Here is a 41,152-nt window from a genome sequence, read left to right as displayed (position 1 = left end):
TGAACCGCCCCGCGATTGCCGGAGGCCCCAACTCCTGAGAGGAAGGGTCTATGAGCAAGACGACGAACAAGTTTTCACCCGAGGTTCGCGAGCGGGCGGTGCGGATGGTTCTCGACAGCGAGAAGGATCATCCCTCGCGCTGGGCCGCGGTGACATCGATTGCCGGCAAGATTGGCTGCTCGGCCTACACGCTGCTCGAGTGGGTGAAGAAGTCCGAGGTCGACAAGGGCATGCGTGCTGGCGTTCCGTCCGAGCTGGCTGACAAGCTCAAGGCGCTGGAACGCGAGAACCGCGAGCTGCGCCAGGCCAACGAGATCCTGCGCAAGGCGTCTGCTTATTTTGCCCAGGCGGAGCTCGACCGCCCACTGAAGCGATGAGCGGGTTCATCGACGAGCATCGCGAGGAGTACGGGGTCGAGCCGATCTGCAGGGTTTTGCCGATCGCCCCATCCACCTACCACGAGCGTGTCGCGCAGCGGCGCGATCCCTCGCGAATGTCGGCCCGTGCCCAGCGCGATCAGGCCCTGAAGCCCGAGGTGCTGCGCGTGTTCTCCGAGAACTTCGGCGTCTATGGTGCAAGGAAGGTGTGGCGGCAGATGAAGCGCGAAGGCTTCGACATCGCCCGATGCACGGTCGAGCGGCTGATGCGCGATCTTGGTCTGCAGGGCGTGATCCGGGGCAAGCCGGTGAAGACGACGGTGAGCGACAAGGCGGCGCCTTGCCCGCTCGATCAGGTCAACCGGCAGTTCCATGCCCCGGCGCCGAACATGCTGTGGGTGTCGGACTTTACGTACGTCGCGACTTGGACCGGGTTCGTCTACGTCGCCTTCGTGATCGACGTGTTCGCCCGCTATATCGTGGGCTGGCGAGTGAGCCGGACCGCGCATGCCGGGTTCGTCCTGGATGCCCTGGAGCAGGCGATCCATCATCGGCGGCCCGTCCATCATGGCGGTCTTATCCACCACTCCGACCGCGGTAGCCAGTACGTCTCGATCAAGTACACCGAGCGTCTCGCCGAAGCCGGGATCGAACCTTCGGTGGGCAGCGTTGGCGACAGCTACGACAACGCTTTGGCCGAAACGATCAACGGACTCTACAAAGCCGAGGTGATCCACCGACGCGGGCCGTGGCGGTCGTTCGAGGCTGTCGAACATGCCACGCTCGAATGGGTGAGTTGGTTCAACAACAGGCGGTTGCTCGAGCCAATCGGCAACATCCCGCCCGCCGAAGCCGAAGCACGATACTACGCCATGCTGGACGAACGCCCGATGGCGGCATAACTCAAACCAAATGGCCTCCGGCAATCGCGGGGCGGTTCATTCATTCCGGCAGAGTTCGATTACAAACGCACCGACTATATCGCCACGATGCCGGTGAGCCTGACCTATCGCAGTCGCAACTGGTCGCTCGGCATCATGGCCGAGCCGCGCGTCACATGGTCGACCGACGTCAATTATCGTTCGTGGGATGCCCGTTTCGGGCCAAGTTTCAAGGTGAACTTCTGATGATCCGATCAGTCTCGACACTTTTTGCCGGGCTTGCTTTCGTGGCGAGTGCCGGCATCCCCGCTCCGCTGGCCGCGCAAGACGGTGCTCCGGGTATTCCGGGCTGGAGCCGCAGCCAGGCCCGCGATGCGCAGCGAGAGCTGCGTTCCTTCGAACGGTTCACCTACGAGGTGCCTGGCGTTCCGGCTGAACAAGCCAGGCGCTTTCGTCGCGCCGCCAGCGTCTTCACGGCTTTCCGGGCTTTTCCGCAGGTCTCCGTGCTCGCCTACGATCATGTCACGCGCTGCGCGCTGACTGGTGAGGTGGAAGTTGGCGAGGCGTCCGGTCCACTGCACTGGGTGCGGTTCGCTGAAGCCAGACGCGAGGCCGACGTTTTGGCGATGGCTGCCGACGGCTATGTCACGCTTCGCAACTTTGCCATTAGCGAGCCGCTTGTCGATGACGGCAACTGCGCTTCCGATGTCAGCAGCGCATACGGTAACGACGCCGACGACATTCGCGGCGCAGAAAAGCTGGCCGAACACATGGTCAGCATGATGAGCGGCGGACAGATCGGCTCGGACGAAGCTCCGCTGGATGTAGCCGCCCTGCGCAGCACGGTTTCGGGTCTGCTCACCGCCAATGCCGAACTCGCAGCAGTCGACCTGCTGGCCGCGACCACCACGGCCGAGCGTACCATCGTTATCGTGGGCGATGCGGGGGGGCAGACGCGCCTCGCGGCGCAATATCGCAATCTGGCCGATGGCCGATGGCAGTTTGAACGCGCGATTTCGCTCGGCAAGGGCTTCGCGGACTATGTGGAGACCACCCGATGAACAATCGTTTTACCGCCTTGCTGGCTGCTGCATCCTGTGCGGCCATGATCGCTTCGCCTGTCATCGCTCAGGATCAGGGAACCTACGATGACAACGAGCGATCAGGGGGCAATGCGCCTGACAACTACAATTTCGCTGGTTCCTGGCTCACCGATCTGATTGGCAGCACCGATGACGGCAGCGGCGAAGGAAGCAGTTGGCTTGATCGCATCACCGGAATCGGCGACGCCATCAGGGACAAGTACGATGCCTTTCAGGCCGAAAGAGCCGCGCAGAGGCAGCAGGAACTCGCCAATCGGCAGGCAGCAGAAGCAGAGCGCCTTGCCGCTCCCCGAAACTATGCAGATCTGAACCAGCACGAGATGCATGATTTCGACATGCGCCTCGCGTCCATGCGCGATGGCATCGGTGACGTTATCCGAGACTATGCAGCAGTCGAAAACAGTCTGTGGGAACAGGCCCATCGCATTTTTGCCGATAACCGCTCGTTCGGGTTTCAGGGCGGCGGCCAGAATGAAGAGGGCAGGCTGACCTACATCGGCCAATATGAAAGTGGTTATATCGCTGGCACATACGTCCTGACGGAAAACACGGGCCCGAACAGCGAATTCATGACGGCAGGCGCATTTGCTGGGGTTTCGACCCGGTCGGGCAGGGTTTCCGGTGTTTATCGGACTTCCCCTACGCAATATCAGGGCACCACCTACACCGAGCGTGGCAATTTCTCCGGGCAGCTTTCTACGAACCTGTCCGAATTGTTCAGCGGTGGTTTCTCCTGCACCGATGATTGCATCCCGGACTGAAAGAAATGGAAGGCGGGCGCTGAAAACCGCCCGCCGCCATGATCTTGAGCAGATGCAGGCTCAGATGCTCTGCATCTGGGGCCCCATCTAGAGGGCCGGCTGGTCGGAAGGTGTCGGCAACCTGTGCGGCTCACCAATGCTGTTAGGTTGGCTGTCCCGCTGCGCGGGCCCTTCGCTGCGAAACCAGACATCCAGCTCGGTCATATTCGGAAAGCTGCCGCTTTGATGCGTGTCAGGCATCGGCTTGAGTTGGTCACAAGCCCCAGCTCCGGAAGACAAGGGTGCAGAGCCCACAGCCGCAAGTTCCGGGCCTTCTTAAGGGAATCGTGAGAGGAAAGCTCTGCCCCAGACTCATTTCCGTACATACGGATTTTTCTTGCTATCCTGCCCGTAATAAAAATACGTACATCCGTCTTAATTGTGAAATGCATCCGCTGTAGCAGGCCCTCATCACGCAGCCTCAAAGGGGGGATCATGCATTTTCGTTCGTACAGCCGTTTGCTCGCCACAGTGTCCTGTGGAGGCATCGCCGTTTTGACCGCATCGGGCGCTGCTGCGCAGACAGCAGAACAAACTGAGGGCGAAGCGGCCCTGCCTGAGATCGTAGTGACCGCGCAGCGCCGCACCGAGAACAGCCAGGATGTTCCGCTCGCCATCCAGACCGTCAGCGGCCAGGCCATCGCCAATGCCGGCTATACGGATGTGACGGATCTGCAGTACCTCGCCCCCGGCGTACAATACGACCCCACGCAGGGAGCGGCTTTCCAGATCCGCGGGGTCGGCACGACGTCGTTCGACTTTTCCAATGCGAAGTCCGTCAACGTCGTCGTCGATAACGTGGTGATGGATGGGCAGCGCGCCAACGGGTTGATCGGCATGGTTGATATCGACCATGTCGACGTGCTCATGGGGCCGCAGGGCACACTGTTCGGCAAGAACTCCACATCCGGGGTGATTTCCGTCACCACCAACCGGCCGCGCCTCGGCGTTACCTCGTTCCGCGGCAGCGTCTCTCTGGGTGAGCACAACGAACGCATCCTCAACGCCACGGTGAACCTTCCGATCGCGGAAAACGTTGCACTGCGCATCTCGGGCTTCGATCAGGCGGAGGACGGCTTCGGACGGAATGTCACGCTCGATCGCAAGGTCGGCTCGGTTCACGAATATGGCGGGCGGGCAAAGCTCTATTTCGAACCCAATGACAGCTTCAATCTTACCCTTGCCGGTGACTACGGACATCACTGGGACAGTTCGGTGCGCACGCCGGTCCGCGACCAGCCCCCACAGGTGACCGAGATGCTCAAGGAACTGGGCGTCGTTCCGGGACCCGAGAGCGCCGATACGGCCGATTCCCAGTTCGGCGAAATTGAAACCGAGGAGTGGGGTTTTTCGGGCAAGATGGAACTCGCCCTGGGCGAGCACACGCTGACCTCCATCACCGCTTATCGCCGCACCGGTTATGACAATGCCACGCCGGCCAATCTTCTGCCGATCGACCAATATGCGTTCGTGCCCTTCAATCAGGGCTATCTCGATACCGAGAAGGTCAGCCAGGAAGTCCATTTGGCGTCGCCCGCCGATCGTCCGGTCAGCTACGTGATCGGCTTCTTCTACAATGATTTGCAGGCCGTTCAGACCCAGTATCAATGGGCCACGCTGGGCGCGCCGGTTCCTGCAGAGGGTGGCAAGTCAACGATATTGTACGCATTGACCGGCGCGATTGGCGAGGCTGGCAACACCTCACTGTTCGATGCGAAGAACGAGACGGTGGCCGGGTTCGGCCAGCTGCAATTCGACCTGACATCGCGTCTGCGCCTCACGCTTGGCGGCCGCTACACGCATGACGAAAACTGGCAGGAGCTGTCCTACATTCAGACCGATCCGGTGCCGATCGTGGGCTACGATCCCACATTCGTCGCCACCAGTGCACCCCCGGCATTCCGCCAAGGAACCGCGAAGGGAGACAATTTCTCTTGGCGCGTCGCGCCCGAGTATCAGATCGGCGAGAACGCAATGATCTATGCGTCCTTCTCGACCGGCTACAAGCCGGCGGGCATTGCGTTTGTCGGCAACAAGTATGCGCCATATGCGGACGAGACCGTCAAAGCCTGGGAGGTCGGTCTCAAATCCGAGTGGTTTGGCCGGCGGCTGCGGTTCAACATCGACTTCTTCCGGTCCGACTTCACCGACTTTCAGGCGACGATCCTGACCCGTATCCCCGATGGCGCCGGCGGGACGCTGCTGGTGTCCGCGATCGGCAATGCGGGCGGCTTGCGCAGTCAGGGCGTCGAGACGTCGATAGCCGTGCGGCCTACGCGCTCGCTCTCGCTTACGGCGTCGGGCAGCTACACCGACGCGAAGTTCACCGATTACGTCTATAACACGACGACCGACTATACTGGCACGCGCCTTCCCAACGCGCCGGAATGGGCGGCGACGCTGGCGGCCAATCTGGACCAACCGGTTTCCGATAGCTGGCGCCTGCTGGCTCATGCCGATTATGCCTGGCGCAGCGAATACTGGACCGTGGTCGGACAGCCGGAGTACTCCCGCGTCCCCTCTTTCGGCCTGGCCAATGCGCGGCTGAGCGTGGCGAACGAGGCGGGCACGATCGAGGCCGGCATTTACGCGCGCAATCTGTTCGACACCTATTTCTCTACCGGGTGGCAGATCTACGGCGGCCTCGGGCTCCTCCATTACACCTCTCCCCGCGCGCGGCGAACGGCCGGGGTGTTCGTGAACTTCAATTTCTGATCGGAGTGAAATGATGCGCAGCCACACCCTTGGCGCAGCCTTGCTGTGCCTTGCCGCAATCGGCCCCTTGGCGCCGGTCCATGCACAGGAGAGCGAGCCGACCGATGCCAATGCGCCGCCCGAAGCCGCTCAATTGCCCGGCGACCTGCCGATCAACCGCATACAGGTGCTGGGAACCCATAACAGCTATTCGCTGGGGACCGACCCTCGCGTACGAGCCATGCTCGACGAGCGGATCCCCTCCATGCACAAAATCACTGCGAGCATACCCGCCGAGGCTCTGGAGGAATTCCGGACCGCACATCCCAACGATGTGACGATCGGTGAGGCGCTGAGCTATCGCTATACTTCGCTTACCGACCAACTGGAGCGGGGCGTGCGCAGCCTCGAGATCGATCTCAACGCCGACCCGCAGGGCGGGGCCTATGCCGACCCGGCAGCCTATAGAATACTGCGCGCCCAGGGTGTCAGCGATCTGGCGCCGTTCGACCCGGCGCCTCTGGCAGAGCCCGGGCTCAAAGTGCTTCACATGCCCGACATCGATTTCCGCAGTTCTTGCCCAACGTTCCACTCGTGTCTGGCAGAGATGAAAGCGTGGTCGGCCGACAATCCGGGCCATGTGCCGATCTTCGTGATGCTCGAAGCGAAGGTTCAGGCCCTCGGCATCCTGCCGGGCTCGGCGCAGGTGCCGCCTTTCACACCTGCAACCTACGATCAGATCGACCGCGATATCCTCGACATTATCGGGCGCGAAAATGTGATTACGCCCGACGACGTGCGCGGCGATCATTCGCGGCTCGAAGACGCAGTGCTGGCCGGCGAATGGCCAGACCTTGCCCAGGCGCGCGGCAAGTTCGTCTTTCTGCTGATCACGGCAACAGGCAAGAACGGGGCATCCGATTACCTGATCGGGCATCCGGGGCTGAGAGAGCGTGTGGCGTTCCTCGACTCCGTTCCCGGGCAGGATTTCGCCGCCTTCATCCTCAACGACAACGCCATCGACCGCGGCGACCAGATCCGCGACCAGGTGGCGAAGGGCTATCTGGTGCGCACCCGGGCCGATATCGAAACCTGGGAGGCGAAGGTCGATGACATGACGCGGGCGCGCGCCGCGTTCGCATCCGGCGCGCAGATCGTTTCCACCGACTTCATCGAGCCGGGCAACGCATACGGAACGCCCTATATTGTCGAACTGCCCGGTGGGGAGCCTGCCCGGATCGCTCCGCGTCCTGGCGATTGAGCGGGGGAGGGGGCTTCCCGCGAATGTCATCTGCGCGCCCTATGGGGCGCTACGTGAGTCCTTTATCGCCGTCCCACCTTTCATGGCAAACCGGCCCCGCGGCCTATGGCAGCGTGCACTTCGGCAAGAGCCTGCTGTGGGCCGGAGAGGATGCGCTTACGCTCTACATCCTCGTCCGCTTCCTGCAGATCGAGCCGGCGCTGGCAGGGGCAATGTTCCTTGCCAGCGCCCTGTGGAATGCAGTGTGCGACGGGGTGTTCGGCGGTGCGCTCCTTCGCTGGCCGGTCCTGCAGCGCATTTTGCCGGCGCTTTCGATAGCGGCGATACTTGCGGCCGGCGGTGGCTTTGCCGTGCTGCCAATGCTGCCCCAGGGCGACCCGCTGGCCGCCGGGGCCCTGCTCGCCCTGTTCCGCACCGGCTTCAGTCTGGCGGACTTGCCGCATAACGCTCTGACGCGCCGTCTGGCGCTGGAACACGGCGATCTGGGCATCGCCCGGCTGCGTGCGATCTGTTCGGCGGCTGCCGCGCTGGTTGTGGGATTTGCATCGCTTCCGGTGCTGTTGGCGGAGGGCGTTCGGTCGAGTTCGGTCATGCTGCTGATCGGCGCGGTCGGTCTGGTCGCGATGGTATGCATGCTGCCGCTGCCTGCGATGTTGGCACGCGAGGCTGTCAGGGAATCCCTCGAGAGGGCGGCGGGCGAAGGATCGTTCATCGACCCCGCGTTGGTGGTGTTCTGCGCCGCTTCCGCTGTCGGACTGGCCGGACTGGCCGCTGCGGGCAAGGCCATGCTGCATCTGGATCTCGGCGGCCCGGAACTGACTGCCGGCGTCTTGCTATTGCTCACCTGCGGTCGTCTGGCGGCCGTCTGGTTCTGGTCGCCGGTCGCTCGCAGCATCGGCAGCCGCAGTGCCCTCGCACTCGCCTATGGCCTGAGCGCGATGTTCATTCCGCTGTTTGCCCTCATTCCGCAGGCCAGTCCCCTGACGGTTCTTGCGGCACTCGGCGTCATGAGCCTTCCGGGTGGAGGTGTCGCCATGCTGAGCTGGGCCGTACTGTCCGAGACGATCGGCGGGAAGGGCGGCCAGACTCCGGCACGTTATGCGGCCGCGTTCGGATTGTTCACCATGAGCATCAAGATCGCGCTCGGGCTGTCCGGCTTTGTTGTCGGCGGCTGGCTTGCGTCGGTGGGGCAGTCGGCCGACATCGAGCCCGCAGCGTTCTGGCCGCTCGGTGTTGCGGTCATGGCGGGCTGCGGCCTTGCCGCGCTGCTCACACACCATATGCCCGGCAACACCGCGCCTTCGGCTATCCCTCCGGCCTAGCGCCGCGCGCCGCGAGAGAGGCACCGCCGTTCGAGCTGGCGGTGCGCAATTGCGCCAGGTCTTTCGCCCGGATGACCTTGCCACCGCCCGCTCCGCCGCGCGTCATGGCGGCGAGGCCGGAACCAATGAGAATCATGGTAGCAGTCTGCGCGGCGGCCCGATCGAGCCCCTCGCTGCCGCCGATCGCCTTGCTCACCACCGCATGCACGTTTTCGGCCCGGCGGCGACGCATATCGAGAGCGAATACGACCAGGGCCGGATCGCGCGCTGCTGCGAGCGCGACCGAATGCGTCGCGCGGATCAGCGTGAGCCCGTAAGAGCCGTCTGTATCCTCAAGGCTGGTCCCGCGCACTTCGTGTCGCGCCCGCAGGATCAGCGAACCGATCGCCGCATGCATGAGATCGTCACGAGTGGGAAAATAGTGAGCGACGCTGGTATGCGGAATGCCGCCTTCCGAAGCGACCTGTCGGTGCGTGATCCCCGCTGCCCCCATTTGCATCATCACGTTGGCAGCATAGTCGGCCACTTCCGCCCGCTTGGAGCCTTCCGGCAGATCGAACGGCATCTGCACGGCAGCGTTTCCTTCCCCGCACGCGGAAACCAGGGCGGCAAAGCCTCGGCTCAGTCCGCTTGCCTGCCCGGCCATGCCCTCGGCCAGACGCTGGATGGTGGCGGCGCGCAGCAAGCGGTAGTCGGTGTGGCAAGGTGCGGCGATGGAAAAGGGCAACTCATCGCGACAATAGGCGGCTATCGCGCGTGCCAGAGCGTCGGCACCTTGTCGATGATCGCGTTCCAGCAGTCTGGCCCAGAAGTGATCTTCGTCATCCAGCAAGCCGGGCAGTGTCGGGAACCCGCCCGGATCGACGATCGCCTCCACCAGGAACTCGCAGGTGGTGATGGCAGCCTCGCGCCGCACGACCGCAGCTTCCTCCAGATACGCCGCGATCACAGTCGCCAGGACTTGCGGATCGGCCAGGTCGAGCTGCGCGGTGCGCTCCCGCCATCGATCGAGGAGGTCGCGCCGCTCCTTCCGCTCCTCCTCGATCAGCCTGCCGATAAGGGCCGCCTTGTCCCCGATATGATGGTTGAGCGAACCCACCGAACTGCCCGCGCCCTGTGCGACGGTGCGCATGCTGAGGCCGCGAATGCCGTGATCTGCGATGCGCGATCGAGCAACCGGTATGAAGGGCAAAGCGAGAGGCTTGGACATTCCGATCTCTTGAGCGCGTCGACAGCACTTCTCAATGCATTAATCTGTCGGATAGGCGCTTTGTCAACGGGCAGCTCTGGCGTCTCTTCAGCCGGCTGACACAACCGATTTGATGAACAATGCGGAATTTGCGATTGGTTCGCAATAAGTGAAGTGCTACGTGTCTCGTCGGCTATCATTGATCAACAGGGGGAGCCGGTGCGGGTGTCCAGGATGGATTCCCTCCAGGTCTTCGTCGCAGCTCAGGCGGAGCTTGTCCGTTACGCGGCGAGACTCACGGGGGACGCGGCTGAAGCTGAGGATGTGGTGCAGGAAGCCTGGCTGCGCTTCCGAGCAGCGACCACTGCGCGCGTGCTTGACGAACCCAAGGGCTATCTTTTTCGCATCGTCCATAACCTTGTTTTGGATCGACATCGGCGCCGCGCGCGAGAAAGTCAGATATTCGCGTCGGACGCGGCCATCGCTGCCGTATTGGCACCGAGCGATGAGCCCTCGCAGCAGGCGCATCTGGAGGCAAAGGACGAACTGGCGCTGCTCCGCAAGGCCATGGCGCAACTGCCTGTTCGGACGCGGCGAGCTTTCGAAATGCACCGCTTCGAGGAGATGAAGCTGGTGGAGATCGCCGCTGAACTTGGCATCTCGAAAAGCTTGGCGCAGGAACTGGTGATCGATGGTGTAGAGCATTGCAAGAAGGCTCTGCGGCGCGGTGACTGATCTTCTGCTGAATTTTCCGGAATGCCTGGCGTCGCGTTCGTTCAATGCATGAAGCCATTCAGAACATTCGTCAGTGGGGCAGTGCAGAACGGCATGCGGAAGCGGGGATGAAAACGGGGCCTGACAAGAATCGTAGCCGGGGCGGCGATCTCAGCCGCCAAGCCTCCGCGTGGCTGGTGCAACTTGAGGATGCCCCGGAAGACGATGCCTTACGCGCGGAATTCATGGATTGGCTCGCGACCAGTCCGGCTCACCTCGCCGCCTGGGAGGAAACTGCGAGGGTCTCCGACCTGATAGTGCTTGCGGGGCCGTCACCTCGGATCACATCCTCGCTGGCATCGGGATCGGCCAGACGCACCTGGTTGCGAAACGTCCCGCCCGCCCGCGCGCTCGCCTCGCTTGCCGTGGCCGCCTGCCTTGCCTGGATTGCAGTCCCGTATGTTGCGCTTCAGCTTCAATCCGATGCGATCACCGGGGCCGGGGAACTCCGGCAGGTGACGCTTGACGATGGGACTATGGTGCAACTGGCGCCCACCACGGCAATTGCCTTTTCCAACGATGCCGCAGGCCGCAGGTTGCAACTGCTGCGCGGCGAAGCCTGGTTTGACGTCACGCACGACGAAGCACATCCATTCAAAGTCATAGCCGGGGACAACACCGTCACCGTTCTCGGCACCGCCTTCTCGGTGCGCAAAACGGACGATGGTACGGATGTTGCCGTTCAGCGCGGCCGTGTCGCCGTGACTGCGTCGGACGGGATGCGATCGGATCGTGTGGAACTGGTGGCTGGCCAGTCAGTGTCGACGGATGGAACCGTGGTCACACGGAACACCGTCCGTCCCGACCGCGTGGCGAGTTGGCGCGATGGGATTGCTATCGTCAATGATCTGCCAGTTGGCGACGTGATCGATCAACTTCGCCCTTGGTACAAAGGCTATATCATCGCCAGAGGCCCAGGGCTGAGTGACCGTCATGTGAGCGGGATTTATGATCTGCGCGATCCCGATCTTGCGCTGAAGGCATTGGCGGAAGCGCATAGGGTCACGGTTTCTCGCGTCTCACCGTGGCTGCGGATTGTGACTGTCCGCTAGGCGCCGCCTCACATTTTCTCATCCGGCGCATTTTTTCCGGAATTCACCGACGTTCCAACGTTAAGAATGTAAGACTGACTCGCATTAGCGATATTGGTCGGACTTCTATCTTAACCGAGAGGAATTGGTCAGGTGAATTCTGGGGGTGTTTTTCGAGCATGTGGCAAGCGTCGCCTTTGGGTGCGGGCGCTGCTCGCTTCGGCTGCACTTGGTGGTTTGAGTGCGCCAGTGGTTGCTCAGGCACAAGCGGTCGCTTCGGAACGAGCGCTCGCGTTCGATATTCCGCCACAATCGGTTGCGGACGCGCTGGCGGATTTCGGCCGGCAATCAGGCCTTCAAGTCAGCGTGGACGCGGATCAGGTCAGGGGGCTTTCCTCGCAGGGCGTCAAAGGCACGATGACGGCTTCGCAGGCGCTGGCTCGCCTGCTGGACTCCACGGGCCTTGTGGCGCGGATCGACGGCAACATCGTGTCATTGCGATCCACATTGACCGTGTCGAACCCGTCAGGGGACGACACGATCACGCTGGGCGCCCTGCGCGTGGAGGGTAGCGCCATGTCAAACGGCGAAACGGGCGCGGAGCGCGATCAGCGGCAGAAGGATGCCGTCTACGATCAGGATCTTTCCTCCACCTACATGGGCAGGGAGGAAGTCGAGCGTTACAAGGGCATCAACCCCGCCGACGTGCTGAAGGGCATGGTCAATGTCTTCAGCGGAGACGCGCGCAACAGCGGGGCCATCGATCCCAGCATCCGTGGTATCCAGGGGCCGGGGCGCGTGCCCGTCATCATCGACGGCACCGAACAGGCGCTGACCGTCTGGCGCGGCTATAATGGCGCAAGCAACCGCAGTTATATCGATCCCAGCCTGATCTCGGGCGTGCAGGTGCTCAAGGGTCCGGTCTCGACACGTGACGTCAACGGTTCGACTGGCGGCGCTGTCGTCATCAACACGCTCGATGCCGACGATATATTGCAGCCGGACCAGACATTTGGTTTCGAACTGAAGCTGGAGGGCGGCAATAATTCCACCTCACCGCGCCTGCCCACACTGCTGACGGGGCAGGACTATCGTACCGTAGAGGGGTTTCCAGGAACGCCGGGCACGCCGGGGCTGCCCAATTTCCCTTACGCCGATCCCACACTCAGGATCACGCCGCGCACGGCGGGCGACAACGAATTCCTCTCGCTGGGTGATCAGGCGGCTCGCATAGCGGTCGCGGGGCGTATGGGTGACTTCGATCTGTTCGGCGCCTATGCCTGGCGCAAACGGGGCAACTATTTCTCCGGTGAACACAACGCTGATTATTATTCGCAGGACGATCTTGAATTGGCGCCGGACACTTTCGTTCGAATGCTTGGGGTCAATTACAAACCTGGCAATGAGGTGCCGAATACGTCGAGCGAGTTGGAGTCCTGGTTGATCAAGGGCACCTGGCGCATCGCCGACGATCAGTATTTGCAGCTCGGCTTTCGCGACAGCCGCTCGAAATATGGTGAGATCATTCCCTCGCGGATCATCTCCTCATCCGGGTTTGGTAACATCCAGTGGCCGCTCAGCAAGGTTCATGCCCAAGCCTACAACGCCGAGTACAGATGGCAGCCGGAAAGCCCGTGGATCGATTTGAAAGCCCAATTGTGGGCAACCCATACCGTCAGTGATACCTACAGCGCCGGCGGCTTTCCCAATGCGGCATCGGGCGACGACCCGGTCATCACCAATACGGCACTCGGCAATGCGAGGAACAATCGCTTCGGTCTGACGGCAAGCAATCAGATGATGCTGTCATCACAACTTGATCTGCTGCTGGAAGGAAACTGGAGCCACGAAAAGCTGCGGTCAGATGACGAGTATAGCGATGCTATCGCCAATGGCTGGCGTCAATATCCCCGTGCGGGCTGGAGAGAGGAATATCGGATCAGCCTGAAAGGCGAATGGCGACCGACCAGCTTCCTCAAGGTCAATGCCGGCCTCACCTATTCGGGATACCTGGCGCATGACGACTTTCTGGAGGAATTGATCGGCATTCGAGGTGGATCGATCAACAATGTCGTGACCTCGGAATACAGGACGAGCTACCAGACCGAAGAGTTCGGCGTCGATGCCTATCGCAAGCAGCAGATCGCGTTCTGGGAAGGTGTCGGCCTGCCGTCCGATCTGGCGGCAATCTTCGCCGATGCCGACACGCAGGCCTATGCCGCAAATCCCTACCCATTCACCACCACCCAGTCAGGTCCGTTGTGGCAAGCCGACGCACAAGGCAAATATCATCGCGCTGACAACATCTGCGTCAACGGCTTCCTGAGCGGCATCGCCAACTATATCGCGGATTCGTGCTCCGTTTCGATCAATTCGCAGTCGATCGTGGCGACCACTGAGTCGAAGCGAAAGTCCGGCCATGGCTGGGCGCCGATGGTATCCGCGACCGCCTACCTTTCCGGCAGCAGCCGCGCCCATCTGCGCTATGCCGAAGCTTACCGCTTTCCGAGCATGTTTGAGAGCACGATCGGTTTTTCGGCATCGATCAACCCGCTCGAAACGTTGCAGCCCGAACACATCTATTCCTGGGAGGCGGCCTATGTTCAGGACCTCCGGGACTTTTTCGGTTTAGGTGCGGGGCAACATGCCGACCTGAAGCTGACCTGGTATCGCAATACGACCAGGGATGTGATCGAGCGGTCGACACAGCTCATGTTCTTCAACCTTGAAAAGCAGGTGATCGAAGGGCTGGAACTGCAGGCGCGCTTCGACAACGGTCGCTTCTTTACCGAAATCGGCGCCGCCCACATGCTCAGGAACAGTGCATGCGATGCGAGCTTCGCGATCCTCAAGGACCCCTCGCGTGGCCGGGTGCCGGACTGCGTCAAATATGGTTTCGTCTCCAGCTATCTGCTGACCCAGGCCACCCCCGAAGACACCATCAACTGGTCGGTTGGCGGCCGCTTCCTTGATCGCCGGCTCGAAATTGGCGGGCGGCTGATCTGGTACAGCGCCTACGACAATCCCCAGCTCGACGAGTTCATAGGCGGCCCCATCGCGGATCGTATCGGCGGTTACGCACTCAATGTGCCCTACAAATGGGACGAAATCGTCACTCTCGACGCCTACGCGACGTTCCGCCTCAACGATCGCTTCACGGCCGAGCTGGTCGGAACCAATCTGACCGACCGGTACTATCTCGATCCGCTCAGCCGCTCACTGACCCCAGCGCCGGGGCGCACGGTTCGTCTCAGTCTCACAGGGCGATTCTGAACATGGAAATTCAGGGACGCCACCATTTCCCGATCCTTGCAACGGCTGGGAAACGGCGGCGAACCCTGGATGCAAGCGCCTGTTTACAGGCAACTCGAACGTAGGAGAATTAGCATGAAACTCTCGAACCTCAACCGGATTGCCATTGCGCTTGTCGCATCGGCTTCCTTCGCCGGGACTGCCCATGCCGGCATATATGGAGCTTCCAGCGATACCAGCGAAGTCACGATCGCAACCAGCAACCTCAATGCGGGACCACATGTGGCCGGCCGACCCGGTATCGGTGTTCCAGCCATGCCCGGTGTGATCGTGGATTTCCAAGGTCTCCGATCCTCGGCTGGAACGGATGGCGATGGAGTCAGCACCATCAATGCCGGGACCAGCGTTCCCACCGATCACAGCAATCTTGGCGTCTTTCATTTCGCCAAGGTCGGCAGCGCCAATCTCTACTTTGGCGAATGGTCGCAGACGTCGAGTGTCAGCGACGGTACGCACACCGTTTATTACGCCGGTGATGACGGCGGCACCACCACTGTTCCGACCAGCGGTTCAGCGACCTATTCGGTCAAGGGCGTCAGCGATTATGCCAACAAGGGTCTGCTGACCGGCACCTTCACCGCCAACTTCGGATCGGGCACCTCGGGGACGCTGTCCGGCAGCATCGCCAATTCCGGTTCGGGTTATGCCGTCAACATCGGCACGGCGACGATCGCTGGCACCAACTTCGCGGGCACCGGGGCGACAGCGACGCAGTCGGGTAGCACGGTTGCGTCGAGTGGCACGGTCAGTGGCCGCTTCTTCGGCGCGAACGCGGCCGCGCTGGCCGGCATCGTGAGCTTCTCTTCCGGGCGCCAATACAACACCGCGTTCGGTGGCACGAAGAACTGAACCTTCGCAGCCGAGACGGCAACGGGACAGGGGGGCCGCATGGCGCCTCTGTTTCCCGGCCATTCCCCTTTCCCCCATCAGGGCTCCCGCATCTCGTGACGACTTATCGTGCCCGATTTCTGTACCCGCTTGCCTGGAGCCTTGCCATGGCTAGCACCTTTGCAGGCACCGCAGCCGCGCAGACTTCGGGCAATGCCGATACCCGGCTGCGCCTCGACCAGAGCCTGGATAATCAGAATGCCGAGGTCGAACGGCAATTGCTGAAGGATGCCGAAGATCTGGACGGCGTTCCATCGACTATAGAGATCGATGGCAAGACATACGCGGTCGCCAACAGGGTCAGCGAGGTTGGTGAGGCGCTCTATGTCGCCATTACACGCAAGCAATGGCCAGACGTGCGGCGCTTCCTCAACGCCTATCTGGCGTTCGAAGATCGTGACCCGATGCTTGTCGCTTATGCGCAGGGGGCATTGGCGCTGACTTCCGGCAAGTTGGCTGAAGCAGAACGACAATACCGGACACTTCTTGGCCTTCAGCCCGATTTTGTACCCGGCCAGCTTGAGCTGGCGCGCGTGCTGTTCGAGAACCACAAGGATCGCGAAGCGCTCCGCCTGTTCGAAACCGCATACGCTGCCCTTTCGAATGACGGCGAAAGGGCGACAGGTGTCCTTCGGACCATTGACAGTTTTACGCAAGCTCTCGCCAAGCGGCGCGGCTGGCAGGGCTCGATCGCCTTGGGGCCGGGCTACAGCAGCAATCTCAACGAGTCTTCGGCCAGCTACACCTGCCTGCTCGCAGGAGAAGACGGCACCTGCCTCATCGACCGCAAGGTGCCGGATCCGGTTCAGGCGACGGGCATCAACTTCGAGAGCAGCATCAGCCGCCGAATGCCGCTTAGTGGACACAGCGGCATTACCGGGCGCGCACTGTTCTACGGTGATATCTATCCGGGCCATGGCCGGTACAGCCAGACCACGCTGACGACGCAGCTGGGCTACGATTACCGCACCGCCCGGGCCAGTTTCACCCTGTCGCCGACGTTCGACATAGGGTCGCTCGGGTCGGATGTCCTTTACGATGCCGTTGGCGTCCGGGCGGAAACGATGATCAATCCTTCCGCGACGACCGCGATCCGGATTGAGGCCAGCCGTCGCTGGTTCACCTATCGCCTGCCGTCCTATCAGGATCACGACGGTGCACTGACCGAGGTGCTGCTGACTGGCTGGAAAGTGCTTCCGTATGGCTGGGCAGTGTTCGCTGGGCCAGACTTCGCCGCCAAGGACGCGGATGATCCGGTCAATGCCTACCGCCAATATGGCTTGCGGCTGGGCCTGAACAAGCAGTTCGGACAGGCCGTCGGCCTGCTCGCCTTCGCTTCGCTGCGGCAGCGCGATTATCGCGCCTACAGCGACCTGCTGGAGGCCAGACGCCGCGATCGCGAACAGAATTATGTCGCCAACGTCCGGTTTCCGGCGCTGCGTTTTGCCGGCCTGACGCCCAGCCTTCTTGTCCAGCACAGCCGGGTCAGCAGCACCGTCGACTGGCTCTACTCCTATCGGAAAACCAGCCTGGCGGTGAGGATGGACTATGCCTTCTAGCGTTCGCCAGCCTGGCCCCGGATCCCGCCCTCGGACCGCTCGACCCGACCCTTCTTCTTTCAATTCAACAGGAGCATCTATGACGACCGATATTCTCGAACCTTCCCGCGCCAAGCGTTTGAAGGCGCTGACCCGCGAAACCCATGACCGGCTCGACAAATCGATCATGGCGGCCGCTTCCTTCGCGACCGTCGAAGGCTATGGCCGCTTCGTCACGGTCCAGTATCTGTTTCATCGGGACATCGACGCGCTGTATGACAATACGGCCTTGCAGGTCCTTCTGCCCGGCCTGATGGAACGGCGGCGCCTGCCGCTGATCGCCGCCGACCTTACGGACCTGGGCCTGCCCTTTCCTCATGACGAAGCCCCAGCGGCGTTTATGCAGACCAGTGCCATAGACATTCCGGCGGCGCTGGGTTGGCTCTATGTGGCCGAAGGCTCGAACATGGGCGCGGCCCTGCTGCGCAAGGAAGCGGCAAAGATCGGGCTTTCCGACGAATATGGCGCACGGCATCTCGCGCCTGCCACCGAGGGGCCTGCCGCGCACTGGCGCGCGTTCATTGCCGCTCTCGATGCGGCGGAACTGTCTGCCGAGGAGGAAGCGTGCGTCGTAGCAGGCGCGAATGCCGCATTCGCGCGGGTACAGGCGCTGGTCGATGCCCGCATTGGCTGAGCCTGGGGCTGACCCCGGTACAGAGCCCGCGGCCGAGGCTCTGCTTCGCCGCGGGCGCGTAGCCCGATCCGGCTGGCTGGTGCTTGGGCTGTTGCTGGTGGCTGTGGGATTTGTCGGCATCTTCGTGCCGCTCCTCCCCACCACGGATTTCATGTTGCTGGCGCTGCCCTGTTTCGCGAGGTCTTCACCTCGGTTGGAAGCGTGGCTTCTGAATCACCCGCGCTTCGGCCCCAGCCTTCGCGCGTGGCGGGCGACGGGCGCTGTTCCGCGACACGCCAAGATTGCGGCTTGTATCGGCATGATGGCCGGATACGGGCTTTTCTGGCTCCACGTACAGCCGGGACTGGGCTTTGCCCTCGCGGTGGCGGTGGGGATGCTGGCGAGCGCCATATGGATCATTCGCCGTCCCGTGCCGGAAGACAAGGCATGAGGGACGGTTCACTGCGAGTGACGGAAGATGGCGGCGGCCCGTTTGCGGGCAATATCGCCATGATCTCATGCCGCTATGACGGGCACGTCGGAGCCGACGATGATGCCCCGCCGGCTCCCGATCCCATTCCTCGACATTCCAGCCGCTATTGCGATCAGGCAATGGACTGGCGGACACGGCTGTTTGGGATCACCGGCACAGCCGCGGTTGGCGCTCTTGCGTTGGGATGTGCACTGTTTACGTGGCAGGTTGTGTATCCGACGGTCGTTGTGCCGTCCGCTCCGCTGGTCGTGGAATTGCAGCCTCTCGCAGCGCCTCCGGAGCCGCCTCGCGAGGTTGCCACTGGTCCAGAGCAGGTTGAACGACAGGAAGATCGTCCCAGGCCAGAGCCCGAAATTGCGCCGCCGCCGCCCATGGTACAGTTTCCCCAGACCACGACGGTGATGCACGAAATCCGCGAGCCAGTGGAAGCGGTGATCGTCCCCGGTCCGCCCGCTCCCGAAACCACAGCCCCAAAGAGTGTTGCAGCGCCTGCCGCGGCCAGTCTTTCCAGCGATGCCAGGCAGACCTGGGAAGCACGGTTGCTGGCGCATCTGGAACACTATCGCCGCTTTCCCGCACGAGCCCGCGTCGCTCGCCAGCAAGGCACGGTGCAGATCCGTTTCCGAATGAACCGGGCTGGCTCCGTCCTCACCGCGTCGGTGGTGAACGGTTCAGGCTTCACGACATTGGATCAGGCTGCTCTCGATACATTGAAACGGGCAGAACCTTTGCCAGGGATTCCCACGGACATGCCCGACGAAGTCGAACTCACGATCCCGGTCGAGTTCTATCTGGGGTCACGGCGATGAACTGACCCAAGCCATTTGGTAAGGAAGAAGCAGTGACCCAATCCGCGGCGCCAGCTGCCTCTTGGCTGCATTCGTTAACACCCAATCTTAACAAGTATTCCCGGCAAATCCTATGGCAGTCCGCATGGTTCCGGAGCATGAAGGCGACCATCCATCCCGTGGGGCAGCGATCACATCCATTGCGGCCAAGATTGGCTATTCAGGGCACACGTTGCTGGAGTGGGTGAAGAAAGCCGAAGTGAACAGCGGCAAGCGTGCCGGTGTGCCGAGCGAGGTGGCAGACAAGTTGAAGGCCTTGGAACGCGAGAGCCGGGAGTTGCGGCAGGCCAACGAGATCCTGCGCATGCCAGTCCTGAGCTTGTCGAAGGGGCCTTGGCCGAAACCATCAACGGACTCTACAAGGCCGAGGTGATCCACCGATGCGGACCATGGCGATCGTTCGAGGCCGTGGAACACGCCATGCTCGAATGGGTCGATTGGTTCAACAACCGCTGCCTGCTCGCGCCCATCGGCAATATCCCGCCTGCCGAAGCTGAACCACGATACTACACCATACTGGACGACACCCCCAATGGCCGCATAATTTGATGAAACTGGACTCCGGCAATCCCGGGGGCTACTCAGTTGCAGCGCGAAGTTCACCGTTCAAATATCGAACTCGAAGCCGATATGCACCGCGAGGCCGTCAAGCGCGTCGGTGAGTGGGATTTGGCACGACAGGCGAGAGTAGAGTCGCGGTTGTCGGAGCTGTCGAGCAGGTCGTCCTCGTCCTCGCTCATCGGCGGAAGTCGGTCGGCGAAGGCGGGATCGATATGGACGTGGCAGGTCGCGCATGAACAGCCGCCGCCGGACAGCGCGAGAAGCTCGTCGATCCCGGCATCGCGGATGGCTTCCATCAGCGTGAGGCCGGGCGCTGCCTCGATGCGCTGCTTTGGGCCAGCGCGCGTGGTGACCTCGATGCGGAGTGTCTAGACGCCATCCTTGCGGGCTGGCGCTGGCTGGTCTTCGATCAGGTGCACGAGATCGGCGAGCGTCGAACAAACCGGAGTGGCGATGCCGGCGCGTTCACCCTCACGGACGATGGCGCCGTTGATCATCGCGATCTCGCTCTTGCGACCGGCCTCGCGGTCCTGGAACATCGATGCTTTGTGGCCGGCATGGTCCTTGAGTGCCGAGCAGACTGCGGCGTCGATCTTCACCGCGTCGAGCGCGATGCCCTGACTTTGGGCCACTGCCACGGCTTCGCTGATGACGCCGCGGGCAATGCGCAGGCCGGGCGCGTTGTCGAGCCCGCCATTGGTCTTTTGGGCGATCATCGCCGGGGCGTTGAGTGCGGCGTTGAAGGCGAGTTTTTCCCAGACGGTGCGACGGATATCACCAGAGGCACTGGCTTCGAATCCGGCATTGGCCAACAGAGCAGCAACGTCCCTGGCGTGCGCCGTCGCAACCTCGCCGCTGCCGCCGAGGGCGAGCGAATTGGGGGCGTGCGTGCTCACCACATTGGGCGGTGAAAGATCAGCTGGGATATGCGCTGTGCCAAACAGAGTGCGCTCGGTTCCGAAGGTCTCCGCGATGATTTCGGCGTTGCCGAGGCCGTTCTGCAGCGAGAGCGCCAGCGGTGCGCCGACGGCCAGATGGGCGACGCTGGATATCGCAGCGGCGGTATGATTGCCCTTGGTGAAGACGATCACGAGATCGACCGGACCTGAGACCGCATCGGCGGTGGCCGCCCGGAGCGCGACCGGCCGCGTTCCCGCTTCGTCCTTAAGCACCAGGCCGCGTTCGTTGATGGTGGCGATGCGCGCCTGATCGATATCCACCAGCGTGACGTCGTTGCCGGCAAGCGCGAGGCGGGCGGCGAACAGGCAGCCCATGGCTCCCGCGCCGACGATGACGATGCGCTGCGCCACGTCGTGTTCCGGCATTCGCGTGTCTCCTAGATCGAGTAAATGTCGAGCATGGTGGGGATCACCTCGTTCTGGAGGTGGATGATCTTCTCGCTGATTTTCCACGCTTCGCCATCGCGGCGGAAGGCGTGGCGGTAGCTGCCGAAGAAGTTGTGCGTCAGGCTGGTGCGCGCGTCGTAGACGTTGACGAGGAAGGCCGCGCGGGTGCGCGCCGTGGCGTTATCGTCCTCGTCGAGGATGACGTTGGTGACCATGTGCGTGACGCGCGTCATGGCGTTGGACGCCACCGAATGACCCGAGTTCAGACGCTTGACACGGTCCTCCAGATTGCGTCGACCACGGTAGAAGATCATCGACAGCTCGGTGTCCGGGTCTTGCGTCAGCGTGCCGTCCTCGCGCCAGGCGGGCATCCAGTAGAGGCAATCGGGCGTGTAGAGATCGATCCACTCGGCGAAGCGCGATTCGTCGAGCAACCGTGCTTCATGCGAGAGCAGGTGCGCGAGTTCAGCTTGCAGCGCGCTCATTGCACCACCTCGGCCATGCGCTCGGCCCAGGCTTTGTAATAGCTCTGGAACAGGCTTTCATCGCACAATTGCGCGTCGGCGACGACATTGCGGGCAGGGGTCATGCCGAGCATGTCGGAGAACGGGTTTCCGCCGTCCTGTGTGGCCGTAAAGCCGCGCGCATGACCCTGTAGCCAGCCACGCTCCTGTTCGGCCATGCCGGTCTGTGCCTCCTCGTAGCAGACGGTGTCATCGGGCGTCGCCATGCCGGTGGGATTGAAGAAATCCTCGTACTGGCGGATGCGGAAGCGGCGGGCCTCGGCGCTCTCGCCGCGCGGGGCGATGCACCAGGTCTGCATCTCGGTGAGGTTGGGGCCAAGCGGGCGGATCACGCGCATCTGGCTCGAGGCGTTGTCGGCGATCTGCAGATTGGGAAAAATCGTCAGGTTGCGCATGTTGAAGATCCAGTTGCGCCGTGGCTCGCCCAGCCGCCCGGCGATTTCCTCGGCGCGTTCGAAATCTGGCGAGGCGGCGCTCACGCCCATCGCGCCCCAGTTGAGTACGTGACCATGATCGAAGCTGAAGGTGCCGCCGGTCACGCCCTTGGCACCTTCCTGCCAGAAGTCCGAGGCACCCAGCGAGGCCTCGACGACATCGTCCGACTTCTCCTTGGCGCGCTGTTCGAGGATGCGGATGTAGCTCGGGTGGGTGGAAGTGAAATGGTATTGATCTGAGCAGTTTTCGAGCTGCATCTTCCAGTTGGCGCGATAGGTGAAGCGCACCCGCCCCGGCACCAGTTCGACGCCTTCAGGGCTCTTGTCGGCCACGAGGTCCAGCAGCGCCCGGGCTTCCCCCAGATAGTCCTCCAGCGAGGGGACGTCAGCGTTCAGGCTGGCGAACAGGAAGCCGCGATATTCGCCGAACTGCGCAACCGCGGCCAGATCGTGGTTCTCCTGATCGAAGCCTGCGCCATAGCAACCGCGCTTCTGCCACTTGATGTTCCTGTTCGCGCCCGCGCTGTCGAAGGTCCAGGAATGGTAGGGGCACACATGCATGCGCGCCGAACCGCAAGGTTTCTGCACCAGCCTGACCCCCTTGTGCGGACAGGCATTGACGAAGCATCGCAACGTCCCTTCGCCGTCGCGGCTGACGATCACCGGCACGCGGCCGATAAAGGTGGTGAAATAGTCGTGCGGGTTTTCGGCCTGGGTCGCGAGGCCGACGAACACCCAGCCACCTTCGAAAATGTGGCGCATCTCGAGGTTGAACAGTTCTTCGTCGCGGAACATCGCACGGTTGATGCGGAACACGCCGTCCTCGGGGCGGTCGTCAATCAGGTCTTTGAGGGCGAAACGAGTCATATCATACCTCCTTCTCGGCCAGCACGATTTCCACCAGTGTGGGGCCATCGGCCGCGAACGACCATGCCAGGGCCTCTTCGAGTTCGGCCACGCTCACGGCGGAACGGGCGGCCACGTTATGGCCCTTGGCAAGAGCGCAGAAGTCGAGGCCGGTCAGATCGGTGCCCTCGACCTTGCCGAGCTGGAAATGGCGGCCGAATTCGCGCAGCGCGGCATAGCACTTGTTGTTGATCACCAGAAAGCTGACGGGCGTTCCGAGCTGGGCGGCGCTGAACAGCGCCTGCTCGGAATACATGAACGATCCGTCGCCGATGATGGCGATGATCTTTCTGTCCGGATTGGCCAGTGCCACGCCGACCGCGGCGGGCAGGGCGTAGCCGAGCCCCCCGCTGGCGGTGGTGAAGAACTGGTCCGGTCCGGTCAGCGCCATTTGCTGCTGCATGATGGCCCGTGTTGAGGGCGCTTCCTCGACGATGGCACTATCGGTCGGGCGCATCCGGGCGATACAGGCAAAGGCGGCCGCGGCATCGAGCGTATCGCCGGTGAGCGGGGGTGCCGGACGGGGTGGTAGCGGCGTTGCTCGCGCGTTCGGCTCGGCGGACACGGCAAGCCGCTCCAGCGCCGAACGGCAATCGGCGAGGATGGCCCGGTCGGCCGGGGCGAATGACAGCAGGTTGGGATCGTTTGCGATCAGCCACAGCCCTGTGTCGTCCGGCACGTGGGGCCCGGCTCCCTCGGTGTGGTAGAGATGCAGCGGCCCGCCGGCACTGATGACCAGATCGTGCTTGCCGAGCGTTTCCATGATCGCGGAACGGGAGGCAGGAATAAAGCCCTGGAACAGAGGGTGATTTTCGGGGAAAACGTTGCGGGAAGAGTGGGGCGCGGAGTAGACTGCGAGTTGGTGCCGTTCGGCAAGGGCGAGCGCGGCGTCCCACGCCTGCGACCGGGCGCAGTCCGCGCCGAGCACGAGGGCCGCTCGGCTGGCGCTTCCGAGCGCGCGGGCGAGTTCGACCAGCGCTGCGGGATCGCCGGGATTGGTGGTGGCGACCCGGGGAAGGCGCGGGAGCGGTTCGCACGGCTTGTCCCAATCGTCGACCGGGACCGAAACGAAGGTCGGGCCGAAGGGCGGGGTCATCGCGATCCGGTACGCGCGGGCGATGGCCAGCGGCACGTCCTCGGCCCGCGCGGGCTCGCAGGCCCATTTCACGAAGGGCTGCGGGAACTCGGTGGGACGAGCGGCATGCAGGAATGGTTCGAACGGGAGGATCGAACGCGCCTGCTGCCCCGCCGTCACGATCACCGGCGCGTAATTCTTGTAAGCGGTGAACAGATTGCCAAGCGCATGGCCGGTGCCTGCGCTCGAATGCAGATTGACCAAGGCGGCGTTGCGCGTGGCCAGGGCATAGCCATCGGCCATGGCCAGCACACTCGCCTCCTGCAGGCCAAGTACGTAGTCCATGTCGGCGGGAAAATCGCGGAACATGGGCAATTCGGTGGAGCCCGGGTTGCCGAAGATTTTGGTGATGCCGAGCTGCCGTAACAGGTCGATGGTCACTTCGCGTACGGTTGGGGCTGCCATGGGATGATCACTGGTCCTGCGTCGAGAGTATGAGCATGGGCGAAGGCGGCGGGGCGGTCGCCGCGCCGGGTCGGGTGCGAAAAGGAGGTGGATGTCTGCGACACCGTCGTAGTCTTCTCCCGCCGTGCGACCGGCGCCGGCTGCGGCCCGCGTCTTGTCCGCTTGCTGGCTAGCAGCGTGGTGGCATGCGAGATATTGCAATTTTGGACGCAACCCATAAGAAGATATTATGGAATTCGATGAAAGGCGCCTGCGCGCCGTTGTCGCTATCGCCGAAAATGGCAGTCTGGGCCGTGCTGCCGAGGCCATTCATGTCAGTCAGCCGGCCCTGAGCCGAATGCTGGGTGATCTGGAAGCGCGCCTCGAGACCAAGCTGTTCGAGCGTTACGCCAAGGGCATGGTTGCGACCCAAGCCGGGGAAATCCTGATCGAACACGCGCGCCAGCTCACCTTCGATATCGAGCAAGCGCGCCACGCCTTGCAGGAATTGCGGGGGCTGCGCAGCGGTCAGGTCCGCATCGGAGCGGTGGCGGCCACCACCCGTGCCCTGCTTCCCCGCGCGCTGGAGAAAATGCGGCGGCAGGCGCCTGGCCTTAAGGTGGAGCTTATGGAAGCGCCGGACAGTGAGCTGACCGACGCGCTGCTGGACCGGCGCATCGACCTGATCGTCGCCAGCGATTCGATCAGCCATGCGGATATCGAGCCGCTCAGCTATTGCGATTACGAAGACAGCTTTCAGGTCTGTTGCCGCGCCATCGATCCGCCGGTGGCACCCGATTGCGGCCTGAGCGAGGCGCTGGCGCAGGACTGGGTTATGCTCAAGCGTGGACGCACGCCGCGTTCGAACCTCGAAGCGCTGATCAAGGCGGCGGGCCATTCCGCGCCCAACATCGCAGTGGAAACCAACACCATCGGCACGCAGATCAGCATTCTGCGCAACAGCGATCTGCTGGGCTGGTTGCCTTTGGCCGTGATCGCCGACCAATGCGCGGCCGGGCAATTGCAGGTCGTCGAGATACCCGAATTGCTGATGCCCCGTCGTTTCCGCGTCTACCGCCGCAAGCAGGGCTATTTCCCCAAGCATACCAGGCTGCTCTATTCCTGCCTGACGGGCTAGGCTGCAGGGGCGGGATCTGGGGTGCCATAATGCAAATGCATGGCCCGCCCGGCTGATCGCAGTGGACCGCATCGCGCTAATGCAGCAGACCTTACGCTGACGTTCGGCGCCGCGAGAAGCGCCGAGGCGCCCGACCGGCGAGAGGACAGATATGGTAAAGACATTCGCCCAGGTGTTGGAAGCGCGGCCGGTCGGGCGGTTTCAGGTCGCTGTGGTCGCGGTTTCGTTCATGGTGCTGGTGATCGACGGCATCGATATCCAGCTGCTGTCGCTGGTCGCGCCGCAGATTATTGACGACTGGCAGATCACGCGCACTGCATTCGGCCCCGCACTCGCGGCTGCGCTGACGGGGATGGTAATCGGTTCGTTGGTCGGCGGGTGGCTTGGGGACCGCTTCGGGCGGTTGCTCGTGCTGGTGGGGGCGACGCTCCTGTTCGGGGCGGCCACTATCCTTGCCGCTACTACCGGCTCGCCGGGCGAGATGGCTCTGTTGCGCCTCGTATCGGGCGTGGGCTTCGGGGCGGCTGGCCCCAACGCCCTGGCGCTGGCAAGCGAATGGCTGCCACAACGCCTGCGACCGCGCGTTGCCACCTTGCTTGCGATCGGAACCCCGACCGGAGGAATTCTGGGAGCGTGGATCGTGCTGTTGCTCCTGCCGGACCTTGGCTGGCGCGGCGTGTTCGTGGCCTGTGGCCTCACGACCATGGCGCTGGTGCTGCCGATGCTGGCGATGCGTGAGCCGCCGGAAAATCTGCAGGCGCGCGGGAAGGGCGAGCGCGCGCGCGCCAACGCGCGCTGGTTCGGCGGCGCGGAGGTCGATCTCGGTTCGCTCGCTGCCGGGGACAGGCCGGAGACGAAGAGCGCGGCGGGCAACCTGTTCAGCCGCGAATTGCTGCGGCTGAACCTCGGGGCAGGCCTGGGCTTTTTCTTCGCCGCCATGGTGGCCTACGGCATGATCGCCTGGACGCCGGTGGTGTTCACCAGCGCGGGTTATTCGCTCGATGTGGGCATCCGCGCGCTGTTCGTGTTCAACCTGGCCTCGGTGATCTGTTCGCTGCTGATCGGCTTCGTGATTGAGCGGCTCGGTAGCCGGAGGGTGATCATGCTGGGGTCTGCGGGCATGCTCGCTTCGAGTCTGGCGCTGTACTGGCTGATGCAGGCCGCCACGGCACTAGCCTGGCTGATGCAGGCCGTGGTGGCGGCCAACGGCGCCACCACCGGCATAACGATCGCCACGATCTACGCGATGATGATCGCCGGCTTCCCCTCCTCCTGCCGCTCGGCCGGACTAGGCTACGGACTGGCTGCTGGCCGCCTCGGCGGCGTAGTGCTGTCGCTGGCGGGCGGGGTCTTGCTCGATGCCGCAGGGACGGCAACCTGGCCGTTCTTTACAGTTCTGGCGGTGGCAAGCGTGCTGGCCGGCCTCGGCGCGGTCATTTCGGACCGGCACCTGGTGCCGCAGCCGAAGGGTGCTGCCTGAGCAGCCGCCCCGCGTGCGGCTAATCCTGTTCCTGCGCGCGGCGGGCGCGAAACTCGCTCGGGGTTTCGCCGAAGCAGCATTTGAACAACTTGGCGAAATGGGCCGCGTCGAGCAGCCCGACGCTGGCGCTTATATCGCCGATCGACAGCGATCCGCAACGTGGCGAGGCAAGCAGCCGGCGCGCTTCGTCGAGCCGGGCGCGCTGGATCTCGCGTCCGCAGGTGGTGCCGTTGGCGCGCAGCACGTTCGAGAGCTGGCGCCGCGACAGGCCTATCCGACCGGCCACCGCGTCCAGACCCAGATCGGGGTCGGCGAATTCTTCCCGCACGATCGCCAGCACCTGTCCGAAGCGGTCGTCCTGATAGACGCTCGTGCGCTCGTTGTAGACGCCGCAAGCCAGGCCGAGCAGGCGCGGGATCTGCTCGAAGGCGACATAGTCGTGCAGCGGATCGGTGGCGCGCCCGAAGTTTCCGGCAATGGCGGACAGGCCGCTCTGCAGCGCCGAACCCCATTCGGCCGACGCACTCGTCTGGCGTTGCATCGCCAGTTCGATGCTGGGCAATTGCTGGCGCACCCAGGCCTCGTCAAAGTAAAGCGCGAAGCATTCGCAATCCTCTGAGGAGGCGAAATCGTACCCGCGCTGATTGTCCAGCAGCATCCATTCGCCCGCGCCGAAAAGGCCACTGCGCACGTGGCTGCGCATGTCGATCTCTCCCCGCGTGAGGTACAACAGGTTGAACTGGCCGTGGCCGCGCGGTTTGCGCGAGGGCAAGCGGGTCACGTGCTGATAGCCGGCGCGCAGCCGGCTGATGCGATTGCGGCCGAAGGTCCGACTGGCAAAATGGGCATCGAAGGCCATGCGGTCCCGCACGCTGATCTGCATCGCGCCGAGGTAGCTGCTCACGCGCTCGCACCAAAGATCACCGGGCGCCTTTCCGCCAGCCTCACGCGATGAGAACTCTATCGATGCCATAGCTTTGTCGGCCTTCTTCTCCCGTCCACGACTCTAAACCAATTTCGCGCGGACCGGAAGTCGCGACGCTGCCCGTCCACCCCTGTCGTTTGTGCCCTCACGCCATGACGGTCGACGCGGACGGGTATCTATAACCGGAGAATAACGGGCGACGAACGGCCCGGGCAGACGACGCTGACTTGGAGAGATGTATGGGGTATCTTCGCAATTGCTGGTACGTGGTGTCGTGGTCGCAGGATCTGGCGATTGGCCAGCCGTTCGGCACGGTGGTGATCGACGAGCCGGTGGTGGTCTACCGCAAGCAGGATGGCGAACTGGTCGCCTTCGAGGACCGCTGCCTCCACCGCTTCGCGCCGCTTTCGGCCGGACGCTGCGAGGGCGACCGGCTGCGCTGCATGTACCACGGGCTGCTGTTTGAGCCCGACGGCTCGATCGCCGAAATTCCCGGGCAGGAGCAGGTTCCGGACCAGGCCCGGCTGCGGCGCTATCCGGTGGCCGAGAAGCACAGTTGGGTGTGGGTGTGGATGGGCGATCCGGCCCAGGCCGACGAGAAGCTGATCCCGCCCGCAGTGGGCTACGACAACCCCGATTTTGTGCTCGGCCACGGCCAGATCGACTATGCGGCCGAGGCGCGGCTGGTGTGTGACAACCTTCTCGATCTCAGCCATCTGTCCTTCGTGCACATCGATAGCTTCGGCGCCGGGGACGAATGGGCAGGGCGGGTGCCCAAATACACCCGACGCGAACGTTCGATCCGGGTCGAGCGCTGGATGCAGGCGGACATCAACGCACGCACGCAGGCCAGCGAACCGATGGATCGTTATCAGGTTTATGACTTCTACCTGCCCGGCATCTTCTTGATGACCGGCGGCAATTTCCCGCTCGGCACGGGCGAGAAGCTGGGCTTTGCCGAACCCGACCTTGATGACGCGATCAGCGGGGTGACCTTTACCAGCCAGGCGGTGTCGCCGACCGGCCCGCGAACGGCGCGCTATTTCTTCAACTGGGGGCCGCACCGCCGGCACGGCGACGAAGCGTTTCGCGATCAGCTGATGGTCCTCGCAGGCAAGGCCTTTGCCGAAGACAAGGCGATGATCGAAAGTCAGCAGACCATCATCGACTTCGATCCCGGTCGCAACCCGGTGCCGATCAAGGCCGACAAGGGCGTAATCCTCTACAACCGGATGCTGAACGCGATGCTGGCCGAGGAGGAGGGTGCGACGGCCGAGGTGGCGTCACACGGATGGGCGGGGCAACCAGTCGAAGCGGAATAACCGAAATGCATGACCTTTTCTGAACTTGGCATTGGACCACAAGCCTGTTGACGGAGAATAGTGTAAATATCCAAAAATAAGAATATATTACTTTTTGAATAGATAAAAATAAAATCAAAATCAGGGAGAAGGCAATGAACGTTCCTTATAAGGGCGCTGGATTCGCTCGTCTATTTTATGCAAATCTTCTTTCTGGCGTGGCGTTACTCGTTCCATGCGGCGCTGCCATGGCTCAGGATAGTGGCGAATCATCGGGGCAGGTCACCCAGATCGTCGTGACCGCCGAATTCCGCGAATCCAATCTGCAGGAAACGCCGCTCGCGATTACCGCTGCGACCGCTGAAATGATTGCGGCCAAGGGCCAGACCGGCATCGCCGAAGTTGCTACCGCCGCCCCCAGCGTCACCCTCAACGCCGGTGGTGGTCCGGGCGGCGCGCAGACAACGCAGATCAATATCCGCGGTATCGGCCAGACCGACTTCAATCTCGCGCTCGAGCCGGGCGTCGGTATCTATATCGACGATGTCTACCAGGGCATCATGTACGCCTCGACGCCGGAACTGCTCGATCTCGAGCGGGTCGAGATCCTGCGCGGGCCGCAGGGCACGCTGTCCGGCCGCAACTCGATCGGCGGAGCGATCCGCCTGATCACCAAGGCCCCGAACAACTACCGCGAGGGCTACGCCGAAGCGTCCTATGGCTCGTTCAACGCACTGATGGTGCGCGCCGGGTTCAATGTGCCTCTGGTGGAGGACCGTCTGTTCCTGCGCGTCAACGGGCTGGCCAAGCACAGCGATGGCTACGTTGACCGGCTCGATTACCGGTGCGCTACCGGCAGCCCGCCATCGCCGGGCCCTGCCGCCGGATCGCCGGTTGTCGGCGACGGTTGCAAAATCGGGGAGGAAGGCGGGCAAAGCGTGATCGCGGTTCGCGCCAGCCTGCGGGCGATCCTCAGCGATACCATCGAAAACACACTGAGCGTCGATTACATGGACGACAATTCGCAGCCCAGCGGCGTCGTGCTGATCGGACAGAAGGCCTGGAGGGGCGAGGGCTACAACCTGAACGCCACGCCGCCCATCACCAATCCCACCGCCAATTTCATGCTGCCCTACGGCAGCTATGCCAACTACTCGAACTACACGACCCTGATTTCGACCAGCGCCCAGTACACACTGCCCGCCGCCAGCCTGGCCAAGACCTGGAGTATCTCGAACAACCTCGCCATCGACATTACCGATGCAATTTCGCTGCGCTCGATCACGGGCTTCAAGAAGATCGACACCTCCTCCGCAGTGGACCTCGACGGTTCGCCGATCGGACGCAACACGCAAGCCTGGCAGGTCGATCACGAGCAGTTCACGCAGGAATTGCGGCTGAGCGGCTATTTCGGTGACGCTGTCGACTGGACGCTTGGTGCTTATTATTATCATGCGGACAGCCTGCAGTCCGGCAGGGCGGGCCTCGACGGCGCCGGCGCGACGGTTCCGTTCTACGTGCCCTTCGATTTCGCCTTTTCAGACCCCGTCGAGGTGCGCTCCAAGGCCGCCTTCGCGCATGTGGTGCTGCATCCGACCGATGCGTTCAGCATCACCGGCGGCCTTCGCTACACCAAGGATACCAAGGACTATACGTTCTCGCGGTTCATCGCTCCGGGGGCGCCCGTGTCGTTCCTGTCTGCCTCGGTGTTGCCGCTCGACGGGCAGACCGGCAGCTTCAGCGGTGACAACCTCGACTGGCGTCTGGCGGTGGACTACGAGATCACCCCGGACCTGCTGCTCTACGCCCAGGCTTCGACCGGCTTCAAGGGCGGCGGCGTGAACCCGCGGCCCTATTATGTGGAGCAGATCACCCTGTTCGACCCCGAGACCGTCACGTCCTACGAAGCGGGCCTCAAGAGCGACCTGCTTGACGGGAACATGCGTCTGAACCTGGCAGTATACCAGAACGATTACAGCAACCTGCAACTGCAATTGCGGTCCTGCCCGAACTTCGTGCCGACCGGGGCCGCCCCGAATTGCGCGATGACGGCCAACGTCGGTTCGGCGCGCATCCGGGGTATTGAGCTGGAGGGGACGGCCTATCCGGTTGCCGATCTCGCGCTGGACGTGGCCGCCAGCTACACCGATTTCGAATACCGCTCGGTGCAGCCGGTCACCGGAGTGACGCTGAACATGCGGGCGCCCTATACGCCCGAATGGAAGCTGAGCGCGGGCGTTCAATACACCGCTTCGCTCGGCGGTTCCGGTTCGCTGATCCCGCGCCTCGACGTGCGCTACCAATCACAGGTAGAAACGCAGACGGTAAACACGGCTATCTCGCAGATCGACGGCTACGTCGTGGCCGACGCCAGCCTGCGCTGGCAGAACGCCGATGAGGATTTCGAACTGTATCTGCGCGTGAAGAACCTCTTCGACGAATACTATTTCGTGAACATCACCGATTTTTACAACGCGCCCTATGGTTTTATCTCAGGGCAGCCGGGACGTCCGCGCGAGTTCATGGCTGGAGCCAGGATCAAGTTCTGAACCGATCGGGGCAGTACGACGGGCATTGTCGGGGCCAAACCACTGTCTGGCGGATTGGGCTCGACCAGCCAGGGTCTGGTCAGGCGTCTGGTCCCGGGATGTGATGGTGCGAAATTGTTCCCCGCACAGCGGCGGGAATTGTGGGTCAGGTTTTCCATGGCAGCGCCAAGACGGCGTACGCCATTGGCTTTGCCAAACCTGCAAGACCCGCCGCTGGTCCGCCCCACTTGGCAAAAATGCGGCAACACCGGGCTAGTCAAGAGCGTCACGGAAGGCACTGCTGGCCGGATACATGGCTATCGCTGGCCACGCGGCTGATCAAGGCTTCGGTGCCCCCCATGCTGGATATTGCATCACTCCCCCTTTCAAGGCAGATTGATCTATATCAAACAATTGCGAGGGCAGCTCAAGCGATGATTCCCGAGCCGGAACAGCCCGATGTTTCTTCGAAAATCGTGGTCCTCGGTTTCGGGCTGGTGAGGTTTGATCGCTGGCCGGTTCTTCCGCAGCCACCGCAGATTATCGCAGGGGTGCTGGTTGTAGGCGCTGTTCTTTCGATGGTCCTGAAAGAGACAGCGCCCACCACAAAATCTGGCCCGATGGATGAGCTGGCGGATGCGCCTGTTACCGGGGCAGTCTGATCGTCATGGCGCCGCGCTCAATCCTCTGGATCAAGCAATTGCCAGGATCGGCCATAGGCATCGGCTGCCTGACTTGCTTCAAGCGCGGAACGGGAACCCTGATCCATGAATACCCGGAAAACATCGTTGCGGGCGTAGTGCCCAACCGGATCGGCCGCCGTCTTGGCCAAAGCAATCAGGTCCAGGTCGATGTCTGCATAAAGCAGTCCTTCCTCATCCGCAGCGAGCGGTTCACACAGCCGCGATCCATCCGGGCCGAAGATCATCGACGAGCCGCCACCAAGCGGAAGCAAATCGCGATGAGCGTCCGTCTGACACAGGACATCGCGCTGCGCTTCGGTCATGACGCTGGTCGCCGCCAACACGAAACAGCCGCCTTCAGCGGCATAGACCTGAGAGACCGAGTTGTTGAGTTCCGGGCCCAGGGCATAGGCTTTCCCTTGATAAAGCGCGAAGCACGGCCAGGCCGCGAGGTGCACCTGCTCGTGCATCGAGTACATCGCGAACTTGTTCAGAGGGTGCAGATGTTCCCAGCAACACAGCTGGCCAAGCTTGCCGATCTCTGTGTCGAACACTGCAAAATCGCTGCCATCGCCTTCACCGAACACCGTCCGTTCGACATGCGTCGCTTTCAACTTGCGGCGCGGCGTCGCACGGCGTTGAACTGGATCGAGAAACAGTTGCGCAATATAAAGGGTGCCACCGGCCTTTTCGACATAGCCCATGGACACAAAAATGTCGTTGTCGATGGCCGCCTGCAAAAGGCGCTGGGCTTCAACACCATCCGCCAGCATTGCGTTGTTGAAGTATCGCTGGACGAACTGCATGCCCCAGATTGGGGCGTCGAGCCAGACCCAGAACGGATATCCCGGAAGAAAACACTCGGGAAAGCTGACCAGTCTGGCACCGTTTCGCGCGGCTTCCTCAATCAGCGAAATGGCCTTGTCGACACTGCCTTGCAGATTGAGGAAATCAGGCGCGGCCTGCACCACTGCGGCTTTGTAAGGCTTGGAAATCGTCATTGTTCGTCCTCTACTTTCGAACAGCGTGGAGGCCGCAAGGACGCGCCTCTTCCCTTGGCCAGTTTGAACAAGGTGCTCGGGAAAGTCTTGGATGAAATGGCATACTGAATTGTCTTGAGAGGCCCGGAAGGAAGCCAATTCCCCAAACGAACCGTGGAGATTGCAATGCTTGAGCAAATTTCGTCAGGGTCCGGGTATGAATGCAATTCCTTTGCCCTCTGGAAGGACATGGTGTGCGACACCTTTGTCGATCTGGACTGCGTGCCTATGCACGAGGGGCAGTTTTACGGTAAACTGAAAGGCCGCCAACTGCTGGACATAGGCTTGGTCAAGGTCGCTGCGGTTCCCCATTCTGCCCGGCGGGACAAGACGCGCATCGCGCGATCTTCCGATGATGTGTTTCTTCTCAGCCTGGTATCGCGAGGAAGCATGACTGTGGTTCAGAACGATCGGACAGCGCAGCTGGGGCCGGGCGACTTCGCGCTTTACGATACACGTGAGCCCTATCAGATCATTCTTGACCAGCCTTTCGAACAGATCGTTCTGCGTATTCGCAGCAAGGATATCGCCAATCGACTGACCAACGCTTCGGCCATGACTGCCCGTCGGGTGTCTGGCCGGGAAGGCGCCGGCAAACTGGCCTCAACCTTCATCAGGGGGATGACCGATCAGATCGATAACATACCAGCCACGTCAACCTGGGCACTGCGCGACAGCATGCTGGATCTGATGGCCAGCGCACTCAAGGAATTCGATGGCGAAACGACGCTGCCCGCGCGCGAGGGGCAGCATCAGCTGCTGTGCCGGGTGCTGCAATTTGTCGAAGAGAATCTGCACGATGAGAGGTTGTCGTGCCTTTTCATTGCCGAGCGTCTGAATATTTCGGGCCGCTATCTGCGCAAGCTGTTTCAGGATCGCAATCACAGCCTTTCCGAATGGATCTGGCATCGGCGGTTGGAGGAAGCCCGGCGGTATCTGTCGTCTCAGCAGTCTGCTCAGCGATCCATAACCGCGATTTCTTATGACCTGGGGTTCAAGGATCCCGCCCATTTCAGCAAGGCCTTCAAGAGCAAATACGGCCAGACCCCCAGGGAATGCCGCTACCAGCGCTAGCGAAAAAGGGTTCCCATATTGCAGTTCCGCTACACACAAAAAACTGGACCAGTCGGCACCATTCAAATCCGGCGAAAGCCTTAGCCTACCCTCACCAGCTTTGCATCAGATCTCCGAGTGGAGAGCTGGCCAAAAACTCAGGGAGGCTAGGCCGTAAACTCATAAACGGTCTTGAGGTTTTGGGGTCTGGGTGATTCAGGCTCTCTATTGCGATGGAGGCTGGATGGCGCGGCGGCGATACGAACTCACGGACGGGGAATGGTCGGTCATTGAGCCGTTGCTGCCCAACAAGCCACGCGGCGTTCCCCGGGTTGATGACCGACGGGTCCTGAACGGCATTCTCTGGCGGTTCCGCACCGGCTCACCGTGGGCAGAGATACCCGAGCGGTACGGGCCCTCGACCACCTGCTACAACCGGTTCGTGCGTTGGCGCAAAGCCGGGGTGTGGGACCGGCTGCTCGCCGCGGTTTCCGCCGCCTTCGAAGGCGAGATCGTGATGATCGACTCCACCTGTGTCCGCGTCCACCAGCACGGTGCGACGGGTAAAAAGGGGGAACTGCAGATCGCGGCATGGGACGTTCCCGAGGCGGCCTCACGAGCAAGATTCATGCCCTCGTTGACGCTGACGGTCGTCCCGTCGCCCTGCGACTGACCGGCGGCCAGGTCCACGACAGTCAGGAAGCCGAGGCCCTGCTGGAGGCCATGCCGGAGGGGGCAACCCTGCTCGGTGACAAGGGATACGATAGCAACGCCATCCGTGAAGCTGCCGCCGCCAAGAACGTTTGGGCCAACATTCCATCGCGGTCCAACCGCAAGCAAAGGTTCGCCTTCTCGGGCTGGCTCTATCGGCAGCGCAACCTCGTCGAACGCTTCTTCAACCGTATCAAGCACTTCCGTGGTATCGCCACGCGCTATGACAAATGCCCCGAAAACTACCTCGCAGCCGTCAAACTCATCTGCGCACGCATCTGGTGCTCCGCGTAATGAGTCTACGTCCTAAAAATGGCCAAGACACGCACCACTGCACTCTACCGCATACCCTTCGCTTTCCTGCTGGCAGGCACAGCGCTCACCGGCATGCCAAACGCCGCATTGGCGCAGTCTGACGAAGCTGACTGATGAGTATCGTGGGGGACGGCCACGCACGGTATCAGATGAGCAGGTAGCCAAAGTGATCGAGCGCACGCTCAATACCACGCCCAGGGATGCGACCCACTGGTCGATCCGATCCATGGCAGCCGCGTCTGGACCGTCGCATACGACTATCCGTCGGATCTGGAATGCGCTTGGTCTGCAACCTCATCGATCCGAGACGTTCAAGCTGTCCATGGACCCGCTGTTTGTTGACAAGGTGCAGGACATTGTTGGCCTTTACATGTCGCCGGCGAACCGGGCGGTCGTGCTGTGCGTCGATGAGAAGTCGCAGATTCAGGCACTGGACCGTGAGCAACCGGTTTTGCCATGGCACCGGGCGTGCCCGAACGGCGAACCCATACCTATATCCGCAGTGGCACGACATCCTTGTTTGCCGCGCTCGATATCGCCACCGGTGCGGATATCGGAAAATGCTGCAAGCACCACCGGGCCGCCGAGTTTCTCGACTTCCTGAAACAGATCGACGCCGCAATGCCCGACGGGCCGCACGTTCACCTCGTGATGGACAACTATGCCACCCAAAAGACGCCGAAGCGCGGGCGGCTGTGGCTGAACGACGGATCATGCATCCGGCTCCGGCCGGAATATCCCGGGCATGTCTGGTCCTGCGACTTCGTCGAGGGCCGCATCCATGATGGTCGCAAATACCGGGTCCTGTCGATCATCGACGAGGCGAGCCGGGAGTGCCTGGCGTTGCCGGTAGCGCGTAAGCTCAGGAGCGATGACGTGCTCGCAGCGCTGACCGATCTGTTCGTCACGCGCGGCCCGCCAGCGCATATCAGGTCAGACAATGGTCCGGAGTTTATCGCGACCGCCGTGCAGGAGTGGCTGGCGAAGCTCGGCGTGAAGACGCTCTACATCACGCCCGGATCGCCATGGGAGAATGGCTATTGCGAAAGGTTGGGCTTCGCTCGTCTTCGGCCCAACGGGTCGCTGCGCGATGAACTGCTCAACGGCGAAATCTTCTACTCGCTCGCTGAGGCCCGCATCCTGATCGCGGCGTGGCGGCGTCATTACAACACCGTCCGGCCGCACAGCTCGCTGGGATATCGACCACCGGCGCCAGAGGCCGTTCCATCGCCAGTGTTGCCCTCCGGTTCCGCTTCGCTCCACCTACGGCCAACACTGGCGATGGAGGCGTCAATGCACTAACAATCCGATCAGACCACTCGCTGGGGGCCGGTCAGGTCGGGCTCTGGACCTATATCGCGGACCCCGACGGCAATACACTCGAACTCTCGTTCGGGCAGGAAATAGCCTTCACCGTGACCGATCATCGCTGACAGGCAACAGCGTTCTGCGCGAGCGGGTTTTCGGTCGCCCAGCGATAGAAGCGCTGGAGGTGGTCCGCCAGGTCCTTTCCGTGCTCGGTCAGCGCATAGGCTGTCGTACGCGGAAAGGACGCTCCTTGCGACCGTTCGACGAGGCCCTTTTCGGTAAGCGACGCAAGCCGCTCGGTGAGCACCTTCGGGGTGATGCCGGAGAGCCCGCTGGAAAGCTCGGTAAAGCTCCGGGAACCGGACGACAGCCGCCAGAGGATAAGGCCATTCCAGCGATGCCCGAGGAAGGACAGCCAGTCCTCCAGCGCACACTCGGACGCATGTCGCGCCACTTCGCGCTGTTCGACTTCCCGTTTGGATAGTCCAGATTCCATCTGCTTCACCCTTTGAACCGCGATCCGATCCGATTCTTCGGCGGACGTCCGATTGCGATATAAGGAGCAAAACCATTACTGCATTCCCCGATCACGCCGCCGCCAGCTACGAAGACCGGATCGAGCATCTGGTGCCGGGCTACCGGCTCGTTCTTGATGTGATGGCGAGCACTCTCGCTGCGCGTCGCCCGCAGCCGACCTGCGTTCTGGTGCCGGGATGCGGCACGGGTGCGGAACTCTCTGCCGCAGCCCTGGCCATGCCCGATGCGTTGTTTACCGCTATCGACCCGTCGCAAGGCATGCTGGATGTTGCCCGGCATAAGGCGAAGGCTGACGGATCGCATGCGCGGATCGCCTTTCATCATGGTCTGCTCGATGAGACAGGCCCGGATCTCCATGACGCGGCGATGCTCTCGCTCGTCCTGCATTTCCTTCCCGACGATGGCGCCAAACGCGATCTGTTGGCCGGCATCGCCCGGCGTCTCTCCGCAGGCGCCCCATTGTTGCTTGTCGATGCGGTCAAGCCGGACGACGACGACGCTGCGTTGCGCGACTGGCTTCGGCGCAGGGGGCACAGTTCCGCCGAAGCATCGGCAGTGATCGAGCGGATGCAGGAAAGCTGGCACCGGGTTCCGCTGGAGCGACTGATCGGCTTGCTGGAGCAGGCCGGATTCCACATCCGGGAGCCGTTCTTCCGGGCCTTCGGCTATCTCGGCATTCTGGCGGAAAGGGCCTGACATCATGACAAATGACGAGATCCTGATCGTTGGCGGCTATGGGCATGTGGGACTGCAGATTGCGACCCGCTTGCAGGAGACGGCCCTGGCACCCGTGCGGATCGCGGGACGCAACCGTGACAAGCTGGCCGCAGCGGCTGCACGCCTGGGCTGCCGTTCCGTACCGCTCGATCTCGGCAAACGTGATACATGGCGCCCGGCGCTCGATGGAGCCAGATGCGTGGTCATGTGCGTCGACCAGGCCGATACCAGCTTCGTGGCAGCAGTGCTCGAGCGCGGCCTCGCCTATGTCGACATCACCGCCAATGACATGTTCTTCCGGCGGATCGAGCGACTGGACACTATCGCGCGGGTCAATGGTGGCCGGGCGGTGCTTTCCGTGGGGCTAGCGCCGGGGCTGACCAACCTGCTTGTCGAAGCGGCGAGCGCTGGGCTGGACACCGTCGAAAGCGCCCGCATCGGCATTCTGCTGGGCCTTGGCGACACGCATGGACCGGCAGCTATCGACTGGACCTTGAGCAATTTCCAGAAGGTCCGTCCGGGCGTGTTCGCGCCGATCATGTTTGGCAACCCGCCTCGGCGACACCCGGTCGTGCCGTTCGATTTCGCCGACCAGCATGTCTTGCGCCGGACGCTCGGGATCGCCGACGTGCAGACTTTCATGACCTTCGACACGCCGGGCATCAGCCGGATGATGTTTCCGATCCTGCGCCGCGTGGCCGCCAGCGCCGTGCTGACCCGGCTGTTCAAGGCGATCATGCCCTATGCCCGGATCGGCTCCGACCGCACGGCCCTGAGCGTGGAGGTCCACGGCACGAAGGCCGGCAAGCAGATCACCCAACGAAAGACGATGGAAGGCCGCAAGGAGGCCAGCATAACCGCATTGATCGCGGCGCTGGTCGTCGAACATATCCTTCGCCACGGTGTGCCGGCCGGGATTCATCATATCGAGCAGATCCTGTCGCTCGATAGGGTCGTACCGCAGATCCCGCCTGAGGCATCCATCTCCTTCAGTAGCTAACTGGAACGAGTCCTCTCTGCTACTGACGCAGAAAGCCGCCAGTCGGAAAGGGGGCGGACTTATACGCTTCCGGCACGTTCGATCACCAGCACACGCGCCTGCCCGAAGGGATGGGCGACATGTTCATCGCCCGGTTCGGCGTGAAAGATGTCCCCTGTTTCAAGATGCAGAACCTGTTCGCCGCCAGCGGTCCGGACATGCATGTCGACACACCCGTCGAGGACAGCGAAGACTTCCGGGCCATCGTTGACGTGCCAGCGGTAGGGCCGGTTGGTCCAGTGCAGCCGCACCGTCGCGTCGTCGATCCGCTCGATCGACAGCACGTCCCAGGCTGATCTGCCGGTATAATCGCGGGCGCGAGACCTGGTCCGCCAATCCAGTCTATCGCAAGGTCGCCGGCCTGCTGGACGACCAGATGGAAATCTCGCCCGAACTGCTCGAACACCACGGCCAGGCCGCAGGCGAGGCGGACGAGACGCTGTTGCTGCAAAGCCAGACGTTCTGCACTAGCACTACTTTGGCAGAAATCTGATTTTTGGGATTCCCAAGGTGGGATTCCAGTGATTCATAGGGAGCCAGCTTTTCGAAGGGGCTGGCGATGGATACGGATTGGCGTGGCGAACTGGACGAGTGGTTGGCACCGTTTGTAGCGGCGTTGCGACACAAGACGCGTGGCCGGATGTGTCCGGCGTATATCGCGGGACTGATCGGCCCGGGGGATCGCAAAAGCATACAGCCGATGGCCGCCCGGACAGATGATGTCAGCTACGATCGGCTGCATCATTTCATCGCCAGCGGCGTGTGGGACGAAGCACCGCTGGAGGCAGCTCTGCTCGCCGAGGCCGACCGGCAGGTAGGCGGCGAGAAGGCCTGGCTGATCATCGACGACACGGCGCTGCCCAAGAAGGGGCGCCATTCCGTCGGCGTGGCGCCGCAATATGCGTCGGCACTGGGCAAGAATGCCAACTGCCAGACGCTGGTGTCGGTGACGCTGGCATCTGGCGAAGTCCCCATCATGGTCGGCCTGCGCCTGTTCCTGCCCGAGAGCTGGACCGGAGACGTGGCCCGCCTGGAACGGACTGGAGTTCCTCTCGATTGCTGCCCCTACAGGACCAAGCCCGAGATCGCGCTCGCTGAGATCGATCGGGTCGGCGCTGCGGGTGTTCGTTTCGGCTGTGTCCTGGCGGATGCGGGCTATGGCATGTCCGCACCGTTCCGACAGGGGCTGAGTGAGCGCGGGCTTGCATGGGCGGTGGGCATACCTTTCAGACAGAAGGTCTACCCCGCCGATGTTGGGATGATCTTCCCGATCGCTGGAAGAGGTCGCCCTCGCAAGAACGCCATCCCCGACGCAAAATCGATATCCGCCAAGGCAATGCTGGAGATGGCAAGGTGGCGCAAGGTGAGTTGGCGGCGCGGGACCAAAGGGCCACTCTCGGCGCGGTTCGCTGCCGTTCGCGTGCGTGTCGCCGATGGTCCGCCCCAGCGCATCCGGGACATGGGTGCGCAACATCTGCCCGGCGAGGAGGTGTGGTTGGTCGGGGAGCATCGCTCGACTGGCGAGCGCAAATACTACCTCTCCAACCTGCCTGCCAGCACGCCAATCAGGCAGCTTGCCGGCGCCATCAAGGCCCGCTGGGTCTGTGAGCAGGGGCATCAGCAACTCAAGGAAGAACTCGGCCTCGATCACTTCGAGGGTAGATCATGGAAGGGGCTGCACCGACACGCGCTGATGTCCATGATCGCCCTGGCCTTCTTGCAGACCCAGCGCCTCAAGCAGGCCAAGGGGGAAAAAAAGGACTGCCGGTCCGCCTCCACAGCCGAGCTTACCAGCGATCAGACAGGCCATCATTGACCGCTTCTCCAAGCCACCGGATCGGCCATGCCCGCACTGCGGTCGCTGCATATCTGACCCGACACCAGAAAATCTGCCAAAGTAGTG

At 62.4% G+C, this 41,152-nt stretch carries 35 protein-coding genes, 4 pseudogenes and 1 other annotated feature; of the genes and pseudogenes, 28 read left to right on the top strand and 11 right to left on the bottom strand.

Features of this window, described 5'->3' with window-relative positions; translation table 11 throughout:
- The first annotated feature begins 50 nt into the window (after positions 1 to 50).
- From D2V17_RS15855 to D2V17_RS15830, 7 genes are all read left to right on the top strand, one after another.
- A protein-coding gene (locus tag D2V17_RS15855) for an IS3 family transposase (protein ID WP_119592530.1) occupies positions 51 to 1,279 on the top strand; the annotation gives its coding sequence in 2 pieces (ribosomal slippage) (positions 51 to 339 and positions 339 to 1,279; 1,230 coding nt in all).
- Positions 332 to 448, top strand: a sequence feature (AL1L pseudoknot). (Overlaps the previous gene by 117 nt.)
- A 93-nt stretch (positions 1,280 to 1,372) precedes the next feature.
- A complete protein-coding gene (locus D2V17_RS21940; protein ID WP_281270592.1) occupies positions 1,373 to 1,504 on the top strand; it encodes a hypothetical protein in 132 nt (43 codons plus the stop codon).
- Positions 1,504 to 2,319 carry a hypothetical protein gene (locus D2V17_RS15850; protein WP_119593848.1) on the top strand — a complete coding sequence of 272 codons (816 nt, stop codon included), beginning with the start codon at positions 1,504 to 1,506 and terminating at the stop codon, positions 2,317 to 2,319. The genes D2V17_RS21940 and D2V17_RS15850 overlap by 1 nt, the downstream gene beginning before the upstream one ends.
- On the top strand, positions 2,316 to 3,122 hold the full coding sequence (locus D2V17_RS15845; RefSeq protein WP_119593846.1) for a DUF349 domain-containing protein: 807 nt from the start codon (positions 2,316 to 2,318) through the stop codon (positions 3,120 to 3,122). Before D2V17_RS15850 ends, D2V17_RS15845 begins: the two co-directional genes overlap by 4 nt.
- 534 nt (positions 3,123 to 3,656) lie before the next feature.
- Complete coding sequence (locus D2V17_RS15840) at positions 3,657 to 5,876, top strand: TonB-dependent receptor (RefSeq protein ID WP_245978755.1); 2,220 nt, start codon at positions 3,657 to 3,659, stop codon at positions 5,874 to 5,876.
- 13 nt (positions 5,877 to 5,889) lie between these two features.
- A complete protein-coding gene (locus tag D2V17_RS15835) occupies positions 5,890 to 7,116 on the top strand; it encodes a Ca2+-dependent phosphoinositide-specific phospholipase C (protein ID WP_220474141.1) in 1,227 nt (408 codons plus the stop codon).
- A gap of 113 nt (positions 7,117 to 7,229) precedes the next feature.
- A complete protein-coding gene (locus tag D2V17_RS15830) occupies positions 7,230 to 8,438 on the top strand; it encodes an MFS transporter (protein ID WP_220474140.1) in 1,209 nt (402 codons plus the stop codon).
- On the opposite strand, the gene D2V17_RS15825 is transcribed toward D2V17_RS15830, so the two are convergent.
- Positions 8,422 to 9,648, bottom strand: a complete 1,227-nt coding sequence (locus tag D2V17_RS15825; protein WP_119593838.1) for a TetR family transcriptional regulator — start codon at positions 9,646 to 9,648, stop codon at positions 8,422 to 8,424. The genes D2V17_RS15830 and D2V17_RS15825 overlap by 17 nt on opposite strands.
- A 213-nt stretch (positions 9,649 to 9,861) precedes the next feature.
- Here D2V17_RS15825 and D2V17_RS15820 point away from each other — a divergent pair, with 213 nt between their 5' ends.
- The 4 genes from D2V17_RS15820 to D2V17_RS15805 all read left to right on the top strand — a co-directional run bounded on the left by D2V17_RS15820 (position 9,862) and on the right by D2V17_RS15805 (position 15,593).
- Positions 9,862 to 10,362: a sigma-70 family RNA polymerase sigma factor gene (locus D2V17_RS15820; protein WP_245978754.1), complete on the top strand. Its 501-nt coding sequence runs from the start codon at positions 9,862 to 9,864 to the stop codon at positions 10,360 to 10,362.
- A 44-nt stretch (positions 10,363 to 10,406) separates the two neighbouring features.
- The gene (locus tag D2V17_RS15815; RefSeq protein ID WP_245978753.1) at positions 10,407 to 11,453 is read left to right on the top strand and encodes a FecR family protein; all 1,047 of its coding nucleotides are present in this window, start codon (positions 10,407 to 10,409) and stop codon (positions 11,451 to 11,453) included.
- Between the two features lie 180 nt (positions 11,454 to 11,633).
- Positions 11,634 to 14,705 carry a TonB-dependent receptor gene (locus D2V17_RS15810; RefSeq protein ID WP_245978752.1) on the top strand — a complete coding sequence of 1,024 codons (3,072 nt, stop codon included), beginning with the start codon at positions 11,634 to 11,636 and terminating at the stop codon, positions 14,703 to 14,705.
- A 114-nt stretch (positions 14,706 to 14,819) separates the two neighbouring features.
- On the top strand, positions 14,820 to 15,593 hold the full coding sequence (locus D2V17_RS15805; protein WP_119593832.1) for a Slam-dependent surface lipoprotein: 774 nt from the start codon (positions 14,820 to 14,822) through the stop codon (positions 15,591 to 15,593).
- A gap of 77 nt (positions 15,594 to 15,670) precedes the next feature.
- Here the strand turns inward: D2V17_RS15805 and D2V17_RS21835 are convergent, their stop codons facing one another.
- Complete coding sequence (locus D2V17_RS21835; protein ID WP_245978751.1) at positions 15,671 to 15,850, bottom strand: hypothetical protein; 180 nt, start codon at positions 15,848 to 15,850, stop codon at positions 15,671 to 15,673.
- Here D2V17_RS21835 and D2V17_RS15800 point away from each other — a divergent pair, their 5' ends adjacent.
- The 6 genes and pseudogenes from D2V17_RS15800 to D2V17_RS21825 form a co-directional block, all read left to right on the top strand.
- Positions 15,851 to 17,191: a surface lipoprotein assembly modifier gene (locus D2V17_RS15800; protein ID WP_245978750.1), complete on the top strand. Its 1,341-nt coding sequence runs from the start codon at positions 15,851 to 15,853 to the stop codon at positions 17,189 to 17,191.
- Between the two features lie 79 nt (positions 17,192 to 17,270).
- The gene (locus tag D2V17_RS15795) at positions 17,271 to 17,864 is read left to right on the top strand and encodes a biliverdin-producing heme oxygenase (RefSeq protein WP_119593828.1); all 594 of its coding nucleotides are present in this window, start codon (positions 17,271 to 17,273) and stop codon (positions 17,862 to 17,864) included.
- Between the two features lie 79 nt (positions 17,865 to 17,943).
- Positions 17,944 to 18,294, top strand: a complete 351-nt coding sequence (locus D2V17_RS15790; protein ID WP_342767849.1) for a YbaN family protein — start codon at positions 17,944 to 17,946, stop codon at positions 18,292 to 18,294.
- A 17-nt stretch (positions 18,295 to 18,311) separates the two neighbouring features.
- Positions 18,312 to 19,145, top strand: coding sequence for an energy transducer TonB family protein (locus D2V17_RS15785; protein WP_245978749.1), 834 nt, complete (start codon positions 18,312 to 18,314; stop codon positions 19,143 to 19,145).
- Positions 19,146 to 19,257: 112 nt separating this feature from the next.
- Positions 19,258 to 19,488 (top strand): annotated as a pseudogene (locus tag D2V17_RS21830) (transposase); the annotation flags it as partial.
- Positions 19,489 to 19,511: 23 nt separating this feature from the next.
- Positions 19,512 to 19,733: pseudogene (locus tag D2V17_RS21825) on the top strand (IS3 family transposase); the annotation flags it as partial.
- Between the two features lie 57 nt (positions 19,734 to 19,790).
- Here the strand turns inward: D2V17_RS21825 and D2V17_RS15775 are convergent.
- The 5 genes and pseudogenes from D2V17_RS15775 to mdlC form a co-directional block, all read right to left on the bottom strand.
- Positions 19,791 to 20,104 (bottom strand): annotated as a pseudogene (locus D2V17_RS15775) (2Fe-2S iron-sulfur cluster-binding protein).
- 9 nt (positions 20,105 to 20,113) lie between these two features.
- Positions 20,114 to 21,070, bottom strand: a complete 957-nt coding sequence (locus D2V17_RS15770) for a ketopantoate reductase family protein (protein ID WP_119593822.1) — start codon at positions 21,068 to 21,070, stop codon at positions 20,114 to 20,116.
- Between the two features lie 11 nt (positions 21,071 to 21,081).
- On the bottom strand, positions 21,082 to 21,576 hold the full coding sequence (locus D2V17_RS15765; RefSeq protein WP_119593820.1) for an aromatic-ring-hydroxylating dioxygenase subunit beta: 495 nt from the start codon (positions 21,574 to 21,576) through the stop codon (positions 21,082 to 21,084).
- Positions 21,573 to 22,916 carry an aromatic ring-hydroxylating oxygenase subunit alpha gene (locus tag D2V17_RS15760; protein ID WP_119593818.1) on the bottom strand — a complete coding sequence of 448 codons (1,344 nt, stop codon included), beginning with the start codon at positions 22,914 to 22,916 and terminating at the stop codon, positions 21,573 to 21,575. Before D2V17_RS15760 ends, D2V17_RS15765 begins: the two co-directional genes overlap by 4 nt.
- Position 22,917: 1 nt before the next feature.
- Positions 22,918 to 24,495: a benzoylformate decarboxylase gene (mdlC, locus tag D2V17_RS15755; protein WP_119593816.1), complete on the bottom strand. Its 1,578-nt coding sequence runs from the start codon at positions 24,493 to 24,495 to the stop codon at positions 22,918 to 22,920.
- A 229-nt stretch (positions 24,496 to 24,724) separates the two neighbouring features.
- Between mdlC and D2V17_RS15750 the strand changes: the two genes are divergently transcribed.
- Complete coding sequence (locus D2V17_RS15750) at positions 24,725 to 25,612, top strand: LysR family transcriptional regulator (RefSeq protein ID WP_119593814.1); 888 nt, start codon at positions 24,725 to 24,727, stop codon at positions 25,610 to 25,612.
- 151 nt (positions 25,613 to 25,763) lie between these two features.
- Positions 25,764 to 27,092: an MFS transporter gene (locus D2V17_RS15745; protein ID WP_119593812.1), complete on the top strand. Its 1,329-nt coding sequence runs from the start codon at positions 25,764 to 25,766 to the stop codon at positions 27,090 to 27,092.
- A 19-nt stretch (positions 27,093 to 27,111) separates the two neighbouring features.
- Here D2V17_RS15745 and D2V17_RS15740 read toward each other — a convergent pair whose 3' ends face one another.
- Positions 27,112 to 27,996, bottom strand: coding sequence for an AraC family transcriptional regulator (locus tag D2V17_RS15740; RefSeq protein ID WP_191229239.1), 885 nt, complete (start codon positions 27,994 to 27,996; stop codon positions 27,112 to 27,114).
- Between the two features lie 260 nt (positions 27,997 to 28,256).
- Here D2V17_RS15740 and D2V17_RS15735 point away from each other — a divergent pair, with 260 nt between their 5' ends.
- The 3 genes from D2V17_RS15735 to D2V17_RS15725 all read left to right on the top strand — a co-directional run bounded on the left by D2V17_RS15735 (position 28,257) and on the right by D2V17_RS15725 (position 32,508).
- A complete protein-coding gene (locus tag D2V17_RS15735; protein ID WP_119593808.1) occupies positions 28,257 to 29,339 on the top strand; it encodes an aromatic ring-hydroxylating dioxygenase subunit alpha in 1,083 nt (360 codons plus the stop codon).
- A 227-nt stretch (positions 29,340 to 29,566) separates the two neighbouring features.
- The gene (locus D2V17_RS15730) at positions 29,567 to 31,867 is read left to right on the top strand and encodes a TonB-dependent receptor (protein ID WP_191229238.1); all 2,301 of its coding nucleotides are present in this window, start codon (positions 29,567 to 29,569) and stop codon (positions 31,865 to 31,867) included.
- Positions 31,868 to 32,205: 338 nt separating this feature from the next.
- Positions 32,206 to 32,508 carry a hypothetical protein gene (locus tag D2V17_RS15725; protein ID WP_147367442.1) on the top strand — a complete coding sequence of 101 codons (303 nt, stop codon included), beginning with the start codon at positions 32,206 to 32,208 and terminating at the stop codon, positions 32,506 to 32,508.
- A gap of 17 nt (positions 32,509 to 32,525) precedes the next feature.
- On the opposite strand, the gene D2V17_RS15720 is transcribed toward D2V17_RS15725, so the two are convergent.
- Positions 32,526 to 33,530, bottom strand: a complete 1,005-nt coding sequence (locus D2V17_RS15720) for a carbon-nitrogen hydrolase family protein (RefSeq protein ID WP_119593802.1) — start codon at positions 33,528 to 33,530, stop codon at positions 32,526 to 32,528.
- A 165-nt stretch (positions 33,531 to 33,695) separates the two neighbouring features.
- Between D2V17_RS15720 and D2V17_RS15715 the strand changes: the two genes are divergently transcribed.
- The 3 genes and pseudogenes from D2V17_RS15715 (at position 33,696) to D2V17_RS22020 (ending at position 36,950) form a co-directional block, all read left to right on the top strand.
- Positions 33,696 to 34,643, top strand: a complete 948-nt coding sequence (locus D2V17_RS15715; RefSeq protein WP_119593800.1) for an AraC-like ligand-binding domain-containing protein — start codon at positions 33,696 to 33,698, stop codon at positions 34,641 to 34,643.
- Positions 34,644 to 34,866: 223 nt separating this feature from the next.
- Positions 34,867 to 35,627 (top strand): IS5 family transposase gene (locus D2V17_RS15710; protein ID WP_119593797.1). Its coding sequence is split into 2 segments (ribosomal slippage): positions 34,867 to 35,203 and positions 35,203 to 35,627, totalling 762 coding nucleotides; the frame shifts between segments, so codons are not numbered across the junction.
- Between the two features lie 118 nt (positions 35,628 to 35,745).
- Positions 35,746 to 36,950, top strand: a pseudogene (locus D2V17_RS22020) (IS630 family transposase).
- Positions 36,951 to 37,071: 121 nt separating this feature from the next.
- Here the strand turns inward: D2V17_RS22020 and D2V17_RS15695 are convergent.
- Positions 37,072 to 37,452, bottom strand: a complete 381-nt coding sequence (locus D2V17_RS15695) for a winged helix-turn-helix transcriptional regulator (protein ID WP_119593795.1) — start codon at positions 37,450 to 37,452, stop codon at positions 37,072 to 37,074.
- A gap of 161 nt (positions 37,453 to 37,613) precedes the next feature.
- On the opposite strand from D2V17_RS15695, the gene D2V17_RS15690 reads away from it, so the two are divergent.
- Positions 37,614 to 38,189 carry a class I SAM-dependent methyltransferase gene (locus D2V17_RS15690; RefSeq protein WP_342767850.1) on the top strand — a complete coding sequence of 192 codons (576 nt, stop codon included), beginning with the start codon at positions 37,614 to 37,616 and terminating at the stop codon, positions 38,187 to 38,189.
- A 4-nt stretch (positions 38,190 to 38,193) separates the two neighbouring features.
- The gene (locus D2V17_RS15685; RefSeq protein WP_119593792.1) at positions 38,194 to 39,210 is read left to right on the top strand and encodes a saccharopine dehydrogenase NADP-binding domain-containing protein; all 1,017 of its coding nucleotides are present in this window, start codon (positions 38,194 to 38,196) and stop codon (positions 39,208 to 39,210) included.
- 59 nt (positions 39,211 to 39,269) lie between these two features.
- On the opposite strand, the gene D2V17_RS15680 is transcribed toward D2V17_RS15685, so the two are convergent.
- Complete coding sequence (locus tag D2V17_RS15680; protein WP_220474138.1) at positions 39,270 to 39,533, bottom strand: cupin domain-containing protein; 264 nt, start codon at positions 39,531 to 39,533, stop codon at positions 39,270 to 39,272.
- A gap of 275 nt (positions 39,534 to 39,808) precedes the next feature.
- Between D2V17_RS15680 and D2V17_RS15675 the strand changes: the two genes are divergently transcribed.
- Positions 39,809 to 41,065 (top strand): IS701 family transposase, encoded by a 1,257-nt coding sequence (locus D2V17_RS15675; protein WP_119592595.1) that lies wholly within the window; start codon positions 39,809 to 39,811, stop codon positions 41,063 to 41,065.
- The last annotated feature ends 87 nt before the right edge of the window (positions 41,066 to 41,152 follow it).

This window comes from Aurantiacibacter xanthus, assembly GCF_003584015.1.
Classification (GTDB): domain Bacteria; phylum Pseudomonadota; class Alphaproteobacteria; order Sphingomonadales; family Sphingomonadaceae; genus Alteraurantiacibacter; species Alteraurantiacibacter xanthus.
The sequence above is the reverse complement of the archived record's forward strand: the minus strand, read 5'-3'. Positions and strand labels throughout refer to the sequence as shown.

Coding starts and splice junctions, on each gene's coding strand:
- D2V17_RS15845 (WP_119593846.1), top strand. CDS start 2,316: ATGAACAATCGTTTTACCGCCTTGCTGGCTGCTGCATCCTGTGCGGCC.
- D2V17_RS15770 (WP_119593822.1), bottom strand. CDS start 21,070: ATGCCGGAACACGACGTGGCGCAGCGCATCGTCATCGTCGGCGCGGGA.
- D2V17_RS15795 (WP_119593828.1), top strand. CDS start 17,271: ATGACGACCGATATTCTCGAACCTTCCCGCGCCAAGCGTTTGAAGGCG.
- mdlC (WP_119593816.1), bottom strand. CDS start 24,495: ATGGCAGCCCCAACCGTACGCGAAGTGACCATCGACCTGTTACGGCAG.
- D2V17_RS15695 (WP_119593795.1), bottom strand. CDS start 37,452: ATGGAATCTGGACTATCCAAACGGGAAGTCGAACAGCGCGAAGTGGCG.
- D2V17_RS15725 (WP_147367442.1), top strand. CDS start 32,206: ATGCTGGATATTGCATCACTCCCCCTTTCAAGGCAGATTGATCTATAT.
- D2V17_RS15750 (WP_119593814.1), top strand. CDS start 24,725: ATGGAATTCGATGAAAGGCGCCTGCGCGCCGTTGTCGCTATCGCCGAA.
- D2V17_RS15825 (WP_119593838.1), bottom strand. CDS start 9,648: ATGTCCAAGCCTCTCGCTTTGCCCTTCATACCGGTTGCTCGATCGCGC.
- D2V17_RS15735 (WP_119593808.1), top strand. CDS start 28,257: ATGGGGTATCTTCGCAATTGCTGGTACGTGGTGTCGTGGTCGCAGGAT.
- D2V17_RS15685 (WP_119593792.1), top strand. CDS start 38,194: ATGACAAATGACGAGATCCTGATCGTTGGCGGCTATGGGCATGTGGGA.
- D2V17_RS15835 (WP_220474141.1), top strand. CDS start 5,890: ATGCGCAGCCACACCCTTGGCGCAGCCTTGCTGTGCCTTGCCGCAATC.
- D2V17_RS15815 (WP_245978753.1), top strand. CDS start 10,407: ATGCATGAAGCCATTCAGAACATTCGTCAGTGGGGCAGTGCAGAACGG.
- D2V17_RS15730 (WP_191229238.1), top strand. CDS start 29,567: ATGGCTCAGGATAGTGGCGAATCATCGGGGCAGGTCACCCAGATCGTC.
- D2V17_RS15690 (WP_342767850.1), top strand. CDS start 37,614: ATGGCGAGCACTCTCGCTGCGCGTCGCCCGCAGCCGACCTGCGTTCTG.
- D2V17_RS15675 (WP_119592595.1), top strand. CDS start 39,809: ATGGATACGGATTGGCGTGGCGAACTGGACGAGTGGTTGGCACCGTTT.
- D2V17_RS15820 (WP_245978754.1), top strand. CDS start 9,862: ATGGATTCCCTCCAGGTCTTCGTCGCAGCTCAGGCGGAGCTTGTCCGT.
- D2V17_RS15760 (WP_119593818.1), bottom strand. CDS start 22,916: ATGACTCGTTTCGCCCTCAAAGACCTGATTGACGACCGCCCCGAGGAC.
- D2V17_RS15850 (WP_119593848.1), top strand. CDS start 1,504: ATGATCCGATCAGTCTCGACACTTTTTGCCGGGCTTGCTTTCGTGGCG.
- D2V17_RS15715 (WP_119593800.1), top strand. CDS start 33,696: ATGCTTGAGCAAATTTCGTCAGGGTCCGGGTATGAATGCAATTCCTTT.
- D2V17_RS15765 (WP_119593820.1), bottom strand. CDS start 21,576: ATGAGCGCGCTGCAAGCTGAACTCGCGCACCTGCTCTCGCATGAAGCA.
- D2V17_RS15745 (WP_119593812.1), top strand. CDS start 25,764: ATGGTAAAGACATTCGCCCAGGTGTTGGAAGCGCGGCCGGTCGGGCGG.
- D2V17_RS15805 (WP_119593832.1), top strand. CDS start 14,820: ATGAAACTCTCGAACCTCAACCGGATTGCCATTGCGCTTGTCGCATCG.
- D2V17_RS15720 (WP_119593802.1), bottom strand. CDS start 33,530: ATGACGATTTCCAAGCCTTACAAAGCCGCAGTGGTGCAGGCCGCGCCT.